Consider the following 56,484-nt stretch of genomic DNA (forward strand, 5'->3'; position numbering starts at 1 on the left):
AATTGGACATGGCGAAACAACGAATCAACTCATCAATGATTGGCTCTGAAAGTACAGTTAAGCAAAAAATCAAAGCTTTTATTGATTATTATGGCGATATCGATGAAATTATGGGTGTGAGCTATATATATGATCAACAAAAACAACATGAGTCATATCAAAAATTTAAACACATTATCGATTCAATATAATTGAATTGATATATTAGACTGAAACGTGAAATTAACGTTTCAGTTCTTTTTATATACAAAAAAAGGTAGCGCTATTGCACTACCTCATTACTTATAAGAATACGATTATTTATCGTCTTTATCTTCTTTTTTATCTTTGTCGCCTTTACCAGTATCAGTGTACTCGTTAATTGTATCTTTAGCTTTGTTTACTTGCTCGTTATCACTGTTTTTGAATTTTTCTGCTGCATCTTTCGCTTTATCCATGAATCCCATAAATATAAGCTCCTTTCAAATTTAAAACTAAATTGTATTTGTTAAAACTTAAATTTTAACTTTATTACATCAATTGCCATGTGAATAAGATTAATTCAACAATTGTTATGATGTATATTCTATTCATACCACTTGGTCAAGGAACTAAACATATCAATCAAATAAAATTAGGAAATTTTAAATAAAATACAATTTAAGATTTATTCAAAGCACTATACAAAGACTTGATAGCAGAGCTTTAGATGATATGCTAATAAATAAAAAATATGGAAATTAATCCATATTTTTTATTAAATTTATAGTTATTAGGATTTAAACCTCTTTAAAGGGCCCTTGCCCTTCCTGCATTGCTTGTTGAAATTGGATTCCCAATTTCTCTTTGCTGGGTCCCTTGTCCTTCTTGCATTGTTTGTAGGTTTTCTTTTCGAAAACCTCTATGAAGGGGCCGCCCAACTTGCATGGTCCGTAAAAATTGGGGAACCAATTTTTCAATGTTGGGTCCCTATATATAAAACATGTATCCGTCTAGGTTTTGGTCTGTTTCTTTGTATTCTGCAAGGTATTGTAGTGTTGTTTTGTCGAGTACGTCTCTGACTGCGTCTCTCATTCTTAACCATAATTGTTTTTGTGCAGGTGGTTCTGACTCTATACTTTCTACGAAGGTAATAGGTCCTTCTAATAATCTGATAATATCACCAGCTGTAATTTCTTCAGCAGGCAATCTTAATTGGTACCCACCCTTTGCGCCTCGAACGCTTCGAATTAATCCAGCATTTCTTAAGGGTCCAACAAGTTGTTCTAAATATAAATCACTTAAATTATTTTCTTCGGCTATTGTTTTTAATGATACGCAACCCTGGCCTTCTCTTTTAGCAAGAGAAATCATTAAAGTTAAGCCATATCTCCCTTTTGTTGATATTTTCATTGTATAACCTCACTTAATTCGAATTATATATTCCCATTCTATCATTTTTTGCGTTAAGATAATATTAGAAAGGTGTGACAAATGTGAATACTGAACCTTTAGCGTCAAGGATGAGACCAATTAATATTGATGAAATCATTTCACAACAACATTTGGTTGGACCAACAGGTATTATTAGAAGAATGGTAGATACTAAAAGATTGTCCTCAATGATATTTTATGGACCACCTGGAATAGGTAAAACAAGTATTGCTAAAGCTATTGCTGGTAGTACTCAATATAAATTTAGACAACTCAATGCTGTAACAAATACCAAAAAAGATATGCAAATGGTTGTCGATGAAGCAAAAATGTCTGGACAAGTCATCTTGTTATTAGATGAAATTCACCGATTAGATAAAGCGAAACAAGACTTTTTATTGCCCCATTTGGAAAATGGAAAAATTGTCTTAATAGGTGCAACCACTTCTAATCCTTATCATGCAATTAATCCGGCAATTCGTTCAAGAGCTCAAATCTTTGAATTGTATCCACTCTATGATAACGATATTAGATTAGCACTAAATCGCGCTTTAGAAGACGATCAGCGTGGTCTTAAATCATATACACCTGAAGTTGATGATGATGCTATGACCTATTTCTCAACTCAAAGTCAAGGTGATGTTAGAAGTGCACTAAATGCCTTAGAACTTGCTGTTTTAAGTGCAACTGAAGAAGATGGACAACGTCATATTACGTTGCAAGATGCGAAAGATTGCTTGCAAAAAGGCGCTTTCGTTAGCGATAAAGATGGAGATATGCACTATGATGTGATGAGTGCATTTCAAAAGTCTATACGAGGTAGTGATGTCAATGCGGCATTGCATTATCTAGCCAGATTGATAGAAGCTGGTGATTTGCCTACAATAGTCAGACGTTTACTCGTTATTAGCTATGAAGATGTAGGTTTAGCTTCACCTAATGCTGGACAACGCACATTAGCAGCTATTCAATCAGCTGAAAGATTAGGTTTTCCTGAAGCAAGAATCCCATTAAGCCAAGCAGTAATTGAATTGTGCTTATCACCTAAATCCAATTCAGGCATTTCAGCTATCGATAAAGCATTAAGTGACATTAGACAAGGCAAAGTAGGACAAATACCTGACTATTTAAAAGATGGTCATTATGCTGGTGCGAAAGAATTAGGCCGAGCTATTGGTTATAAATATCCACATAATTATGAAAATGGCCATGTAGTTCAACAATACTTACCTGATATACTTAAAAATCGTATTTATTATGAACCTAAAACGACCTCTAAAAGTGAACAACAATTTAAAACCATTTATGAGAATTTATTGAATAAGTCTCAATAAGTTAAAAGATAGTTTGCCTAAATGTAGTCATTACATTATAGACAAACTATCTTTTTATTTACTATTTAATTATTGACCTTTATCTTTAATTCGACGAATCGGAATGTCTTTAAGAATATCATTGATGACATAACTTGAACAAATTAAACCGACCACACTAGGGACATATGCATTGGAAGATGGTGGCATTTGTCCTTTCCTGTTGATAGCGTTTTTGTCACCTACTGTTTCTTTTACATCTTCTCTAATTACAATTGGACTTTCATCTGAAAATACAACTTTTACTCCTTTTCGAATACCTACACGTTTTAATCTATTACGAATTACCTTTGCCATTGGATCTGTATGTGTTTTTGAAATATCTGCAATTTGGAATCGAGTAGGATCTATTTTATTAGCTGCACCCATACTTGAAATCATATCGATACCACGTTCTAAGCATTCTTTCATTAAATGAACTTTATAAATAATGGTATCACTTGCATCGATAAAATAATCAATATCATAGTTATTAAATATATCTTCATATGTTTCTTCTGTATAAAACATATGTAATGACGTTACTTTACAGTCTGGATTAATTTGTTTAATTCTCTCTTCCATTAATGTCACTTTGCTTTGTCCGATAGTCGACGTTAATGCATGGATTTGACGGTTAACATTTGTAATATCAACATCGTCTTTATCTATTAAAATGATATGTCCTATATTCGTTCTAGCTAATGCTTCAGCTGCAAAAGATCCGACGCCACCGACACCAAGCACAGCTACAGTTTTACTTTTTAATAAATCAAGTCCCTCTTGTCCGATTGCTAACTCATTTCTAGAAAATTGATGTTTCATTTTAATCTCCTTTAACTAAACAATCCAAATCAATATGTATTTTAAGTATTATTTTAATTTAAAAATAAAAATACGCAAGACCTAAGTCTTGCGTACCGATAGAGTCCGTAGATGCCGTAGTTATAAATAGCTTGATCATTCGGCCTGCTATATACAGGTGGGTGCCCTGTTTCATGTTTTGCAAGTCCTCCTAATGAGGCGTTTGCGCTGCATGAAAACCTATTGAGCTCCCTGATCAAAGAGTGTTAGGCCCAAATAAAAAGCAAACATACGAACATCACAGATGACTATCTTATGTCATTATAATATCACAAACTTAGAAAGAAAGGAATTAAACAACATTGTATATTTTAATTCCTTTTTATTCAGACAACATTTAGACATATTCACAAGAAATTAACGCTTAGGTACACTAATGTCTAATTCTTAATGATAATTCTTCTAATTGTTTTTCTGAAACTTCACCAGGTGCATCTGTTAATAAACAAGTAGCTGATGCAGTTTTAGGGAATGCAATTGTATCTCTCAAGTTTGTACGGTTAGTTAATAACATCACTAATCTGTCTAATCCTAATGCGATACCGCCATGTGGTGGTGCACCATATTTGAATGCATCTAATAAGAAACCAAATTGTTCTTGTGCTTGTTCTTTAGTAAAACCAAGTACTTCAAACATTTTTTCTTGTAATTCTCCATTATGAATTCTGATTGAGCCCCCACCTAATTCATAACCATTTAATACGATATCATAGGCATTCGCTTGTGCATTTTCAGGCTCTGAATCTAATTTCTCAATATCTTCTTTTTTAGGTGATGTGAATGGATGATGTGCAGCTACATAGCGTTTACTTTCATCATCATATTCTAATAATGGCCAATCTGTTACCCATAAGAAGTTTAATTTAGATTCATCAATTAAACCTAATTCTTTAGCTAGTTTAATACGTAATGCGCCTAAACTTTGTGCTACGACTTCTGGTTTATCAGCAACAAACATGACTAAATCCCCAGCTGATGCTTCTGTTAATGATTTTAATTGTTCTGTATCTTTATCTTCAAAGAAGCGAGCAATTGGACCTGTTAAACCTTCATCAGTAACCTTAACCCATGCTAAACCTTTCGCACCATATATATTTACAAACTCAGTTAAAGCATCCATGTCTTTACGTGTGTATTGATCAGCTGCATCTTTAGCCACGATTGCTTTAATTTCACCATTATTCTCAACAGTATCTTTAAACACTTTAAAGTCCATATCATGACCTAATTGAGATACATTAATCAATTCCATGTCAAAACGTGTATCAGGTTTATCAGAACCATAGCGGCTCATTGCTTCAGAATAAGTCATTCTTGGGAATGGTCCAGGCACATCAATACCTTTGACATCTTTAACGACTTTACGTAACATTTCTTCACCCATAGCCATAACATCTTCTTGGTCTACAAAGCTCATTTCAATATCGACTTGGGTAAATTCTGGTTGACGATCTGCACGTAAGTCTTCATCACGGAAACATTTAACGATTTGATAATATTTATCAAACCCACTAATCATTAACAATTGTTTAAATAATTGAGGTGATTGTGGTAATGCATAAAATTCTCCATCATGAACACGTGAAGGTACTAAATAGTCTCTGGCACCTTCTGGTGTTGATTTAGTTAACACCGGTGTTTCAATGTCATAAAATCCATTATCATCTAAATATTGTCGAATTGAACGTGTTGTTTGATGTCTCATTTTAAAAGTTTGTGCTAGTTCTTGACGACGTAAATCTAAATATCTATATTTTAATCTTATATTTTCATCTACGTTGGTATTTTCTTCATTTATTGAAAATGGTGGTGTTTCTGATTTATTGATAATTTCAATATTTGAAACTTGTACTTCTACTTGACCTGTTTTAATTTTAGGATTTACTGTTTCAGCGTCACGTTTAGTTACTACACCTTGAACTTCAACAATATATTCAGATCTTACCGTTTCAGCGATATTTAATGCTTCTTGTGAAAAATCTGGATTAAAAACAATTTGCACAATGCCTTCTCTATCTCTTAAATCGATGAATATCAATCCACCAAGGTCACGTCGATTGTGTACCCAACCTTTTAATGTTACTTTTTCATTTAATAAATCTTCTGTGACTAAACCACAGTATGTCGTTCTTTTACTCATTTCAAAACTTCCTCTCTATTTGTGAAAATAATCAACAATTTGGTCTAATTGAATTGATTCAGATTCACCAGTTTCCATATTTTTAATATCAATTTGATTGTTTTCTAATTCTTGATCACCAATTACGATAGTATAATTTGCATTTAGACGATCTGCTTGTTTCATTTGACCTTTAATCTTTCTATTAAGATAATCTTTATCAGCTTTTACGCCATTTTTTCGTAATTCGTTAAGTAATTTAACTGCATAACGATCTGCTTGTTCTCCCATAGTAACGATAAATAAGTCAAAGTCATTTTTTATATCTAATTCAATGCCTTCTTCTTCTAGTGCTAACAATAATCTTTCAATGCTTAATGCAAAACCGATACCTGTTTGGCTAGGTCCATCTAACAATTCAAGTAGGCCATTATAACGACCACCACCACACAAAGTTGTAATTGCACCATCATAATTTGGATTATCCATCATCAATTCAAATGCAGTATGTGTGTAATAATCTAAACCACGAACAAGATTAGGATCTTCTACATAAGGGATTTCTAAATCATCTAAATGTTTTTTTACTTGTTCGTAGTATGCTTTAGAATCTTCGTTTAAGAAGTCCGTAATACGTGGTGCATTTTTGACAGCTTCTTTGTCTCTATCAACCTTACAGTCCAAGATTCTCATTGGATTAGTGTGTAGTCTAGACTGACAATCTTGACAGAAATCATCAATTACTGGTTCAAAGTGTTTAACCAATGCTTCATTGTATTCTTTACGAGAGTCACTATCTCCAATACTATTTATCACTAATTTTAAGTGCTTTAACCCAAATGATTGATAGATATGCATTACCATTGCTAAAACCTCAGCATCAATGCTTGGATTTTCAGAACCAATTGCTTCAACACCAAATTGATTAAATTGTCGATATCTACCTTTTTGTTTACGTTCATATCTAAACATTGGACTATTATAATATAACTTAACTGGTTGATTAGGATTTCCTTGCATTTTATGTTCAATATATGAACGAACTACACCAGCAGTACCTTCGGGTCTTAATGTTAGGCTACGGTCACCTTTATCTTTAAATGTGTACATTTCCTTTTGTACAACATCAGTTGAATCACCAACACCTCTAGCAAAAAGTTCAGTACTCTCAAAGATAGGTGTTCTTATTTCTTGATAATTATAAATTTCCATCAATTGGTCTAATTTATTTTCAATGTATCGCCACTTGATTGAATCTTCTGGTAATATATCTTGCGTTCCTCTTGGAATTTTTATCATATTTTATCTCCTTTACTAATACTCAAGGGTTTTCATTTCTTTTTCTTTTTAAAAATGTGAATAAAAAAGCCCTTGCATAGCATTAAATACTATACAAGGGACGAAAATCCGTGTTGCCACCCTAATTGATTTGGACATTACTAACGTCACAAATCCACTCAAAACGTTTAACGTACGTTAGCCGGCTTTACTTTTAAATAAAGCACCTCTTCTTGTGTTCAAAGAAATAAACTACTCAGCGTAATCTTTCAGCCTCATGGATTACATTTCTACGTATATAAATATATACTACCTCTTTCGTCTATTCTTTCAAGAATACAATCGGTTTACTATTTATAATTCAATTATAATGATAACGAGTTTTCATTTGATTTGCAAGTTCTATGATGAGAAATATTGTTTTAATCCATCAACGATAGCTTCCTCTACAACTTGTCTATGTAGTTGGTCCCGTACCATTACTTCATCTGTAGGATTACTGATATAACCTAGTTCTAATAATACTGCTGGTATGTTTGTTTGTCTCAAGACTTGATAATTTTGTTGTCTGGCTTCTTTATTTGTAAGGAGGGATTTCTTTTGGATGCTACTGCTGAGTGTTTGTGCTAATGCTTCTTGATTATCTTGTAACCAATACACAGTTACACCATTTGCATTTGGGGAATCTAGTGAGTCATTATGTATGCTTATAAAAGCGTCTCCTTTGATATTCCTATCATCCAAAGACACATATGTATCATTAGAACGCGTCATTTTAACATGAGCACCTTCTTTTTCAAGTAAACTTTTTAACTCTTTAGCAGTTTTTAATGTATATACTTTTTCTAAACTCTTTGAGGACGTGTTACTTGAAGCACCCTGATCACGTCCACCGTGACCAGGATCAAGTACAATTGTTTTACCTTTTAATGGTGCGGATTTTTTAGAATTATCAGCATGGATATTTAAATTGGTGTGCCAACCTGCAACCCACCCTTTTTCATCTCCAGCTTTATTCTTTACTTCAATCCACTTACCCGATTTATCAATTTTCTCAAAGGTATCTCCCTTTTCAATCTTATAAATAACAGGATAAGCTGCATTAGGTCCAGTTCTCAACTCAGCATTTTCAGTTATAGTGATTGTACCATTATCTTCATCATTATAATTTAAAAACATAAATAATAAAATGAGAAATAGTACAAAACAAATAACAACGATTAACGTTAGTCGATTCATAAGACCATGTTTGGTTAACCATGTATTTATTTTATTCATATCATTTTGCCATCCTGACTCTCATATATGATTGTTACAGGACCATCATTTTGAATGTCTACATTCATATGAGTACCAAATTCACCTGTTTTAACGTTCAAGCCATATGATCGAAGTGCTTCGTTAAACGATTCATATAATTCATTTGCTGCCTCAGGTGGCATTGAATCAGAAAAACCAGGACGATTACCTTTTTTTACATCGGCATACAATGTAAATTGAGAAATTGATAGTATTTCTCCTTCAATTTGTTGAATATTATAATTCAATTTGTCATTTTCGTCTTCAAATAATCTTGCATTCGCGATTTTCTTAGCTATTGTTTGTACATCTGCTTCTGTAGAGTTTTTACCAATTCCTACTAATAAACAATAGCCTTTTTGAATAGCATTATGAATGTTGTTATTTGAAACAGAAGCTTCTGAAACTCTTTGTACAACTACTCTCATTTTTCTTTGCACCTCTTAAGTTCTAGTTCCAAACTCTTGTAACAGTATATACATCACCTAACTGTTTGATCTTTTCAACTACACGGTATACATCGTTAACATTTTTTACCATGACACTAATATTAATGACAGCATTTTTATCAATATCAGATCGACCTGATACTTTAATTAGACTTCCAGCTGTAGAATTTACAGCTTGTAATACTTCGTTTAACAATCCGTTGCGATCATATGCAGTGACTTCTAAATCGACTTGATAACGTTGTGTTGAGTCTTTAGATTTCACCCATTCAACTGATATTAAACGTTCTGTTTCATTTTTTATATTAGGACAATCGGTTCTATGTACCTTTATACCATGACCTTTGGTGATATAACCTACAATATCATCACCAGGTATAGGATTACAACATTTTGATAGTTTAATCAGTACATTTTCTAATCCTTCGACGTATACACCGCTATCAGTAATAATATCTTCTTTGATTGGAACTGATTTTGTCACTTCTTGTGCTTCATTTAAAGCTTTTTGCTTATCCAAAATTCTTTGACGTTCAGTTAATTTATTTACTATTTGGATAGCAGTTACGCCACCGAAACCAACTGCAGCATATAGATCATCTTCATTAGCAAAATGATATTTTTCATTCACTACATCGATATTTTTTTCGGTAAGAATATCGTCTACTCTAAAACCTTGTTCTTTAATTTCAGCTTCAACCATAAATTTACCTTTTTCAATATTAGAAGAGCGATCTTGCTTTTTAAAGAAGCTTTTAATTTTACTTTTCGCACTAGATGATTTAACAATTTTCAACCAATCTCTACTTGGTCCATATGAATGTTTACTCGTTCTAATTTCAATGATATCACCAGTTTGTAATATATAATCAATTGGTACAATTTTACCGTTGACTTTAGCACCTATCATTTTATTACCAACTTCACTATGAATAGCATATGCAAAATCAATAGGCACAGCACCATAAGGTAACTCTATGACATCACTTGCAGGTGTAAATGCATATACTTTATCACTTTGTAAATCATACTTGAGTGATTCCATAAATTCTTGTGCATCTGAAGACGTATGATCAGTTTCAGCTAAATCTTTTAACCAATTTAATTTATTTTGGAAATCCTGTGTTTTTTCGTTTACAGTTTTCCCTTCTTTATATGCCCAATGCGCAGCTACACCATGTTCAGCAATTTCATGCATTTCATAAGTACGTATTTGAATTTCTAGTGGGTCCCCATTAGGGCCTACAACAGTAGTGTGAAGTGATTGATACATATTTTGTTTTGGCATTGCTATATAATCTTTAAAACGACCAGGCATCGGCTTCCATAGTGTATGGACCAAACCTAATATCGCATAGCAATCATTGATTGTATTTACTATGATTCGGATAGCTAGTAAATCAAATATTTGATCAAATTGCTTTTTTTGTTTCATCATTTTTCTATAAATACTATAGATGTGTTTAGGGCGACCATTTATTTCGCCAACGATACTCATTTTATCCATTTCTGTTTCTATCTGGCCAATGGCATTGTCAATATAAGCTTCACGTTCACTTCTCTTTTTCTTCATTAAATTGACAATTCGGAAATATTGCACACTATCAATGTATCTTAAAGCCGTATCTTCTAATTCCCATTTTATAGTATTGATACCAAGTCTATGTGCTAAAGGTGCATATATTTCTAATGTTTCTTTAGAAATACGTATTTGTTTCTCTCTAGGCATAGCTTTTAACGTTCTCATATTATGTAATCGGTCAGCTAATTTTACTAAAATCACACGGACATCTTTAGCAATAGCAATAAATAATTTACGATGATTTTCAGCTTGTTGTTCCTCTTTCGAACGATACTTCACTTTTTTAAGTTTTGTGACACCGTCTACGATTCTTGCTACTTCTTCGTTAAACATATTTTTAACGTCATCAAATGTATATGCGGTATCTTCTATGACATCATGTAAAAAGCCTGCAACGATTGTGGGACCGTCTAAACGCATCTCAGTTAGAATTCCAGCTACCTGAATAGGATGCATGATATATGGTAAACCATTCTTCCTAAATTGTCCTTGGTGCGCTTCATATGCAATATGATAACTCTTTAAAACATATTGGTATTCGCTTTCGCTTAAATAGGACTTTGCTTTGTAAAGCACCTCGTCAGCACTATAAGGATACTCGTTGTTCAATATATGACACCCCACTCATTGATTATACTTTCATGTTTAAATTTCTTTACATATGTTATGTATTATTACCCATTACTTAAGAAAGTTTATAGTAATTGATTAGCTTTATCACTTTTGATTATTTCAAAATATTTTTTGATGTTTCAATGTGAAATCAATATTAATTGTAATTAGTTTATCAAATTTTAACGACTCTGATAAGCTAACGATTATGAAATAAAATTAAATATTAGTTACATGATACTACAACTTTTGGAATAAATAAATGAATCACAATTAGATTGTAACTCTATCAATAATATTTTTTGTAAATAAAAACTAGTTCTCTACTTAAACTGTATTAACATCATTATTGTTAATCAGTAATGAGAACTAGTACTTCATGATTATTATTTCACTCAATTTAAAATTGTAAATTATTCATCATAAGAAATTAAACTCATAACATCATAGTCTTTTATCTTTTCAATTCCATTTAAATATTTTAATTCAATAATAAAAGCTATGCCAACAACGATACCGCCTAACTTTTCAACAAGTTTAATAGCCGCTTCGATTGTCCCACCAGTTGCTAATAAATCGTCTGTGATTAATACACGTTGACCTGGTTTAATAGCATCTTTATGCATTGTTAAAACATTAGTGCCGTATTCTAAATTATATTCGTATCTAATAACTTCACGAGGTAATTTACCTTCTTTACGTACAGGTGCGAACCCTATGCCCATTGAATATGCTACTGGACAACCAATAATAAATCCTCGTGCTTCTGGTCCAACAACAACGTCGACATCTTTTTCTCTTGCATATTCAACAATTTGGTCTGTAGCATATCCATATGCTTTACCATTGTCCATAATTGTAGTGATATCTTTAAAGCTGACCCCTGGTTTTGGCCAATCTTGTACCTCAGAAACATATTGTTTTAAATCCATCTTATTATTTCCTCCTAATTACTATATCCCAATTGAGTTTTAATCCATTGTTTTAAATGTTTGAAATCATCATATAATAAAAGTTTTTCGACTTCTATTCTTGATAACCTAGCTTGATAAAATTGGCTAGATTCAATATCTTGTTTATTTGGTTGACTCGCAATCGTTATTATACCATCATCTTCGTTAATAAATCCTAATTCTAAAAATACTTTTAGCATAAATTTTAATGAATTAGCTTTAATATTGAGAAATTCACACAACATCATACCTTCAGTCGCTAGATTCATTTTTTTTTTATTAATTAACGCTTTATAACATTGTTTGAATAAATTGATACTTGGCATGCCTTCGAAATAAATAGACGTTTTATGTTGAAATACAAGATAAATTTGAGATATTTGTGTTTGTTGTAATGTGTGTTTTAATTCATCAAGCGTATTCGGTAAATCTCTAAATACTATTTTATCATATTCCCCTGGTATAACTTCTCCATAGAAGAACTCATTGTCATTAGATTTTTGAACTTTAGAATGAATTACAAACGCTGTTGTTTGATCATTGTTTAAGAAATTAGTATTTTTACTTTTGCTTCGATAATCTAATATTTGCATTGTGTCCATGGCTATATCTTGAACAATGAACTGTGGTGTTTGATTCCCGTTCCATTCATTTATTTGTAAGTTACCAATTAAGTTGACTGGTTGACCAGTTTCTAATTGTGTAGCATATGCACCATTTTGCCAAAATAAAGCCGGTAAATTAGAATCACCTAATGTCATCTTCAAGTGATTTTGTTCTTTACCAATAGCCTTTAAAGATTGTATAGTCATATTTTGAATTTCAAATAATGGTGAATTAAAATCTGTGCCAAAGGGGCTTAATTTCTGAATATCTTTAATGTTTTTAATTGTAATATCTGATTCATCAAGTAAAACATCTACCTTTTTACTCGGTTCAAGAGATGTCGTTTCACTTAGTTTTGCCATCCATTCATTTAACCCATTTCGTAATGCTTCAACATTATCAATATCCATAGTCATCCCTGCTGCCATATGGTGTCCACCGAATTTACTAATTAAATCTTGATGGGCATTTAAAATTTCAAACATGGATACTTGTTCAATCGATCTTGCTGAACCTTTAGCATGATTTTGTTCATGATCAATATTTAAAATTAATGTTGGTAAGCTAAACGTCTCCACTATTTTCGATGCTACAATACCTAAAACACCTTCATGCCAATCTTCTTTGGCTAATAATAGAAATTGATGTCCTTGTGAGACATAATCCTTAGCTATTGCTAATGCTTCTTCTGTAATATGAGCAACTATATCTTTACGCTCCTGGTTGAAATGCTCAACCTGTTCCGCTAAAAATTCAGCTTCATCTTCACTATCAGACATTAATAATTCAGCAGCTAAAGAAGCATCTTCTAAACGTCCAACTGCATTTAATCTAGGACCTATGATAAATCCTATTGTTTCTTCAGTAATGTCATCGTTATAACCAGCTTGTTTAAGTAAAGCTTTAACGGCTACTGGACAACTGTCATTCATGACTTTCAAACCATGTTGTACAATTGAACGATTTTCATCAGTTAATGAAACTAAATCTGCTATTGTGCCTATAGCTGCGTATGCTTTAAAATAATTTGGCACATTTTCTAATAACGCTTGAGCTAATTTATATGCTACACCTGCACCACATAAGTATTTAAATGGGTAATCAAATTCTGGATGCATTGGGTGTACGATTGCATATGCTTCAGGTAAAGTTCTGCCTATTTCGTGGTGATCTGTGACAATGACATCTACACCTAATTCTTGAGCCATTTTAATTTCAGCATGCCCTTGTATACCATTATCTACAGTGATGATTAATGAAATACCTTCATCATAAGCATTTTGAAATGCCATTTCATTTGGACCATAACCTTCTGTAAATCGGTTCGGTATATACCATCCAACTTGGGCTCCTAATTTTTGTAAAGTATGTACTAATATCGTCGTAGAAGTTACGCCATCAGCATCGTAATCGCCATATACTAAAATACGCTCATTTTTATCTATAGCTTGATTGATACGTTCTATCGCTTTATCAATATCACTAAGTAAAGAAATATCATGGTTGATATCAATGCCATTTAGAGTTTGTTGAATGTCTTCTTCTTCAATAATTTGTTTACTTTCTAATATTTTCTTGATTATAGGAGATAGTTTTAAACGTTTAGCTATACTATCTGATATATATTCAGTTGGGTTATTTAAATTCCAATTATATTTAGATTTAATCATAAGTAACCTTCCTCATTTCCACATGCCATTATATCGAAAATCGAATAAAATAAAAAGGTTGAGCACTTTGTTGCAAAATCTTTTAAAGATTATACAACATCAATGCTCAACCTTAAATTGATTAAACTACGATTTTTTCATCGTTTGATTTTTTCTCTTTATAAACGACTAATTTTTGATTAGTTGATTTTTTCAATTGACGTTTCTTCATAATTCCCCATAATGGGACGGCTATGAAGATGGAAGAGAACACGCCTGAAATTAAACCGATTAATAAAGTTAATGAGAAGTTGAAAATTGTTGGTGCACCAAATAATAGAATTGCAACAACTACGACAACAACTGTTAAAACTGTATTAATAGAACGTGTCATCGTTTGTCTAATTGATCTGTTAACAATGTCATCAATTTGTTCAGCTGAAGTAATCACTTTAATCTTATGAAGGTTTTCACGAACACGGTCAAATGTAACGATGGTATCGTTAATAGAATAACCAACAATAGTCAAGATAGCAGCGATAAACGTTAAATCAACTTCTAATCGAAGTAAACTGAACACAGCGACGATAATAAATACGTCGTGTAATAATGCTAAGACAGAAGATAATCCCATTCTCCATTCGAATCGTAATGATACATAGATAATAATACCTACAGCTGCATAAACTAATGCAAGCATTGCGTTTTTAGCTAATTCTTGTCCAATTAATGGTGAAACTGTATTAATTTGCGGTGCGTTACCAAATTCAGATTTCATTTTATCACTTAATTGGTTATCTTTAGCTTGTGATAAATCTTGTTTAAATTGGACAGTCGCGTTTTTATTACCTGAACCATTAATTTGAATTTGATCTGGGTCTAAACCAACATCTTTCACTACTTTTTCAACTTTGGATTGAGTAAGTGCTTCTTTAGATTGTAGGTCTACACGCGTACCAGCAGAGAAGTCTATACCTAAATTCAATTTGAAAATATAAAGAATAACTAATCCTACAACTACAATTAAAATACTTAATGAAATCAATGGTTTAGCTAGTTTAACAAAATTCCATTTTTCAAATGATGTTTTTAAATCATGGACATCTTTACCTTCACTGATATCATGTCTATCTGCTTTTTTAACACCAAATAACCAATATTTTTTCTTAAATAGATTAGAATAAACTAGTAATGATAATAGTAATCTAGATAAGAACACTGCAGTTACAAATATCATTAAAATACCTAATAACAACATTGTTGCGAAACCTTTTACTGAACTTTCACCAAAGAAGAACAGTACTGCTGCAGCAATTACGGTTGTTAAGTTGGAGTCAAAGATTGTTAAGAAGGAACTTTTATTGGCTTTTGAGTATGCCTGTTTAAGCGTCCTACCGATTCTCAACTCGTCTTTAATCCGTTCATACATAATGATATTGGCATCTACTGCCATACCCACACCTAATACTAAGGCTGCTAAACCAGGTAATGTAAGTACACCTGAGATAAAGTTAAAGGCTACAAGTGTTAAATATATATATGTTGTTAATGCGATGATGGCTACAAGTCCTGGTAATCTGTAGAATCCTAACATAAATAGATAAATGACTGCTACACCAAGTACTGATGCAAAGATTGTTTTATCTAACGCATCTTGACCAAATTCTGCACCAACAGAGTTTGAATAAATTTCTTTAAGATCTACCGGTAAAGATCCTGCATTTAATAATTCAGCAATTTGTTTTGCTTTTTTAACGCCTTCTTGACCATGGAATCCACCAGAAATTTCTACACTATCTGAATTGATTGGTTGATCAACATTTGCCGCTGATACGAACTTAGGATCTTTTTTATCGGCTTCTTTCTTGTAGCTATCGCCTTTTTTGAAGTCTAACCAAACAACCATAACGTTATTTTGCTTTTTAGATATTTCTTCAGTAACTTTTTTAAATTTATTCTTATCTTTTACTTTAAATGTAACTGTAGGATCATTCGTATTCTGTTTAAATTCTTGCTTCGCTGATCCTTGCTTAATATCTGCACCGCTTAACTTAACTTTGTCGTCAGCATCACGAATCGTTAAATTAGCTTGTGATGATAAAATCTTTCTTGCTTCTTTCTGATCTTTTACACCAGCAAGTTGAACTCTAATTCTATTTGGATCTTCAACTTGGATTTTAGGCTCAGAAACCCCTAATACGTTAACACGATTTTCTAGTGTTTGCGCTGTAGATTGCAACGCATTTTTATCAATTTTATCACCTTTATGTAATGGGTCAACTTGATAAAGCACTTCGAATCCACCCTGTAAATCAAGGCCTAAGTTAACATTCTTAATCACATTCTTATATGTAAGACCCATACCTGCGAACAGAAGGATCACCAGTAGTAAGAATGCAATCAATCTACTACTTTTCTTCACATGAACACCTCATTATTTACTTATGATACTAGAATACTCGATTAATCCTTATATTTGCAAGTCGGAGTCAATAGAATAACTCCTATGACCTATCTATATTAACATACTACACTTTATAGTGAAATTATTGAAAACTTTTTTCAATTAATTTAATGCATATCGATAATAACTAAATACAGATACTAACTCATCTCTAGCCGCATTTAATTATTGGAAACAATTCTTTAATGCTTAAATCACATCATTTTTAAATTTTTAGTTGTTTAGACATATAAGTTAAAATCCAAGTAAATATAATTGAAGCCTGAGACAATATTGCCCAGGCTTCAATAACATACTATTATGAAGGATCAACTTGTTTAATAGCTGGTTTTTCAAAAGTCATTTCTGTGCCATGACCATTAACAGTAACAACTACTGTTGTTTCATCAACCGCTTTGACTGTACCTTTAATACCACCGATTGTAGTAATTTTTTGTCCAGCTTCTACACGACTTATCATTTCACGATGCTCTTTAGCACGTTTTTGTTGAGGTCTAATTAAGAAGAAATACATTAGAACCAACAATAAGATCGGTAATATCAATGATGTAAATTGCATGTTACATTCTCCTCTTTAAAAGTTTTTAGGGTTATCTACATTTAATCCATACTGTTCGAAGAATTCAGCTTTAAAGTCTAAAAGTCTATCTTCTCGAATGGCTTGTCTAATATCTTCCATTAATTTTAGCAGAAAATGTAAATTATGAATAGTAGTAAGACGGATACCAAAGGTTTCTTCTGCTTTGATTAAGTGTCTAATGTATGCTCTAGAATAATTTTTACATGTATAGCAATCACAATTTTCATCTAATGGTCTTAAATCATCAGCAAACTTTGCATTTTTGATTACTAAACGTCCATTGGATGTCATACATGTACCATTTCTAGCTATACGAGTAGGTAATACACAATCAAACATATCCATACCTCGGATGCTACATTCGATTAATGCATCGGGAGAGCCGACACCCATCAAATATCTAGGTTTATCTTTTGGCATAAATTGTTCAGTGTGTTCTACCATTTCGTACATCACAGGTTTAGGCTCTCCTACTGAAAGCCCCCCAATAGCATAGCCAGGAAAATCTAGCTCAACAAGCTCTTTCGCACTTTGTTCACGTAAATCTTTATATTCGCCACCTTGAATAATACCAAACAACGCTTGATCTTCAGGGCGAGCATGGGCTTTTAAACATCTTTCTGCCCAACGTGTTGTTCTCTCAATTGAATCTTTGACATATTTATACTCAGATGGCATAGGCGGACATTCATCAAATGCCATCATAATGTCAGATCCTAAATCATTTTGAATTTCCATTGATTTCTCTGGACTTAAAAATAATTTTGAACCATTTGTATGATGTCTAAATTCGACACCTTCTTCTGAGATTTTACGTAGATTACTTAAACTAAAAACTTGGAACCCACCTGAATCAGTAAGAATAGGTCCGTTCCAATTCATGAATTTATGCAGTCCCCCAGCGTGTTTGATAATATCATTTCCAGGTTGTAACCACAAATGATATGTATTTCCCAAAATAATTTTAGCCTCAATCTGACGCAATTCTTCTGGGCTCATTGTTTTAACTGTTGCTTTAGTTCCTACTGGCATAAACATTGGTGTTTCAAACGAACCATGTGGTGTATGTACAATTCCTAAACGTGCACCTGATTGTTTACAAGTTTTAATATGTTCATATGTTACTGCAGGCATATTTAAAATCCTCACATTCTTTTAGATAATTAACATTGCATCTCCAAAACTAAAGAATCTATATTCCATTTCAACAGCTTTTTGATATGCATTTAAAATATATTCTCTACTACTAAACGCTGACACTAACATTACTAGCGTTGATTTAGGAAGATGGAAATTAGTAATCAAACCATCAATAGCTTTATATTCAAAACCTGGATAGATAAAGATATCTGTCCAACCGCTTTTTTCAACAAATTCTGAATGATCTCTACGTATTGTTTCAAGTGTTCTAGTTGATGTTGTACCTACTGAAATAATTCGATGACCTTTTTTTCTTGTTTCATTTAATAAATCTGCAGTTTCTTGTGTCATTTGATAATACTCACTATGCATCTCATGATCATCAATATTATCTACACTTACTGGCCTAAATGTACCAAGACCAACATGCAATGTGATAAAGGCGATATTCACACCTTTTGCCTTAATTGACTCTAAAAGTTCATCTGTAAAATGTAACCCTGCAGTAGGTGCTGCAGCAGATCCACTTTCTTTTGCATAAACTGTTTGATAACGATCAGGATCATCTAGTCTCTCTTTAATATATGGTGGTAAAGGCATCTCACCTAATTCATCAAGACGTTCTTGCAATATTCCTTCATAATGCAAGCGCATAATTCTACCACCTTGGTCTAACTCTTCAATACATTCAGCGATAATTTTTCCATCTCCGAAATTCAATTGATTCCCTACTTTAATACGTTTGGCCGGCTTTAACAATACCTCCCAATCATTGCCTTCAATTTGAGTCAACATAAGCATCTCAACTTTAGCACCCGTTTCTTCTTTTAATCCAAAAAGTCTTGCGGGCATAACTCTAGTATCATTTAAAACAAGCGTATCACCAGGATTAAAATAGTTAATCACATCTTTAAAATGTAGATGTTCCATATTTCCATTATTTCTATTTAATACTAACAATCTACTTTGGTCTCTATTTTTTAAAGGCGTTTGTGCGATTAGAGATTCAGGTAAATCGTAGTCAAAATCTTCAATATTCAACTTACTCCCTCATTTCATTAGAATTGCCAAAATGTTCATGCGCCAATGGTGTTGCTTTTCTACCTCGAGGTGTACGTTCTAAGAAACCTTTTTGAATCAAGAAAGGTTCATAAACATCTTCGATAGTTATTCGTTCTTCACCAATAGACACTGCAATTGTATCAAGTCCGACAGGTCCACCTTTATATTGATTTAATATACAATTCATCATTTTGTGATCAATATAATCTAATCCATAATCGTCAACTTGTAATAGTTTTAATGCACGCTTTGTAGTTTCAATATAGATTTGATCATCTTCATTTACTTGTTGAAAATCTCTCACTCTTTTTAATAAACGGTTTGCTACACGTGGTGTACCTCTAGATCGTTTTGCTAACTCTATCGCACTCTCTTCATCTATATCTGTTCCTAGTACTTCAGCAGTTCTTATTATAATTTCTTTTAAATCTGCTTCATTATAATATTCAAGTCGTAAGTGGACGCCAAATCGATCCCTTAAAGGTCCAGTTAAACTTCCAGCACGTGTTGTAGCACCAACCAGTGTAAAAGGTGGTAAATCAATACGAATACTACGTGCTTCATCACCTTTACCTATAATGATGTCTAGGAAAAAGTCTTCCATCGCGGGATATAATACTTCTTCAACAACACTACTTAAACGATGTATTTCATCAATGAACAACACATCTCCTGGTTTTAATCCAGATAAAATTGCTGCTAAATCTCCAGGTCGCTCTAATGAAGGGCCAGATACTGTTCTAATGTTAACGTCCATTTCATTGGCTATTATATTAGATAAAGTTGTTTTACCTAACCCAGGGGGACCATATAAGAGAACGTGATCTAGAGGCTCTTCTCTCAATTTAGCTGCTTTAATGAATACTTCTAAATTACTTTTAATGGAAGATTGACCAATGTACTGCTTTAATTTAGTTGGTCGTAAAGATAATTCGAAGTCAGATTCTTCATTATGTGCAGATTGGTCGACCATTCTTTCATCCATAATATTTCCCCCTTTCATTTTGATGTTAGGTTTTTTATGACACTAATGTTTGTAATCCGATTTTAACAGCTTCATCAACTGAATCCATATTAGATTGTTTTAGAACCTTTTCAACTTTAGATAACTCACGTTTTGAATAACCTAACGCTTCTAAAGCTAACATAGCTTCCTTAATCATAGATTCATTAGCATTAGAATCATTCATCACATTTAATAGTGTGTCACTATTTTCTTCTGTAATTTGAACTTTGCCTTTTAAATCAAGCACTATTTGTCGTGCAGTTTTCTTACCGATACCTGGGAATTTAGTAAGGTAAGTATCGTTTTCATTCTCAATAGCTTGTTTCACTTCATTAGGTGTACTTGTTGCAAGTATAGCCAATGCTGATTTTGGACCTATTCCTGTTACTTTTATTAAACTTAAAAACATATCTTTCTCTTCTTCATTAATAAAACCATAGAGTAACTGAGCATCTTCTCTAACAATTAATGATGTAAATATTTGAACTTCTTTATCCAAATATTTTTGAAAACGATATGAATTAGGTGTCTGAATTTCGTAACCAACGCCATTAACATCTACCACTACGTGAGTAGGAAATAATTGCGTTAGTTTACCTTTAATATACGCGTACATTTTAGCACATCCTCATTTACATACTCATGCTTATTAATTCTACTTTAGACACATGTTCAATTTCTCGTAAAGCAATTACTACATCATCTATCATTAAATCTGAAGATGATGCATTTAACGATAAGGTAATTGTCGCTTTATCATTCATCGGTACACTTTGATGTATAGTAAGTACAGATAACTGTAATTGAGAAATTATATTTAATACTTGTGCCAACATACCTACAATATCATTGACATATAGAATTAATGTGAATTCACGATGATCTAATAATTTTTCATCTACAGGAAATATAGTTTCTCTATATTTATAAAAAGCGCTACGTGACAAACCGTATTGTTTTACGGCATCATAGATGGACAACTCAGAATTATTTTTTAATGCATCTTTTATTTTCAAAGTTTTAATTACAGATTCAGGTAAAACATCTTCGCGTATAAGATAAAACTTCCTATATTCTTTATTGTCCATCTTTCACACTCCTATTCTATAAATTCAAATTCTCCACCAAGAATTCTTACGATATCTCCATTGCTACAACCTCTAGCTCTTAGAGCATCATCAATGCCCATTGAGCGCATTTGCCTTGCGAACCTACGTACAGCAGGATCACTATTGAAATCAGTCATCTTGAATGTTCTTTCAATAGCATTACCACTCACAACGTATGCACCATCATCATCTCTTGTAATCGTGAATGTGTCTTGAGATGGTGTATGTTTATACACAACACGGTTTACACCAACATTTTCATCTTCTTCAACAGAGAAATCAATATCTTTAACTTTTTCAAGTTGATCAGCAATCGTATATAATAATTGATCGATATTATCTCTTGAGACAGCTGATAATGGAATTATGATATGGTCATCGCCGATTTCCTCTTTGAATAATTCTAAATTATCTTCAGCATCTGGCATATCCATTTTATTTGCCACTATAATTTGAGGGCGATCTTCTAAACGTTGTTTATATGCCACTAATTCTTTATTAATTACGTGATAGTCATCGATAGGGTCACGACCTTCTGAACCACTCATATCAATCATATGTACGATTACTTTTGTACGTTCAACATGTCGTAAAAATTGATGACCTAATCCTACACCGTCTGAGGCACCTTCGATTAATCCTGGTAGGTCAGCCATGACAAAACTTCTATTATCAGGTGTAGATACAACACCTAAGTTAGGTTTAATTGTTGTAAAGTGATAGGCCCCAATTTTAGGCTTAGCTTTCGAAACGATTGAAAGCAAAGTGGATTTACCCACACTAGGAAAACCTACTAAACCAACATCTGCTAATAATTTTAATTCAAGTGTGACGTCAATTTCTTCACCTGGTTCACCATTTTCACTGAAGTCTGGGGCAGGATTTCTAGGTGTAGCAAAACGTGAGTTGCCACGTCCTCCACGACCACCTTTTGCCACCACAGCCCGTTGGCCATCTTCTACTAAGTCTGCAAGCACTTCTTCTGTTTCAACACTTTTAACAATTGTGCCAGGTGGTACTTTTAATACTAAGTCTTCAGTATTTCTTCCATGCATGTTACTACTTTGACCATTCTCACCTTTTTTAGCTTTAAAGTGCGTTTGGTATCTAAAATCTAATAATGTACGTAGTCCTTCATCTACTTCAAATATTACTGATGCACCTTTGCCACCATCTCCACCAGCTGGTCCACCGAATGGTACATATTTTTCTCTTCTGTAAGCGGTAATACCATTACCACCATCTCCTGCTTTAAGAGATATTTTCACTTGATCGACAAACATATATCTCACCTCTTTTACTCATTTTTGTTTTCATGATCTGTTTAATTATATCATTAAGTCTATGTGTAGAAAAATTTTAGTTCTTAAATTGAATCATTAGGAATCAACATGATTTAATGTGATAACTTTTTTACTTCAGAATAAGATTTTAAACAAAAGAAAACACCAGAAGCCTTCACTTCTGGTGTTAACTAGACAAAATTATTCAGCTACTGCATATACAGAAACTTGTTTTTTGTCGCGACCTTTGCGTTCAAATTTAACAACGCCGTCGATTTTAGCGAATAATGTATCATCGCCACCACGACCTACATTTTCACCAGGGTAAATTTTAGTACCACGTTGGCGATAAAGAATTGAACCACCTGTTACGTATTGACCGTCAGCACGTTTAGCACCTAAACGTTTAGATTCAGAGTCACGTCCGTTTTTTGTAGAACTTACCCCTTTTTTAGATGCGAAGAACTGTAAGTTTAATTTTAACATCGGGATACACCTCACTTATAATTTAATCTGATATTTTCATTATATTCTTCTTCAATAGTTTGTAAAGATACAAGCATTGCTTTCAGAATTAATTGAGCTTCATCGTTATTTGTATCAACACTTCTTATATGAAAATGACCTCCGTCATCGTTATAATCGATGTCCGGCTTTTCTGACGTCAATCCCATAATTGCATTAACACTACCAAATAATACGGCTGAGGCACCAGCACAGACAATGTCATGACCATATTCACCTTGATTAGCATGACCATCCATAACGACATCTGTTACTTTGCCTTCATCATTAACTGTAATATCAACAGTAATCATTATTACGCGTTAATTTTATCGATAGTTAATTTTGTATATGGTTGACGATGGCCTTTTTTACGTTTAGAGTCTTTACGACGTTTGTATGTGAATACAGTGATTTTTTTACCACGACCGTTTTTATTAACTGTTGCAGTAACTGTTGCACCTTCTACTGTTGGCGCACCAACTTTAACTGAATCTCCACCTACAAATAATACTTTATCAAATGTGAAAGAATCACCTTCATTTACGTCTAATTTTTCAACGTAAATTTCTTGTCCTTCTTCTACTTTGATTTGTTTTCCACCTGTTTCAATAATAGCAAACATACTTTGCACCTCCTATATAATAAGTCACGCCATATATAGGTGACATATTCGTGATTTTAATAAATGTCATCATTAATTAAAATACAATTTGTACTTCGACCTATATTTGAGCGGTTGTATGTAGCCTGAAACTACTCAACTACTGCATCTTACCATTACTTATATCCTACTGTCAATCTTGATTTGTATTTTCCTCAAAAATTTTAACATGAGAGGATATAAAATTGTTAATAGTAATAAATTAACTATAAATGTTGGTAATAATCTAAGCAATAAGAATTCAATTAGGTTAAATTGTATAAATCCAATCAATCCGTAAATTAACGCCACATATATTTCTATTGAAATGGTACTTACCAAAATAATAATAAATATCATGACTTTATCTTTATAGAATATTTTAAAGCATCTATCCATGACCACTACAGCTAATATATAACCAAACATGTATAGGCCATAAATGCTTCCATAATATAAATCAGTAATTAAACCCAAAAATATGGCTAGAACTAAAGCCACACTAAAACTACGATAAATGGTTAAAATTAACAAATACATTAAAGTTAAGTGTGGTACAAAAATGACATCAATTTTACCAAAGTGCATAGGAATGACTAAACCAATAATAGTATCAATATAAAAAAGTAGAATACCAATCAAGAAATAATATATTCCTCGCATTAGTTATCCTCGCTTTCATCTTTAGGAAGTGAAGAAGCGTCTCGCTTAGCAACATATACATGATTTAAATCTGATAAATCTGCACCTGTTTTTACTCTTACTTCTTTAGCTAAACCATATTGATCATTCTCTACACTTGTCACTTCACCTATGTATAAACTACTTGGAAGTTGATCTGCTAAACCACTTGTTACAACTTTATCGCCTTTAGAAATACTATCTTTATTATTGATATCACTAATAACTAATTCTTCGTTTTTCGCATCGTAATGATCTATTAAACCAAATACATTTTTAGATTTATGTTGTATATTAACTGATAATCTACCTGCTCTTGTATTCGTTGAAATCAAATCGACTTGTGAAGAAAATTGATTTACTTTAGTAGTTCTTCCAATTAACCCTTCAGATGTCATAACAGCCATATTATTTTTGATACCAGCTTTAGAACCTTTATCAATCACTATAGTATTCATCCATTGGTCTGGATTTCTTGCTATAACAGTAGTAGAAATCGGATCATATTTAGATATATCTTTCATATCTAATTCCTTTTTAAACTTCTTGTTATCAGCCTCTAGACGTTGATTTTTAGCTTCTAATTGTTTGACTTTGTTTTTAGTTTCTTTCGATTCACCCATATTAAAAATATTACCAATTGCTCCAGTAACAAAATTTACAGGATAACTCATCACTCGTTGACCAAATGAAACAGAATCTCCTACATATTGCTCGGGAGGTGATTGAGTTTGAGAGCGAATAGACAAACCAATCAATGCAATAAAAACAATAATTGCACATAAAACAACAATGAGTTTGTTATTTTTAAAAAATTTAAGCACCCAGAACACCTCTTATAAAACTTTAAAATTTATTCTTCCTCACTATTCTATATTACTGCTGAAATGAAATAAAGCACTAACGCTTAATAAAATCATTTTATATCATAATCATTTACTATTGAAGAAAGCAACTTGCAATTTATCAATATTTATTAAGGTAATGATCTACTAATATATTATAAAGGATAATTAATAGACTACCAACTTGTCGTGAGTTGGTAGTCTTTAGTGCGTTACTCTATTCGTTCTCTTTTTGTTGTTTTTCTTGTTTCTTTCTCTCTTTTTTCTCATCTTCACTATAAAGTGTCTCTTCTTTTCTCCAACGTGCAAATAGATTTTGCGCTTTAGCTTGTTCGTTGGCACGTTTTTCTTTTGATTTTTCAACCATTGTCCACACCAACCTTTATCATTTTACTCTATATATAAAGGCTAACGTATTTGAATAAGGATTTCAAACATGTGAATCTAATTATTTTCATATGCCTGTTCATTTTTTAAATCAATATTTTGGCCCAGTTCATGTAAATCCTGTTGCATTTCAAACTCATTATTATAAACTCTGATTGAATCAGAACCGAATTTATAAATAATGAATTCATCACCTCTTTGACCAGCTAAATATTCATCATTATATCCCATTCTACCTATTCCTGATACTGACATAAATTCTTTTTTATTTATCATATTAAATACATTTTTAATTTGACTTGTAGGTACGTTCTTAATTATATCATTATCTTCTATTGAATATCTTTTTCCATGTTGTGGTTGCTTTGTATTGTTATTTGGATTGTCCATATTTTGCTCAGTCTGATTTGGAGGATTGCTAATTGGATTCCACTCTTGGTCTCTTAAAAAAGGCGCATACTTTAATGCGATATAAATAATGATTAAAATAGCGATAACTGCTATAATATTTTTTATTATGCTGAATAAGAACCTCATAATATATCCTCCTTTTCCATTTAAGTTATTATATAAAAATATTAGTGAAAAATATATAGGTCTAAGGAAGTATCATAGTTGTACCTATAGACGGATGTATTCAATAATCAACTTTAGTATAATATTAATATGAGTTTCATGGCGTTAGGAGGTTTTCCATAATGAGTTTATTATCAATTATATTAATTGTATTACTTGTTATTTTACTATTTAGAGTAGGTATATCTATCATCCGCTTTTTAATATCTGTTGGTATAATACTATTATGTATTTATCTTGCTTATCAAGGAATTATTTGGCTAATGGATAATTATGATAAATTAATCGCATATATTCAATAATATAAAAGCTATGGGAATCAATGCAAAAACAATGCGTTAATTTCTCATAGCTTTTTTAGTAAATTTATTTTTTGAAAGTAGTAGATAAAAATCTAAAGAAAATATAACTTAATCCTAGTAAAATACCCCAAATTACACCTACAATTATTGAACCTAATATAACTAAACCAATAGATGCATGTGAATGAGATACTATTGTTCCAATGACAGTAGTCACTACAATCCCTAAAGTTGACAGTCCTATAGTGTATAAAAAAAGTTTTATTGTCATTTTTTGATTTTTAGCATTTAATCGCATGATAAAAATAATGGGAATGAGTACTCCAATAATTAGAAATATAGTCAATTTAATGACCCCCTGATGTCTATTTTCACCTATTATACTATTCCAATTCTATTTATTCTAGGTGAAAACTATTCATTATCAAAGTAACCACACTCTACTAAACTTGTAAACTGATTATCGCCAATAATAATATGATCCAATACATTAATACCCAATATCATTCCACAGTCTCTTAATCTAATTGTCGTATTAATATCTTCTTCTGAAGGCGTAACATCACCTGATGGATGATTATGAACAACAATCATCGAATTACAAGATTCTTTAATAGCAACATTAAAAATTTTTCTAGGGTGAATGATAGAACTATTCAATGTTCCTACAAAGACACACTGTTGTTTGATAACAATATTTTTGGAATTCAATAAAAGCACATAAAAATGTTCTTGCTGTAAATCTTTAAGCTTCGACATCATCAGATCTGCGACATCAGCAGGACAAGTAATTTTAAATACTTCCTGTTGAGATACACTATTTATCCGTTCCCCTATTTCAAATGCAGCCTTTAATGTTATAGCTTTATGATAACCAATACCTTTGACTTTGATTAAATCGTTAATTGATAACTTTTTCAATTCTTTCAACGTGGCTATACCACTTAATAATTCATTGGCAATTTCAATACTAGAACATCCCTTTCTACCTGTATTAATAAGTATTGCTAATAATTCTGAGTTTGATAATGATGCAGCGCCATTGGACACTAATCGTTCACGTGGTTTCTCCGAATTAGCCATTTCTTTAATCCTCAAAAAGGAACACCTCCCATTATTTCCGTCAATGATGGATAAAAGGATGAAACAAAAACAAAAGATAAAAAGATAAATGGAATAAGAGGAACATATTTAATATTGTGGTTGAAAAATATTTTAATAGTAATGCTTAATATGCCACCAATCATAAAAGTGAAAAGAAAAAGGTAAAACATGAAGTTTATTGGTAAGAATAAAGATAGAATGTTAAATAGAAGGATATCACCATAACCGATATAACGATACATTAAAATAAAGAATAGGTGACTAATAATAAATGTGAGGAGAAAAGTATTTAGAAAGATTGGAGTCGTAAAAAATAAAACAGTTGTGAAGATCACTAAGAAAATTAAGCTAATACAATAATCTTCAATATCATTAATTGACATAACCAATAAAAACAGAAAAGTCGTTAAATAAAACTGAGGATTGATATTAATTAATTGGTAATAAATAAGCAATATTGGAAGTATCGCAAGTAACTCACCTATCAAATAACTATATTTTAAAGGTTGCTTACAACATCTCGACTTACCTTTTAAAATAAGGAAACTAAAAATTGGAATGAAATCATAATATTTTAATTTGCTTTTACAATAATCACATTTGGATCTTAATTTTAAGTATCGCTTATCGAAGTGATCATTTGCAGAAAGTTGATATAAAAAGCTAAATAATATCGAGGATACATATGTATAAATAAGCATGACTAATCCTTTCAAAGGGATTATATCACAACATTAAAATAAATACATATTATCATTTTTTTATAATTATAGGTGAAATTAGCTCCATAATTAACAAAAGAGCCAAGATTTCTAATTTTTTTAGAAACCTTGGCTTTATTTTTTGAATATTATTAGTTAATCAAAATTTGTTTTAGATTTAACTTCGCTAATAAAATATAAACTACCTGTGATAATTAGACCTTTTCCATCATAATTCTCTAAAAATTCTACATAATCATCTACTAGCTCAACGTTATCTCTATTGATATTTTCTGCTATTTCTTCTTTTGATAAGGCTTTTGGAAAATCAAAATCAGTGATATAAAAGTGAGACGCAATGTCTTCCAATTTGTTTAACATGTCACAAATAGGTTTCCCTTTAATTGCAGAGAATAATATATCAATTTGATCACGACCATAATATTGTTTAATCGTATCAATTAATGCGTCTACACTTTCATTATTATGCGCACCATCAATTATCATTAATGGATGTTCTTTGACTTGTTCAATTCTACCTATCCAATTGACTGACTCAATACCATCTATCATTTTATTGAAATCAAGTTCTATAATTCCAGCTTCGTTTAATTCAATTAATGCTGTTATAGCTAATGATGCATTTTCTTTTTGATGTTCACCCAACATATTTAAAATAATTGTTTCAAGTTCGTAATCTTTATATCTATAAGTAAATTCATCATCTTGAGAAACTACTATAATTTCTCTATCTAACTCAATAGGTGTTGCATTTTGTTCTACTGCATAGTCTCTAATATATTTTAAAGCATCTTCATTTTTCACTGAATAAATAACTGGTGTATTAGGTTTAATGATATCGCCTTTGTCTTTGGCTATATCTAAATAGGTGTTGCCTAAAATATCAGTATGATCTAAACCTATACTTGTTAAAATAGACATAATTGGATTAAATACATTGGTTGAATCGTTTTTAATACCTAAGCCCGCTTCAATAATAACAAAGTCAACAGGGTGTATTTCACCAAAGTATAAAAACATCATTGTAGTAATAATTTCAAACTCTGTTGCATTCCCTAACTCAGTTTCAACTTCTAACGATTCACTTACTGGTTTAACACGAGAAACTAACTCAACAATTTCATCATTTGAAATGGGATATCCATTTAAACTAATACGTTCATTAAAAGTTTCAATAAATGGAGATGTAAAAGTACCAACTTCATAGTTATTTTCAACCAATGCGGCTCTTAAATAAGCTACTGTCGATCCTTTTCCATTTGTACCGCCTACGTGTATGCCTTTAATATGTTGCTGTGGGTTATTTAGTTTTTCTAGCATCCATTCCACACGTTTAACGCCTGGTTTGATGCCAAACTTAGTTCTTTCATGTATCCAATACAAGCTATCTAGGTAATTCATGATACATACTCCTATGCTTTTAATTGTTCAATTCTTGCTTTAACACCATCATACTTTTCTTTGTAATGTTTTTGTTTTTCTTTTTCTTCATTAATAATTTTTTCAGGTGCTTTATTGACAAAGTTTTCATTGGCCAATTTCTTATCCACACGGTCTAATTCACTATGTAATTTATCTAATTCTTTTTCTAAACGTGCAATTTCTTTATCCATATCAATTAAACCTTCTAAAGGTAAGATGACTTTACCTGCTAACACTACAGATGTCATTGCTTTCTCAGGAATGTCTATATCAACATTGATTGTCAATTCACTAGGATGACAGAATCGTTCAATATAATCAGCATTATCTGTTAATGTTGATTGAATATTACTATCTTTAGCCTGAATCATAATAGGAATGGCTTTAGATAATGGTGTATTAACTTCTAATCGAGATTGTCTAATTGATTTGATAATTTCAACTAATTGTTGCATTGTTTGCTTACTATCATCAAACATAAGTTCCTTATCTACTGTTGGCCAAGATGCTTGAACAATTGTTTCGCCTTCATGAGGTAAACTTTGCCAAATTTTCTCTGTAACAAATGGCATAAATGGATGTAACATTCTCATAATACGATCTAACACATAACTTAATACAGAACGTGTCGTTTGTTTTTGGTCTTCATCCTCGCCATTCATAGGTATTTTACTCATTTCAATATACCAATCACAGAATTCATCCCAAATGAAGTTATATAGTGCTCGACCCACTTCACCAAACTCATATTTATCACTTAAATCTGTAACTGTAGCGATTGTTTCATTTAGACGCGTTAATATCCATTTATCTGCTAAAGATAAGTTTCCTGATAAATCAATATCTTCTACATTAAAATCTTCACCAATATTCATTAAACTAAATCTTGCTGCATTCCATATTTTGTTAATGAAATTCCATACTGATTCAACCTTTTCAGTTGAATAACGTAAATCTTGTCCAGGTGCAGAACCTGTGGCAAGGAAGTATCTTAAACTATCAGCACCATATTCATCAATAACATCCATAGGATCCACACCGTTACCTAAAGATTTACTCATTTTTCTACCGTCTTCCGCTCTAACTAATCCATGTAACAGAACATCATTAAATGGTCTACGGTCTGTGAACTCTAATCCTTGGAATATCATACGTGCAACCCAGAAGAAAATAATATCATAGCCTGTTACTAATACATTAGTTGGGAAGTAACGTTTAAAATCTTCTGCATCTACGTCTGGCCAACCTAGAGTTGAGAATGGCCATAAAGCACTTGAGAACCAAGTATCTAAAACATCTTCATCTTGAGTCCAATTTTCTATATCTTCTGGTGCATTTTCACCTACGTAGACTTCGCCAGTTTCATTGTGATACCAAGCAGGAATTTGATGCCCCCACCAAAGTTGTCTTGAAATTGTCCAATCTCTGATTTCTTCCATCCATCGATTAAATGTATTTTCAAATCTAGGTGGGTAAAAATCAATACGATCATCTGTTTTTTGATTATCTAAAGCACGTTGTGCTAAAGGTTTCATTTTAACAAACCATTGTGTAGATAAATAAGGTTCTACTACTGCACCAGAACGTTCAGAATGACCAACAGAATGCATATGTTCCTCAATCTTAATAACCAAACCTTGTTCTTTTAAGTCTTCAACTAATTGTTTACGACATTCAAAACGCTCAAGTCCTTCATATTTACCAGCATGATGATTCATGTGACCTTTTTCGTCCATAACGATAATGTTTTCTAATTGATGACGTTGACCAATTTCAAAGTCATTAGGGTCATGTGCCGGCGTTACTTTCATAGCACCCGAACCAAAGTCGATATCTACATATTCATCTGCTAATATAGGTAATTCTCTACCAACAATTGGTAATATCATCTTTTTGCCAATAACATCTTTGTATCTCTCGTCATTTGGGTTAACAACAATAGCTGTATCACCTAACATCGTTTCTGGGCGTGTTGTAGCGATTTCAATATATCCATCTCCATCAGCATATGGATATTTAAAATGATAAAATGCACCTTGTACATCTTCATGAATCACTTCAATATCAGATAAAGCCGTACGAGCTTGAGGATCCCAGTTGATTATACGTTCGCCTCTATAAATAATACCTTTGTTATAAAGATCAACAAATACTTTTTTAACAGCTTTACTTAAACCGTCATCCAAAGTAAAACGTTCTCTACTATAATCTAAACCTAACCCTAATTTAGCCCATTGTTTACGAATGAAGGACGCATATTCTTCTTTCCAATCCCAAGCTTGTTCTAAGAATTTTTCACGACCAATATCATGACGTGAAATACCTTGTTCATTTAGTTTAGCTTCTACTTTAGCTTGTGTAGCGATACCAGCGTGATCCATACCAGGTAAATATAAAGTGTCAAAACCTTGCATACGTTTCATGCGTGTAATGATATCTTGTAATGTTGTATCCCAAGCATGACCTAAATGTAATTTACCAGTTACATTTGGTGGTGGAATAACGATTGTATATGTTTCTTTATTAGTGTCTTCTGATGGTTTGAAATAACCATTTTTTACCCATTCATCATATCTTCCAGCTTCTACTTCGCGTGGATTATATTTCGGCTTCATTTCCATAAAGTAAATCCTCCTCAAAAATAAAAAACACCCATCCTATATACATAGGACGGATGTTCCGTGGTACCACCTATATTCAAGAAAGTAGTTAGTCTGTATATGTCTCAACCTTCTACTTTCGAGCACTCTAGAATTTGATTAACGCTCAAACACGCTTTTGCCTACTCTTTTCTTCGTTCAATCAGCAAAAGGACTAAGTGGGCTACCTTCAGTAGTAATTATTGTGTATTTTCACCAACCATACACTCTCTAAAAAATAATTAAAACCTACTCTTCCCAAATGTTATATTCATTTACTTAATTATAGTATAATGGAAATTCGCATAAGTCAATCTATTAGGAGGAATTTTATGAACCCTTGTGCCTTTGGTACCAAAGATCCAATTTATATAGAATATCATGATCAAGTTTGGGGTCAACCGATGTACGATAGTAAAGATTTATTTAAACTATTGGCTCTAGAATCTCAACATGCTGGTCTATCTTGGTTTACGATACTAAAAAAGAAATCCGCTTATGAAGAGGCATTTTATCAGTTTGAACCTAAAAAGATAGCGGCAATGACTGAACAAGATGTCGACAACTTAATGACATTTCCTAATATTGTCCATCACAGAAAGAAATTAGAAGCTATTATTGCACAAGCGAAAGGTTATTTAGAAATTGAGAAGGATTATGGTAGTTTCAGTACGTTTTTATGGTCTTATGTTGATGGTAAACCTATCGACATGGGATATGTAAAGCCTGAAGATCGCATTACGGTAGATGACCGTGCTAAAGCAATTTCCAAAGATTTAAAAAAATATGGTTTTAAATTCCTAGGACCCATAACAGTATTTTCATTCTTGGAGGCAGCTGGATTATATGATGCCCATTTAAAGGATTGCCCTCAAAAACCAAAACATGATTAAAATTTAAAAGACGTATATCATAGCTTTCTCAATAAGCATTTGATATACGTCTTTTAATTCTATTAAATATTTACGACCGTTTAGCTCTATATTTCAAAAAGTAATTAATTAATGGTGCGATTAAAAACAAAATAAAGAAGATTCTAAATATATGATAACTCGATATCATAGCCACATCTGCACCTGTTTCAATCGCAACTAATACTATTTGACTCATACCACCTGGTGCTGCACCTAAAAACAACTCGTTGATTGAATCATGTGTAAAGAAATGTAAGATACAAACCATTACGAAAGCACTTAATATAAGCATTATATTTTGAAACGCAATCGCTACGGCTATTCTACCTTTCAAGTCTGAAAGCAAACGAGCAATCTGTAACCCTATTCGAATCATATACACTACTTGTGCTGATGCTAGTAACCAATTATCTAATGCAAATGTTATATCAGTCGTAATATTCCAAATGATTAAGACTATAATTGGTGCCAATAATTGTTTTGTTGGAAAATTGATCTTAGCCATTATCCAATAAACTACAATGATTGCTAACACAAGAAATATAAATTGCCAAATGTTTAAAATATCAGTTAACGGTTTCGCTTTAACTATTGGTTCTCCGCTACTATGATCATTTTGAAAGAAATATGAAATTAAAGGTACTAAAATAACAACGAAAATAATTCTTGATGTTTGTGTTAAACTAACAACTAAAATATTCGCCTTTTTATCTTCCTCTGCCATGGCTAACATTTGGCTTAAAGCACCCGGAATGACACTTAGTACAGCTGTTTCGGTATTTACATCTGCAATCTTCTTAAATAATAATGCGATTAATAGTGCTAATACGAGCAAAAGAACTGATACAAGAATAATTGTTAACCAACTTGCTTGAATATCTTTTATGACAGTTCTAGTGAATGTTGATCCTATTTGAACACCTAAACAAATCAACCCAATTTGACTGATCCAAAACGGCCATTTAATGTTTAATTTAAATATTTTTATACATATTATAGCCGCTATAATGGGCCCGAACATAAAAGGTAATAATATATGTGATACCTTTAATAGCAAACTTATAAAAATGGATAATGCTAATATAATTAGGTTATTTCTATTTATTATTTTCATACGCACACTACCTTTTATAAATGTGTGAAATGATGTGAAATTTACTTATATAAATTAAGAGCCTGGGTATAATGAGATATCCCAGGCTAAAATATCATTAATTTAATTTTTATTTTACAATACGACTTAATGAATTATCAAATGCTTGAATGGTTTTTTCAATATCTTCTTGAGTATGCGCCGTTGATAAGAAAGTGCCTTCAAATTGAGATGGTGGTAAGAATACGCCTTCTTTTGCCATTTCTCTATACATCTCACTAAATAATTTCAAGTCACTTTTATTGGCTTGTTCAAAGTTTGTGACTGGCCCTTCATTTAAGAAATAACCAATCATTGAGCCAGCTCTATTAACAGTGATAGGAACTTGATGCTTAGCAAAGACTTCTTTTAATCCTTTTTCAAGTAAATCTCCAAGTTCATTAAAATAATCATATGATTCAGGTGTCAATTGACTAAGTGTTTCATATCCACTTGTCATTGCTAATGGATTACCTGATAAAGTACCTGCTTGATAAATATTGCCTACTGGTGCAATATGGTCCATAATCTCTTTTTTACCGCCAAACGCTCCAACAGGTAAACCACCACCTATTACTTTGCCTAAACATGTTAAATCTGGTGTGACACCAAAATAACCTTGGGCACAGTTATAACCAACTCTAAAGCCAGTCATAACTTCATCAAAAATCAATAAAGAACCGTATTCATTAGTAATGTCTCTTAATCCTTGTAAAAAACCTTCCACAGGTGGCACTACACCCATATTACCAGCAACTGGTTCAACAATAACTCCAGCGATATCATCACCATATTTTTCAAAAGCCAAACGTAATGAATCTAAATCATTATATGGCACAGTTATTGTATTTTTAGCAATGCCTTCAGGTACACCAGGTGAATCAGGTAAACCTAATGTTGCCACACCTGAGCCAGCTTTAATTAATAATGAATCGCTATGTCCGTGGTAACAGCCTTCAAATTTAACAATTTTATTGCGTCCAGTATAACCACGCGCTAATCTTAATGTATCTAATGTAGCTTCTGTGCCTGAAGATACCATTCTAACTTTTTCAATTGAAGGTACTCTATCAATTACTAATTGTGCTAGTTTATTTTCTTGTAATGTAGAGGCACCAAAACTAGTGCCATTATCCACTGCCTTATGAAGATTTTCGATAACTTGTTTATTTTTATGCCCTAAAATAAGCGGCCCCCAACTTAACACATAATCAATATATTCATTACCGTCAATATCATATATTTTTGAACCTTCTGCATGATCCATAAAAATTGCAGGTGTGTCCACTGATTTAAAAGCACGTACTGGACTATTTACACCGCCAGGCATTAAATCTTCAGCAATTTCCATTGCTTTAATTGATTTTTCATATCCCATAAATGTTGCCTCCTCTTTATTATCCTCTTTGTTATTTATCTAAATAATGACAAATATCTTTAGCAAAATAAGTAATAATCATATCTGCACCGGCACGTTTCATTGAAACCATTTGTTCCATCACAATCTTTTCTTCATCAATCCAACCATTTAATGCAGCAGCTTTTGTCATACTATATTCACCACTAACATTGTATGCAACAACAGGAACATTAGTATGATTTTTAACATCTCTAACGATATCTAAATAACTTAAAGCAGGTTTAACAATCATCATGTCACAACCTTCTTTTAAGTCACTTTCAAGTTCTCTCAATGCCTCTAAACGGTTGGCAGGATCCATTTGATATGTTTTACGATCGCCGAAAGAAGGCGCTGAATCAGCAGCGTCTCTGAATGGCCCAAAGAAACTTGAAGCATATTTAATACCATAACTCATGATTGGTACATTTTGATAACCGGCATCATCAAGTCCTTGTCTAATTTCAGTAACAAATCCATCCATCATATTACTTGGTGCAATGATATCTGCACCTGCTTCTACTTGAGAAATTGCTGTTTTGACTAGTAATGGTAATGATTTATCGTTATCTACATCATGTGTGTGGTCGTCAATCACACCACAGTGACCATGATCAGTATATTCACATAGACATGTGTCAGCAACAATCAATAAGTCACTATACATTTTTTTAGCAATGCGTGTTGCTTCTTGCACTACTCCATTATGATCATATGCACCAGAACCAACATCATCTTTATCGTTTGGTACACCAAAGAACATAATTGCTCTAATACCTAAGTCATACGCTTCTTTAATTTCATTGTGTAATAAATTTAAACTGATTTGATATACGCCAGGTAATGATTTGATTTCAGTTTTAACATCATCTTTTTCAACTACAAAAATTGGGTAAATTAAATCTTCTTTTCTTACATGTGTTTCGCGAACCATGTCTCTCATTGTTTGAGAAGAACGAAGTCTTCTATGTCTATCAAATTTCATTTTAGTCCCTACTTTCTACTACTTTGTCTATCAATGACTCTAACGTTTGTTTATTTGCAACAATAGCTGGTTGATTATATGAATGTAGTGTATTTGCTGTTTGCTTGCCTATTGCAAAATAGTAATCAAACTTAGGTTTTGGGTCTTCATTAAAATAATAACGTACTGAAGATGAACTTGAAAATGTTAATGCATCAATTTTGTTATTAAAAATTAATGATTTAACTTCATCTATATGTTTGTAATGTGGTACTGGCTCGTACAAATCAATTTTAACAACATTATTATTACGAGCTAATGTATCTCTCAATAGAGGCCGTGCTTGTTTACTAGAAGGTATTAATATTCTTTGATTATATTTTTGAAATTGATTAATCAACCCTTCTTGTGAGTAATCTTGTGGAATTAAATCTACAGGAATTTTTAATGCACGACAATATTGAGCCGTTTTTTCACCAACAACTGCAATTTTTTTGAAATTAACAACATGCATATAAGGTAAAAAGAACTTAACCGCGTTTTTAGACGAAAAAATAAGCCAGTCATAGTTATCTTTTAACAAACGCGAATCAAATTCAAGTGGTTTTATATCTATAAATGGTTTGTGAATAATCGTAACCAAATCACTTTGAATTTTACTTGTTTGCGTCATAACTACAACTGGTTTCATTTTAAATAGTCACCTCGAAGATTATTGTTCTTCATTTAATTTTCTAATAATTTCATATGCGCCTTGTTCTTTTAGAACACGGCTTACTTCTTTACCTAATTCTGTTGGAGATTCGCCAATAGCTGTATGTTCATATCGTTCTGTTCCATCAGGTGTCATAATTAGTCCAGTAAATTCGATTTGCTGTTGACTATTAATTGTTGCATATCCACCAATTGGTACTTGGCAACTTCCATCCATTTCGGCTAAAAATGTTCTTTCTGCTGTAACGCATTTTTCAACATCTTTATTATGAACCTCTTTCAATAGTTCTAATAATTCTTCATCATCACTTCTGCATTCAATACCAAGTGCACCTTGACCGATAGCTGGTAGTAAAATATCTTTATCTAAATAGGTTGTTACGATATCATCAGACCAACCCATTCGTCTTAAACCAGCTGCTGCTAGGATAATAGCATCGTAGTCTTCTGTTTCAAGTTTTTGCAATCTTGTATCAATGTTACCTCGTATCCATTTGATTTCTAGATGAGGATACTTAGATAAAATTTGAGCGCCTCTTCTTAGTGAGCTTGTTCCAATAATGCTACCTTCAGGTAATTCTCTTAAAGGTGTATGATTTTTGGAGATATAAGCATCAAAAGGGACCTCTCTATCAGGTATACAGCCTAATGTTAATCCTTCAGGAATCACACTAGGTACATCTTTTAATGAATGAATAGCCATATCAATTTGTTTTTCAAACAATTCATTTTGAATTTCTTTAACAAATAAACCTTTACCACCAACCTTAGATAATTGCTTATCTACAATACGATCACCTTTAGTAACTATTTCCTTAATTTCAATATCCAAGTCAGGACGTACCTGTTTCAATTTATCAATAAATTGCTGACTCTGAGTTAAAGCTAGTTTACTTCTTCTTGATCCTACTACTAACTTGCGCATGTTTTGCTGCCTCCTAGAAAAACACTCGTTCTCTTTTCCAACCTATCAATAAACACTACAAGCTAATTTACGAAAAATGTGTAGTGAAAAATAAGTTGAACATACATAAACAGAATAAAATAATATTAAAATATATAAGATTCTTTTGATTGATAATCTTTTTCACTCTAAATATTAAATAAATACCATACAATAGTGTAATAACTGAAGAAAAAATAACTTTTGGATCAATAAATATTTGTTGACCTACTGAAAATACACCCCATTGTGCTCCCAGGATAATACTAAATATAAGTATAATCCATCCTGCCAAAGTGGTAAAAAAGACAATGGACTCTAATGTAGCTACACTGCCTATTCTAAAATACTTCTGATCAAAATTCTTTTCTTTCAAATTACGATATTGAATGATATAAAGTAAACAATTTACGAAAGCTAAAGCAAAGAATGCATAGCTCAAAATTGCCAAACCAATATGGACAAGTAACAATTCGTTAATAACTGCCACTTGTTGTACTTGACTATGATACCGATCCGGCTGAAATGTATTCATTGCCATTAATACAAAACCAATTAAATTTAAAAAGAACACAGAAAAATTTAATGCTTTTATCACATTCAAAATGAGTGATAAAGAGATTATAATCCACGTAAGTGAGAAAAATACATCAAACAGTGATCCTAATGGAGCATGTTTTGTTTGTATAATAAAAACAGATAAAGAGATTGTTTGTAATACCCAAACAATCCCCAATGTATATATGCCAAATACTCTAATCTTATGACTTTTGCGTACAAAATCTAGAAAATAGCAAACAATGCTAATTAAATATATGATTAATATTATTTCATGAAATCGAATAAACAGGTTTTCTTGCATATCATCACCATATTAATATGCTTATTCAAAACTAAAAATTCGACGTGCTGAAATTTCTTTAGCCTTATTTTCTTTATGTTGTCTCGCCTGTTCATAAGGGTTATCAGCTTCTATGTCAAAAATGCTTTGAAAGAGCTCTAATTTTTCGTTACTTTTCTTATCACTACTTAATTCTTTAGCCTGCTTAATAGGGTCTTTTAACATTTGATTAATAATGCTTTTAGTATGCTTAGAGATAATCTTTCTTTCTCTCTCTGATAAATCTGGTAATTTTCTATCAATACTATCCATTGTTTCAGATTGAATGTTCATTGCTTTTTCACGTAAAGCTCTAATAACTGGTACAACACCTAACATATTAACCCAATCATTATGACTAGCTATTTCGCTAGGTATTTGATCAGCTATTGTCTGTGCTGCTAATTGACGTTCTCTTAAGTTCGCATCAACCAGTCCTTTTAAGTCATCAACATCGTAATTAAATATATTATTGATGGCATCAATACCAGGTTCGATATCTCTTGGAACTGCAATATCAACTAATAATAAAGCGTCTAATTTACGTTGATTAGCTATTGAATCAATTAAATCATTAGTAATGATATATGACTCTGAACTTGTAGAACTAATTACAATATCTGTTTGTTCTAATAAAGCTGGTAATGCATCTAGTGAATCGAATTTAACTTGATGTTTTTCAGCTAATACTTTTGCTTTACTTAACGTTCTGTTAACAATAGTTATATTTGTAATACCTGACCCTAACAGATTTAAGAGTGATAATTCACTCATTTCCCCTGCACCAATAATGACAGCTTGTTTATATTTTAGTTTTCCGAATACCTTTTTAGCTAATTCAACGGCAGCATATGAAACACTAACTGCATTATCTGCAATATCTGTTTCACTATGTGCTCTTTTAGCAAAAGTAATTGCCTGCTTGAATAAATGATTAAAGATAGTACCAGTTGTACCCGTTTCTTGTGCTAAGAAAAATGCGTCACGCATTTGTCCTAGTATTTGTGTTTCACCAAGTACTATGGAATCTAAGCCAGAAGTGACACGCAATAGATGTTCTACAGCTTCGTCCCCCACTTTAACTTCTGACATCTCTTTAATGTCATCTACTTCAAATCCAAATTTACGTGCTAAAAATCTTTGAACGTAATAACGTCCAGTATGAATTTGATCAACAACGGCGTATACTTCGGTACGATTACATGTAGATAAGATGACGTTTTCTAAGATGGCTTTGGTTTCATATAAATCTTCATGGGCTAATCGTAAGGCATCATCTCTAAAAGCAACTTGCTCTCTTAGTGCTACATTAGCAGTTCGATGATTTATGCTTATTGCAATAAAATGCATTTATAACGCCCTCCATATACTTACAATAACCTTAGTATAACACATTTGTATTGATTATTAAGTTCATTGCTCAAATAAATTAGAAAGATTCTAATCTGACTTCATTTTTTTGTCAAAATTGTTAAATTTGTATTTAAATATGCAGATTTAATCTAAATATCAAAAAAATAATTAAGAATAATTAAAATGATTATAAATAAGACTCTATCATATCCCATATTTGTTGTTGCTTGTTATTTTTTATAGAAGAATAGCTAACTATAGTATCTCCTTCTTCTAAATCTAATTTATTTTTGATGTTATTTAAATGCTTTTGAACTTTACCTTTAGGTATTTTATCTTCTTTAGTACAAATAATTAAAGTTGGAATATCAAAATGTTTTAAATAATTATACATGAGCACATCATCTTCAGTTGGATTATGTCTCAAATCAACGAGTTGAATGACTAGTTGTAATTTTTGACGTGTTGTTAAATACTCTTCAATCATTTTACCAAACTTTTCTCGTTGAACCTTACTTACTTTAGCATAGCCGTAACCTGGCACATCAACAAATACTAGCTGATCATCTATATTAAAGAAATTCAGCGTCTGTGTTTTACCAGGTTGTTGTGATGTACGAGCCATATTTTTTCGACCTATCATACTATTGATAAATGATGATTTACCTACGTTTGAACGGCCACTTAATGCCACCTCAGGTACATCTGTTTCTGGATATTGTGCTTCTTGTACAGCACTTATAATTAAATCTATATTATTAGGATTAATTTTCATTGGTGATCCTCACTTTTCTTATTTCTCACATTAACACTTTACCATTACTCTTATCATTATGTCATCCTAGTTTTAGGAAATACATACATTGAAGGAAAAGTACTGCATAAAAAAGAGCCACAATGATATGTGGCCCTAAATCATAAAATATTAAATTATGCAGATGTTTTACTATCGTTGATTAAGTTTCCTTCTGAATCGTATAATTCAGGTTCAACTTCATCATTAATTGTTTGTTCAGTAATAACAACCTTAGTGACATCTTCTGATGAAGGTACGTCATACATAATATCGATTAATGCTTCTTCAATAATAGAACGAAGTCCTCTAGCACCAGTCTTACGTGCAATTGCTTTTTCACTAATAGCAGATAATGCTTCTTCACTAAATACTAATTCGACGTTATCTAGCTCTAACATTTTAGTATATTGTTTAACTAGCGCATTTTTAGGTTGCGTTAGAATATTTTTAAGTGCATCAACATCTAAAGTTTCTAAATTAGCTACAATTGGTACACGACCAATGAATTCCGGAATTAAACCGTAAGATTGTAAATCTTCTGGTCTAATTTGTTCTAATAAGGCTTCTTCATCATATTTATCAGCTTCATTACTAGCGAAACCAATCACTTTTTCACCTAAACGACGTTTAATAACTTCATCAATTCCGTCAAAAGCACCACCAAGGATGAATAAAATATTTGTTGTATCAATTTGTATCAATTCTTGGTTAGGATGTTTACGTCCACCTTGAGGTGGTACGCTCGCAGTAGTACCTTCTAAAATTTTAAGTAATGCTTGTTGCACACCTTCACCTGAAACATCACGTGTAATAGATGTATTTTCAGATTTTCTTGCAATCTTATCAATTTCATCTACGTAAATAATACCTTTTTCAGCTTTATCAATATCAAAATCTGCCGCTTGAATTAAACGTAATAAGATATTTTCTACATCATCACCAACATAGCCAGCTTCTGTTAAACTTGTAGCATCTGCAATTGCAAATGGTACGTTTAAAGTTTTAGCTAATGTTTGTGCTAATAATGTTTTACCACTACCTGTTGGTCCGATTAATGCAATATTACTTTTTTGTAATTCTACATCATCTTCATTAGGACCTAGTTGTTGAATACGTTTATAATGATTATAAACAGCTACAGATAAAGCTTTTTTAGCTTTTTCTTGACCGATTACATATTCATTCAAATGATCCATAATTTCTTTAGGAGTTGGTAATTCTGTTAATTCCTCTGAAGAATTTTGTGCTAACTCTTCTTCAACGATTTCTGAGCATAATTCAATACACTCATTACAGATATATACGCCACTTCCTGCAACTAATTTCTTAACTTGGTCTTGATCTTTACCACAGAAAGAGCATTTTAAATTTTCTTCATCTTCATTGAATTTGAACATTCTTTTTTACACCCCTATTCCATAAAGACTATACTAGATAGCATTCTATAATGCAACATAATCACATTTCAATTGATTTGCTTGAAAATAGGAAGGAGTGGGACTGAATTCAAACTATAACAGATTGAACTCATGGCCCCACCCCACAAGATAATATATCTTATTTATCCTACCTATCAATATTACTAAAACAATACAATGTTAAATTGTTTATCGCTTTAATAGAACAGTAATAATTAGTCTTCTTTGCTACCTTCTACTAATTTAGCATTGTCTTTTAATAAATCGATAACTTTTTGGATGCGAACATCATTTTTAACGATATCAGTATTACCTAATGTATTTTTGATATCTTCAACTGAAATGTTGAATTGTTCACTCATTTTTTCTAGTTCTTTATCAATATCTTCGTCAGAAACTTCGATATTTTCAGCATCAGCAATTGCAGTTAATGTTAAGTTTGTTTTAACACGTTGTTCTGCATCGTCTTTCATTTGCTCTCTTAATTGAGACTCATCTTGTCCAGAAATTTGGAAATATGTTTGTAAATCTAATCCTTGTTGTTGAATTCTTTGACCAAATTCTTGAACCATACGATCTAATTCAGTATCGATCATTGCTTGAGGAATGTCGATTGTAGCATTGTCTGTTGCTTTTTTAATTGCTTCTTCTTTTTCAGTATTTTCAGCTTCAGTCGCTTTTTGTTCAGCAAGACGTTTGCGTAAGTTTTCTTTGTATTCATCAACTGAATTAGCTTCTGCATCTAACTCATTAGCAATTTCATCATTTAATTCTGGAACATCTTTATATTTGATTTCATTTACTTTTGTTTTGAATGTAGCTTCTTTACCAGCTAATTCTTCAGCATGATACTCTTCTGGGAATGTAACAACAACGTCTTTTTCTTCTCCAGTTTTCATGCCTTCTAATTGCTCTTCGAAACCTGGGATGAATGAACCTGAACCAACTTCTAAGTCGTAACCTTCAGCTTGTCCACCTTCGAATTCTTCACCATCAACTGAACCACTGAAGTCAATATTAACTGTGTCGCCATTTTCAACAGCGCCGTCTTCTTTGACTACCATTTCAGCCATGTGGCCTAAACTATGGTTAATTGATTCTTCTAATTCTTCATCTGTTAGTTCAGAATCTTGTTTTTCAATTTCTAAACCTTTGTAATCACCTAATTGTACTTCTGGTTCAACAGTTACAGTAGCTTCAAAAATGAAGTCTTTACCTTTTTCAATTTGAGTTACATTAACTTCAGGTTGAGCAACTGGATTAATACCAGTTTCATCAATAGCTTCACCGTAAGCTTCTGGTAATAAAATGTCTACTGCATCTTGATATAATGCTTCAACGCCAAAACGTTGTTCAAAAATTGGACGAGGCACTTTACCTTTACGGAATCCAGGTACATTAATTTGTTTTACTACTTTTTTAAATGCTTGATCTAATGCTTTATCTACTTTTTCTGATGGAACAGTAACAGTTAATAATCCTTCGTTACCTTCCTTTTTTTCCCAAGTTGCTGTCATGTATAAATACCTCCATGAATAACTATTTTATTTTTTCAACTTCCCTATTATAGCATAGGTCAATTGTGTACACAAACATTGAAATTGCAACGTTTGCGAAATGATTTATTACTTAATTCAATTAAAATTTACGTTAAACGATTTAAGAATTATTTGCAAGAAATTGAGTTTATCATTGTTTATCTAATTGATATATATATGATAAAACATCTTGATTAACAACATTATCATCTATACCTAACATAGATTTAAAATAAACATCATATGCAACAATCCAATCTTCTATTGGAAATAAAGATTCTATATTAAGAGGATATAACAATATAGAATGATTATTCATAATATGGTTCGCTTCGTCAACAATATGTATGGCACCATCTTCAAGATCCTCGATCACTTTTGGTAAGATAATTGATTTTAAAGTCGTGTGTTCAAGACCACTTAACTCTTTAGGGATGATATTAACTGTTGTTCCATATTTGGTAACGGTTACGATACTTTCAGATTGTGCGAACCTTAGGTATTCTATCATTAAACTTACAATATTATTTTCGAAAGTAGAATGACTTAACAAATAATGGATTGTTTCTTTAAAATCATAATGACCATTATCGATGAGTTGAAGTAGAACGTGCGTTTGTTCTCTTGCATTTAATTGATGAAATTGAGCTAATGATTGAGTTAATTGTTCATGATTTGAATCTAGCTTAGATTGTGCATATTCTTTAAGTGGAAATAATTCCATTCTAGTCTTATGGTCCCGTACTTCATCAATAATTTGATTAATCACTTCAACTGATTCATAGTACTGTTCTAAACCATTCAAACTCTTAATATAATAAATCATTAACTCATCATACTTATTTAAACCCTGTTTAAGTAAAATGATAGCTTCTTCTCTTAATTCCAAAAATGCCCTCATTTGATAAAGCGTATCGCACTTTTTAATTGCAAGTGCTTCATCTAATTCAAATTGGCTTTCATATTGTTCAAATAATTCATACATTCTATCCAAGTCTTGTGTTAATTCCGCTTTTCTAATATCTTCTTTTAACTTTTTCTCAGATAATGGGAATGGGATGATATCTGACATTCAATTTGCACCTCAATTATTATAAATCTTGAAGAATTAATGCACTCCATGTCTCAAAGTCATCGTATGATTCTATTTTCCCTTTTTCAATCCATTTGATTCTTAACGTATCTGTTTCTTTAGATTCTACATCATTTGAACTGACTGTTATTTTAAATACTACACCCATATGAACCTTACCTACTTCATTATTGTCATCATTGATAAAGCCTAAGTATTCCATATTTTGAGAATTTTCTGCAGATAAACCTACTTCTTCTTCTAATTCTCTTTGCGCATTCACTCTTAGCACTTCATTAATTGAATCTGCCCCTACAACGTCGTTCATATGACCACCGACGCCAATTGAGGATTGGCCATGTAGTCTTTCTTCTCCGCCGCCTGAAAGACGCTCATACACAAGTATTTCACCACTTTGATTTTCTAATAAACAATATGAAATAAGTTGCTTAAATTCTGGATCCTCTTCCATATCACCTCTACGCTTCACGTCATACTGACTTAATGCATTGAAAATATTACTACCTTTTTCATCATTTTTTGATAAAAATCCATTAAATGCATTCTTTTCATTATCGAAAAGTGTTGCTCTTGGCACAACTATAATTTGCTCATCAAATTTAGACATACTAAACTCCTTTATGTTTTCTTTTATAATATTATTCTATCAAACTTATTTTCAATTCGCGATCGTTATCAATATTCTCTATTAATATCAATGCTTAGACAATTCCATTTTAAAATTTAAAGAAATATAAATAAAAGCTGGGACATCCTAAAATGTCTCAGCTTTTATGAGTTTAGTTTATTTTAAAGCGTCTTTAGCTTTTGATACTAATTCACCGAATGCTTTATCGTCTGAAATAGCAATTTCAGATAACATTTTACGGTTGATATCGATGTCAGCTTTTTTCAATCCGTTCATTAAACGTGAATAACTAATATCGTGTTTACGTGCTGCAGCATTAATACGTGTAATCCATAATTTACGGAAATCACGTTTACGTTGACGACGGTCACGGAATGCGTATTGACCTGATTTCATTACTTGTTGTTTTGCTACTTTATATAATGTATGTTTTGAACCGAAGTAACCTTTAGCTAATTTAATCGTTTTTTTACGACGTGCTCTTGTTACTGTTCCACCTTTTACTCGTGGCATATTAAATTCCTCCTTAGATTCTATCTACGTAATTATTCTATATTCGTTAGTTGTATTATTTTTTATAAGATAATAATTGTTTTACACGTTTCATATCACTTTTAGAAACTAATCTACTTTTACGTAATTGACGTTTTTGTTTAGTGTTTTTGTTTGCGAATAAGTGAGATGTGAAAGCTCTTGAACGTTTTAATTGACCTGAACCAGTTCTTTTAACACGTTTCGCTGCTCCACGGTGAGTTTTCATTTTAGGCATGATTCATTTCCTCCTAGAAATTATTATTAATTATTTTTCATTAATTGGTGATAACATAAGGAACATTTGACGGCCTTCCATTTTAGGCTTCTGTTCGATTGTTGCAATGTCTTTGCATTCTTCAGCAAATTTTTCTAATTGGCGTTGACCAATTTCTTTGTGAGTAATAGCACGACCTCTGAAACGAATTGAAACTTTACATTTATCGCCTTTAGAAAGGAATTTACGTCCATTTTTCAATTTTGTTTGGAAATCATGTTCCTCAATTGTTGGACTTAAACGAATTTCTTTAACGTTAATTGTTTTTTGTTTCTTCTTCATTTCTTTTTCTTTTTTCTGTTGTTCGAATTTGAATTTACCGTAATCCATAATTCTTGCAACAGGTGGTTTAGCATTTGGTGCTACGATTACTAAATCTAAATCAACACGTTCAGCCATTTCTAATGCTTCTTGTTTTGATTTAACACCAATTTGTTCACCATCTTGACCTACTAAACGAAGTTCTTTTGCACGAATTTTCTCATTAATTTGAGTCTGATCTTTTGCTATGGTTGACACCTCCCAGAATTTTACGAAATTGTCCCAAGCAAAAAGAAGAGCGAGTATCACTACCCGCTCTTCTTCACACATTAATTGTGTAACATGATTAACCTGCCAACTGCTTATTGCGTCGCTACAGGTGAGAAGCGGGAGCTTCTACTTGGTTCGTTTCGTATTCAACGTTATTAATCATATCAACAATAAATGTATTCGTCAACTACTTTTTTTATTAATCATGATGTCTTACTTCTTCCATAGATACATCTTGTCGTAAATCTACTTGTTCTAATGGAATTTTTTTAGTCTTATATCGTACTTTATGATATATAAAGAATGCTAAGAACACCGGAATTCCCATATAAGTAATAATAAATCGATTTAAGTCAAAGTCCCCTGTTTTAATAAAATCGACGTCTTGACCTAGTATAACAATTATACATAAGAATCCGGCAAATATTGGGCCGAATGGGAATAATTTAGCCGTATATTTTAATTTAGATTTGTCATAATTTTGCTTATCGAATGCACGTCTAAATCTATAATGACTCACTGCTATACCGACCCAAGCAATAAATCCTGTCATACCACTTGCTGCAACGATATATTCATATGCATCACCACTAAAATGTTGTACTGCAAAAATCACTACAACAATAATTCCAGTTACGATTAGAGAAATGTGCGGTACACCATTTTTATTCGTTTTAGAAAATGAATTAAATGCTAGTTTATCTTTACTCATTGAATATAACATTCTAGTAGACGCATACATCCCTGAATTACCTGCAGATAACACTGATGTTAATATAACTGCATTCATAAATGATGCTGCAAATGCAAGTCCAGCATTTTGGAACACTAATGTAAATGGTGAAGTAGAGATGCTATTTTCTCCACCCATAAGTGCACTACTATCATATGGTATTAGCATACCAATGATGAAAATTGCTAGTATATAGAATAATAATATTCTCCAGAACACTTGTTTGATTGCTTTTGGAACGGCTCTTTCAGGATTTTCAGATTCCCCTGCTGTAATACCAATTAATTCAGTTCCTTGGAATGAAAAGCCAGCAACTAAGAACACACCTAATATTGAAAGTAAGCTACCACCTAAGTTACCACCAAGGATAGGGCCGCCTCCTTTAGTAAAGGTTTCAAAACCAACGAATTTACCACCCATTATACCTACAATAGTTAATAATCCTATTACAATAAATATGATGACAGTAACAACTTTTATAAGTGCAAACCAATATTCACTCTCACCATATACTCGAACTGACAATGAGTTAAGTGCAAAGATAATAACTAAAAATATACAACTCCATACCCAAGCGGGAACACTTTGCATTGGGGACCAATATTGAATGACCTGAGCGGCAATGGTTACATCTGCAGCTACTGTAATGACCCAGTTAAACCAATAGTTCCACCCTAATGCAAACCCTAGAGATGGGTCTACAAATCGTGTGGCGTATGTACTAAATGATCCCGAAACTGGTAAATATGTGGCCATCTCGCCTAGTGAGGTCATTAAGAAGAATACCATTGCTCCAATAATTGCATAAGCAATCAAAGCACCTAAGGCACCAGCGCTGTGAATGGCTCCACCGGAAGTCATAAATAGACCTGTTCCAATACAACCACCAATCGCTATCATAGATATGTGGCGGTCTTTTAAACCTCTTTGTATCCCTTCATTTTGACTTTTGTTTTTACTCATAGAAGATTCCTTTCTTTGTATTTAGAGGCAGTTATGATTTTGTTTTATCATTTATTAAAGAAACAACACATTAAGTTCTGTTTCATCATCTATTTCAATAGCTGTACCATATCTCACTTAATTATGTTACTTTTATTTATAAATCTAAAACAAAAAAGTGGCTACATACCTTTAAGATATGCAACCACTTTGCTTTTATCTATATAAGGTAGCACATCACATTCTGTGACAGTACAGTTTCTTTCGACAACTGTCCCAACAAGTCATAATTATGGTTATCACTTGTTTCGGCAACATTACCTTTAACTTGTTCAACATATGTCCCATAAGACTTCTGACAAGCGACTCTTTAATATTGCAACCTCTAACTCAACTTTTTATTTAACTAACTTGTAATATACATGAACTGCGTTTAAATTTCAAGCTTATCTATGCTTTTTTAAACGGATTTCGTCTACTAAATTCCAAATAAATTCATCTTTTTCTAATGTCTCTTGATCTTGAGAACCGTATTTACGTACATTTACTTCATTGTTTTCTACTTCTTTATCTCCTACCACTATTTGATAAGGGATTTTTTGCATTTGGGCTTCACGGATTTTATAACCCATTTTTTCATTACGATCATCGATTTCAACACGAACACCTTGAGATTTTAATTCATCTTGAATTGATTTTGCATAGTCGTAATGTAAATCTAAATTAACTGGGATAATTTCAACTTGTTTTGGTGCTAACCAAGTTGGGAATGCACCTTTAGTTTCTTCAGTTAAGAATGCAACAAATCGTTCCATTGTAGATACAACACCACGATGAATAACTACAGGTCTATGTTGCTCTCCATCTTGACCAATGTATGTGAGTTCAAAACGCTCAGGTAATAAGAAATCTAATTGTGCTGTAGATAATGTTTCTTCTTTACCCATAGCTGTTTTAACTTGCACATCTAATTTAGGGCCATAAAATGCCGCTTCTCCGATAGCTTCTTCGTATGATAACCCTAATTCGTCAGCCGCTTCTTTAATCATGTTTTCAGCTTTATTCCACATTTCATCATCATCAAAATACTTTTCTTTATCTTCTGGGTCTCTATAACTTAATCTGAAACGATAGTCTTCGAAACCGAAATCTTTATATACATCTTGAATCATATTAACTACGCGTTTGAATTCTTCCTTAATTTGATCAGGTCTAACAAAGATATGTGAATCGTTCAAAGTCATACCTCTTACTCGTTGTAATCCTGATACAGCACCACTAGCTTCATATCTATGCATAGTACCTAATTCGGCAATACGAATTGGCAATTCTCTATAAGAATGCGGTTTATTATTATATATCATCATATGGTGAGGACAGTTCATCGGACGTAATACCATTTCTTCTGTCTCATCTAATTTCATAGGTGGGAACATGTCCTCTTGATAGTGATCCCAATGTCCGGATGTTTTATATAAATCAACATTTGCTAATACTGGTGTATATACGTGGTCATATCCCATGCTTACTTCTTTATCTACAATATAACGTTCAATTTCACGACGAATTGTAGCACCATTAGGTAACCATAGTGGTAAACCAGCTCCAACTAGTTGACTATTTGCAAACAACTCTAAATCTTTACCGATTTTACGGTGATCACGTTCTTTGCGCTCTTCCAACATTTCTAAATGCGCTTTTAAATCTTTTTTATCAAAGAATGCAGTACCGTAAATACGTTGTAACATTTTATTATTACTGTCTCCGCGCCAGTATGCACCAGCTGTTGATAATAATTTAAATTCTTTAATTTTAGACGTAGATGGTACATGAACACCTCTACATAAATCAGTGAATTCTCCTTGACTATATAGCGTTACATTTTCATCTTCAGGTATTGCATCAATTAATTCTAATTTGTATGGATCATCTTTGAAGAATGCTTTAGCTTCATCCCTAGTGACTACTTTTCTTTCGATTTTATGATTCTCATCGACAATTTTTTTCATTGTTTTTTCAATTTTTTCAAAGTCATCTGATGAAATTTTTTCATCTGTATCGAAATCATAGTAGAAGCCGCCTTCAATGACAGGACCTACACCAAATTTAACATCCCCGTATAAACGTTTTAATGCTTGAGCCATCAAATGAGCAGTTGAATGACGCAATACTTCCAATGCTTCATCACTGCCTGGTGTAACAATTTCAATCTCACCATCTTCTTCTAACGGTCGTGTTAAATCTACCATTTGTCCATTAAATTTACCTGCTACAGCTTTTTTTCGTAGACCTGGACTGATTGATTGAGCTATATCTTCAGTAGTAGTGCCTTTATCAAATGCCTTTGAATTACCATCTGGAAATTGAATATTAATTTGATCCATACTATAACCTCCTAAATTATAAAAAATCATATCGTTGACTTATTGAAATAAATCAATGTAAAACTATAGAGAAAATAAAAAAATCCCATCCCTAAATCAGGGACGAGATTGTCGTGGTACCACCCTAGTTAAGCGTTAAAACAATACTCGATTAAAAACGAGCAATTTTAACGTCTTCTCTACATAAGATAACGGTCTTGAGCCGAGTATTCATTACAAATACCATGCATTAAAGTAGTAATAATTTAATTTATTAGCCATATTCTCATCAAACAACGGCTTTCTGTGTAACAGTGATTAAATTATCATGTCTTCAACAGTTTCAACGATTTAGATTTGATTCTATTATACAACATTTTATGAAAATATCAATTGTTTCTAAAGTTTTCACCTTTTAAGAAATAAGGTGTGGATAACGTCTTAATACGTTCAATAATTCGAGCTGCTTTCGTTTTTTCTGAACCCTCACGTGTCATTGATAAATGGTGTTCTAATTCATCATAACTTAAATTAGAAGTAAAGAAAGTGGGTAATTCATGAACCATTCTATAATGCAATAATGGGCCAATAACTTCATCTCTAACCCATGGCGTTACTTCTTCTGCACCAATATCATCTAGCATTAAAATGTTAGCTTCTCGAATTCTTTGTAATTTTCTTTCGTAACTCCCGTCCTTGAAACCACCTTTTAATGTGCGAATGTATTCGGGAAGATAAACTATAGTAGATGGCACTTTTTTAGCTTTGAGTTGATTTGCTATGGCACCTAAAATAAATGACTTTCCAGTGCCAAAAGGTCCATACAGATATAGCCCTTTGACATTCTCACCATTTATTAACTTTTTGCATATATCATTAACTTGCATTGCAATATCCAATCGATTACGTCCAGTTGTATAAATATCTTTAATCTTTGCATTTAAAGTATCTCTCTGCATATGATGTGATGTAATCAATTGAGAATTAAGTCTTTCTTCATCATATTTCACTTTACATGGGCATGGCAAATAGCGGATTTTAATACGTTCATTTTCGATATATAATTCTGGTATATGGCCTTTAACAAAATTAGGACATTCATTATAATGATGCCCATCATAGTGCTTTTGTTGATCTTTATATTCTTGTAGAACGTTTAAATCTTCATCAATCATGGCATTAGTTAATTCTGATTGATGTTCATTTAAAAATTGCTTAACATCAGGATCATTAACAACCTGCTGACGTATTTTAGCAATTCTCTTTTCGAAATCTTTATTTGAACCTACAATATTCTTAAAGCTTTCCATCTAATCCTCCTCCCAATCTTTATTTAATTGTTCTAAGAATGCTTGTCTATCCTTTTCAAATTGTTCATCCTTTTCATCTTTTGAAAGTTCTGTAGCATTCGGATTATCTCTTTCTTCTAACCATTTAGGTGTTTTCTCTCTAGAAACCAATTTACTTTTACGATTATAACCTTGATAAGGTTGCGATTTATTCTCATAAGATGGTTTAGGTTGATTAACTTTCAAGGCATATTCATAAGCTTGTTTAGCCGTAGTAATCCCTTTCTTCTTCCAATTCGAAGCAATTTCAAAAATATATGATTTTGGTAATTTCATATCTTCTTTGAGCATAACAAATTGTAATAAGATGTTAATAACCCCAAAGTTCATTTTTTCTCTATGAATTAATTCTTCAATCATATTCTTTTGAGACAATGTTGGTTCTGATTCAGACCATGAGGCTAACATATCAATTGGACTCGTCTGTTCTAACAATTGAAGCCATTGTTCCGTATCATTTTCAGGATTAGGGTTTTCATTAGATTGGTTCGAATTTTCACTTTGTTTAATGCTTTTATTCAATTCTAATTTAGGTAATTGGTTTTCATGTTCTATTAAATAATATGAACGCGCTTGTTTACGCATCTCTTCAAAAGATAATTGTTGAGCACTAGTAATTGAATTCAATATAATATGTTTCATCGCGTCAGCCGTTAAACCATATAAAGTTGCAAGTTGAATAATAAGACTTTTAGCGTCTTTTGTCACGATTTCATTTGAAATGAAGTGGTTATGTAACATCTGTTTCAACATATCAAAATCAAAAGATTCATTAGACAAATCAAGTCCTTGATACTCACTCGCTTTAGGTATATCTTGTGTGTCGATATCTAATATTCTATTGGGTACTTTAAAGACATCTGTAAACTTTCTCGTTGTTTGTTGATACTGCGTTAAATCTCTAAAAGTTTGTTCAAAATGTTTCTTTAGTACTTGGTATCTTTTTTTATCAACTTCACTATATAAAAATACAGATAACATAGGGTCATTGAAAAATTGGGATGGTGACGGCGGCTGAATCAATTGATATATAAAATGTGTTTGTTGCTCATCATGTTTAACAAATGATTTCATTAAACCAATTGCTTCTAACAAATCCATTTGATTTCTAAAGTCGATTAAATTTTCTTTAAGTTCATTCATAATGACATAATGGGTTAATGGTTGTTCAATATCATTGGAAAATTGATGCATAAAATGATATAAACCAATTGCTTGAGGCCCAATTAAAGGTGTAAACAGACGGTTTAATATTTCAAGATGTTGTGAGTTTAAATAAAAATCTTGTATCACTTCAAAACTATCTTGTGGTCTTAACCCTAATTCAAAGGAATTTAACCCCATTTATAAATCACTCCGTTTATTATCATTAAGAATACCTTGCATTGAGGCCAACAGTTGATCAATATCTTTAAACTCTTTATATACAGAAGCAAAGCGAACATAAGAAACTTGATCAACATGCATTAATAAGTTCATTACATGTTCTCCGATTTCTCTAGATGAAATCTCAGTATGACCCTCATCTCTTAATTGCCACTCCACTTTATTTGTTATATCTTCTAGTTGTTGGTATCTCACTGGACGTTTTTCACATGACCTAACTAATCCATTCAAGATTTTTTCTCTTAAAAATTGTTCTCTCGTTCCATCTTTCTTCACTACTATTAATGGACTCACTTCAATATGTTCAAATGTTGTAAATCTTGTACCACAATTTTCACATTCTCTTCTTCGACGAATCGCGTTTGCATCTTCTGCATGACGTGAATCTACTACTCTCGAATGCGTTGAATTACATTTTGGGCATTTCATGATTGTCACCCTTTTCTATTTAGATTATGCTCAATTATACTATAAATTCGCACGTTACAAAAGAAAGCACCTTTTAAATTATATGACTAAAAGTGTAAACTATTTTATATCATTAAATATAACAACCTAAATAAAAAATGTGACATTTTCAAAAATGATGTTAAATTTAAATTTTTCTCTATTTAATTTATGATAAATTTGATACCCCCACTTTATAAGAACAAAAAAACTGCCAATGTAACCTTTAGCATTAAAGGTTACATTGGCAGTCGCTAAAAAATGATTTTTATACAGCTTCTACTGCTTTATGAGATTCTATCAATTTACCAATTTGTTCTGCTACTTCAACAACTCTGTTTGAATATCCCCATTCATTATCATACCAAGCGATAACTTTAACTTTTTTATCACCCATAACCATTGTAGATTGTGCATCAATTACTGCAGAATTTGGATTTGTATTAAAATCTACTGAAACAAGTGGTTCGCTTTCTACATCCAATACACCATCTAAATTTGCATTTTTGAATGCATCATTAATTTGTTCTACTGTTACATTTTGTTCTAAATCTACAACTAAATCTACAAGTGAAACATTCTTAGTTGGTACTCTTAGTGCCATTCCATGTAATTTACCTTCTACTTCAGGTAGTACCTCTTTTAATGCTTTCGCAGCGCCTGTAGATGTCGGAATTATACTTTCATTACATGAACGTGCTCTACGTAAATCTTTATGTGGGTTATCAATATTCTTTTGGTCATTAGTAATTGCGTGTACTGTAGTCATCAGACCATTCACAATACCAAATTCATCATTTAATACTTTAGCAACCGGCCCAATACAGTTAGTTGTGCATGATGCATTACTGAAAATATCGTATTCATTAACATCTAGCTTTTCATCATTGACACCTTTCACAATCATTTGAACATGACCACCTTTAGATGGGCCTGTTAATAATACTTTTTTTGCACCAGCATTAATATGTGCAATAGCTTTATCACCATGATTGAATTTACCAGTTGCTTCGATGACAACATCTATATCAAGTTCTTTCCAAGGTAAGTTTTCTGGATTTCTATCTGAAACTAATTTGATATCTTGATTTTTATAACGAATGCCATTTTCAGTAGCTTCTACTTTTTCGTCGAACTTACCATGCGTTGTATCATAATTGATAAGATGTGCAATTGTTTCTGGAGGGTAACTTGCATTAATTGCTTTTACGCTTAAGTTTTCATTTTTTAAAGCAATTCTTAATACCATTCTACCTATTCTACCCATACCGTTAATTGCTATATTCGTTGTCATTTAAAGCACCCCTTGACCATTTATTTATATGTTATACTTTATGGCATTAGTATAACATAATAAATTATTTTTGAAAGCGTTTACCAAAACTTTACAAACGCAAATTATAATCAATCATAATAAGATTTAGTTATTAAATGATATCGAATTCAATATCATCTAATAACGCTATAAATATAAAAGGTTCTATAGTTACTCAGTAATCATATAAAAAAACCTGAGTCATTTTTAAATG

General features: G+C 32.1%; 55 protein-coding genes, 1 other RNA gene, 1 pseudogene, 1 riboswitch and 3 other annotated features (1 of these 61 running past the window's edge). Of the genes and pseudogenes, 4 read left to right on the forward strand and 53 right to left on the reverse strand.

The features are described 5' to 3' along the window. A protein-coding gene (locus AC2D8K_RS01615; RefSeq protein ID WP_002451816.1) for an LLM class flavin-dependent oxidoreductase crosses the window boundary here: on the forward strand, nt 1-191 show its 3' end. 808 nt of this gene lie to the left of the window's left edge; 191 of the gene's 999 nt are visible here — the last part of the coding sequence; its start codon lies beyond the left edge, outside the window; it ends in the stop codon at nt 189-191. Between the two features lie 105 nt (nt 192-296). On the opposite strand, the gene AC2D8K_RS01620 is transcribed toward AC2D8K_RS01615, so the two are convergent. Continuing rightward, the gene (locus AC2D8K_RS01620; protein WP_002451815.1) at nt 297-446 is read right to left on the reverse strand and encodes an SAS049 family protein; all 150 of its coding nucleotides are present in this window, start codon (nt 444-446) and stop codon (nt 297-299) included. A 502-nt stretch (nt 447-948) separates the two neighbouring features. Then, nucleotides 949-1,371, reverse strand: a complete 423-nt coding sequence (gene cymR, locus AC2D8K_RS01625) for a cysteine metabolism transcriptional regulator CymR (RefSeq protein ID WP_002451814.1) — start codon at nt 1,369-1,371, stop codon at nt 949-951. 83 nt (nt 1,372-1,454) lie between these two features. Here cymR and AC2D8K_RS01630 point away from each other — a divergent pair, with 83 nt between their 5' ends. After that, on the forward strand, nt 1,455-2,726 hold the full coding sequence (locus AC2D8K_RS01630; protein ID WP_002451813.1) for a replication-associated recombination protein A: 1,272 nt from the start codon (nt 1,455-1,457) through the stop codon (nt 2,724-2,726). A 69-nt stretch (nt 2,727-2,795) separates the two neighbouring features. On the opposite strand, the gene AC2D8K_RS01635 is transcribed toward AC2D8K_RS01630, so the two are convergent. The 24 genes from AC2D8K_RS01635 to AC2D8K_RS01750 all read right to left on the reverse strand — a co-directional run bounded on the left by AC2D8K_RS01635 (nt 2,796) and on the right by AC2D8K_RS01750 (nt 26,396). Then, nucleotides 2,796-3,569, reverse strand: coding sequence for a tRNA threonylcarbamoyladenosine dehydratase (locus AC2D8K_RS01635; protein ID WP_002451812.1), 774 nt, complete (start codon nt 3,567-3,569; stop codon nt 2,796-2,798). Nucleotides 3,570-3,667: 98 nt separating this feature from the next. Further along, nucleotides 3,668-3,858, reverse strand: a non-coding RNA gene (gene ssrS / locus AC2D8K_RS01640) — 6S RNA. 123 nt (nt 3,859-3,981) lie between these two features. After that, a complete protein-coding gene (gene aspS / locus AC2D8K_RS01645) occupies nt 3,982-5,748 on the reverse strand; it encodes an aspartate--tRNA ligase (protein WP_002451811.1) in 1,767 nt (588 codons plus the stop codon). Between the two features lie 15 nt (nt 5,749-5,763). Beyond that, the gene (hisS, locus tag AC2D8K_RS01650) at nt 5,764-7,026 is read right to left on the reverse strand and encodes a histidine--tRNA ligase (protein WP_002451810.1); all 1,263 of its coding nucleotides are present in this window, start codon (nt 7,024-7,026) and stop codon (nt 5,764-5,766) included. Between the two features lie 381 nt (nt 7,027-7,407). Beyond that, nucleotides 7,408-8,283 carry an N-acetylmuramoyl-L-alanine amidase family protein gene (locus AC2D8K_RS01655; RefSeq protein WP_002451809.1) on the reverse strand — a complete coding sequence of 292 codons (876 nt, stop codon included), beginning with the start codon at nt 8,281-8,283 and terminating at the stop codon, nt 7,408-7,410. Continuing rightward, on the reverse strand, nt 8,280-8,732 hold the full coding sequence (dtd, locus tag AC2D8K_RS01660; protein ID WP_002451808.1) for a D-aminoacyl-tRNA deacylase: 453 nt from the start codon (nt 8,730-8,732) through the stop codon (nt 8,280-8,282). Before dtd ends, AC2D8K_RS01655 begins: the two co-directional genes overlap by 4 nt. A gap of 22 nt (nt 8,733-8,754) precedes the next feature. Further along, on the reverse strand, nt 8,755-10,944 hold the full coding sequence (locus tag AC2D8K_RS01665; RefSeq protein ID WP_002451807.1) for a RelA/SpoT family protein: 2,190 nt from the start codon (nt 10,942-10,944) through the stop codon (nt 8,755-8,757). 416 nt (nt 10,945-11,360) lie between these two features. Then, nucleotides 11,361-11,879: an adenine phosphoribosyltransferase gene (locus AC2D8K_RS01670; protein ID WP_002451806.1), complete on the reverse strand. Its 519-nt coding sequence runs from the start codon at nt 11,877-11,879 to the stop codon at nt 11,361-11,363. Nucleotides 11,880-11,893: 14 nt separating this feature from the next. After that, entirely contained in the window at nt 11,894-14,176 is a 2,283-nt protein-coding gene (recJ, locus tag AC2D8K_RS01675) for a single-stranded-DNA-specific exonuclease RecJ (RefSeq protein ID WP_002451805.1), read from the reverse strand. A gap of 121 nt (nt 14,177-14,297) precedes the next feature. After that, entirely contained in the window at nt 14,298-16,577 is a 2,280-nt protein-coding gene (gene secDF, locus AC2D8K_RS01680; protein WP_484697884.1) for a protein translocase subunit SecDF, read from the reverse strand. A 340-nt stretch (nt 16,578-16,917) separates the two neighbouring features. Next, nucleotides 16,918-17,178, reverse strand: a complete 261-nt coding sequence (gene yajC, locus AC2D8K_RS01685) for a preprotein translocase subunit YajC (RefSeq protein WP_002451803.1) — start codon at nt 17,176-17,178, stop codon at nt 16,918-16,920. 15 nt (nt 17,179-17,193) lie between these two features. Continuing rightward, nucleotides 17,194-18,333, reverse strand: coding sequence for a tRNA guanosine(34) transglycosylase Tgt (gene tgt, locus AC2D8K_RS01690; protein WP_002451802.1), 1,140 nt, complete (start codon nt 18,331-18,333; stop codon nt 17,194-17,196). Between the two features lie 21 nt (nt 18,334-18,354). Next, nucleotides 18,355-19,380: a tRNA preQ1(34) S-adenosylmethionine ribosyltransferase-isomerase QueA gene (gene queA, locus AC2D8K_RS01695; RefSeq protein ID WP_002451801.1), complete on the reverse strand. Its 1,026-nt coding sequence runs from the start codon at nt 19,378-19,380 to the stop codon at nt 18,355-18,357. A gap of 1 nt (nt 19,381) precedes the next feature. Further along, nucleotides 19,382-20,386: a Holliday junction branch migration DNA helicase RuvB gene (gene ruvB, locus AC2D8K_RS01700; protein ID WP_002451800.1), complete on the reverse strand. Its 1,005-nt coding sequence runs from the start codon at nt 20,384-20,386 to the stop codon at nt 19,382-19,384. A 34-nt stretch (nt 20,387-20,420) separates the two neighbouring features. Then, nucleotides 20,421-21,023 carry a Holliday junction branch migration protein RuvA gene (gene ruvA, locus AC2D8K_RS01705; RefSeq protein ID WP_002451799.1) on the reverse strand — a complete coding sequence of 201 codons (603 nt, stop codon included), beginning with the start codon at nt 21,021-21,023 and terminating at the stop codon, nt 20,421-20,423. A gap of 16 nt (nt 21,024-21,039) precedes the next feature. Further along, entirely contained in the window at nt 21,040-21,495 is a 456-nt protein-coding gene (locus tag AC2D8K_RS01710; protein ID WP_002451798.1) for an ACT domain-containing protein, read from the reverse strand. Nucleotides 21,496-21,506: 11 nt separating this feature from the next. After that, the gene (obgE, locus tag AC2D8K_RS01715; protein ID WP_002451797.1) at nt 21,507-22,799 is read right to left on the reverse strand and encodes a GTPase ObgE; all 1,293 of its coding nucleotides are present in this window, start codon (nt 22,797-22,799) and stop codon (nt 21,507-21,509) included. Nucleotides 22,800-23,000: 201 nt separating this feature from the next. Next, nucleotides 23,001-23,285 (reverse strand): 50S ribosomal protein L27, encoded by a 285-nt coding sequence (gene rpmA / locus AC2D8K_RS01720; protein WP_002451796.1) that lies wholly within the window; start codon nt 23,283-23,285, stop codon nt 23,001-23,003. 11 nt (nt 23,286-23,296) lie between these two features. Beyond that, complete coding sequence (locus AC2D8K_RS01725; RefSeq protein WP_002451795.1) at nt 23,297-23,617, reverse strand: ribosomal-processing cysteine protease Prp; 321 nt, start codon at nt 23,615-23,617, stop codon at nt 23,297-23,299. A gap of 2 nt (nt 23,618-23,619) precedes the next feature. After that, nucleotides 23,620-23,928, reverse strand: a complete 309-nt coding sequence (gene rplU / locus AC2D8K_RS01730) for a 50S ribosomal protein L21 (protein ID WP_002451794.1) — start codon at nt 23,926-23,928, stop codon at nt 23,620-23,622. 12 nt (nt 23,929-23,940) lie between these two features. After that, nucleotides 23,941-24,054 (reverse strand) — a sequence feature (ribosomal protein L21 leader region). Between the two features lie 33 nt (nt 24,055-24,087). Further along, nucleotides 24,088-24,609 (reverse strand): rod shape-determining protein MreD, encoded by a 522-nt coding sequence (mreD, locus tag AC2D8K_RS01735; RefSeq protein ID WP_002451793.1) that lies wholly within the window; start codon nt 24,607-24,609, stop codon nt 24,088-24,090. Next, complete coding sequence (mreC, locus tag AC2D8K_RS01740) at nt 24,609-25,451, reverse strand: rod shape-determining protein MreC (RefSeq protein WP_002451792.1); 843 nt, start codon at nt 25,449-25,451, stop codon at nt 24,609-24,611. Before mreC ends, mreD begins: the two co-directional genes overlap by 1 nt. Nucleotides 25,452-25,689: 238 nt before the next feature. Then, a complete protein-coding gene (locus tag AC2D8K_RS01745) occupies nt 25,690-25,839 on the reverse strand; it encodes a hypothetical protein (protein WP_002451791.1) in 150 nt (49 codons plus the stop codon). Between the two features lie 77 nt (nt 25,840-25,916). Further along, nucleotides 25,917-26,396, reverse strand: a complete 480-nt coding sequence (locus AC2D8K_RS01750) for a DUF4930 family protein (protein WP_002451790.1) — start codon at nt 26,394-26,396, stop codon at nt 25,917-25,919. A gap of 161 nt (nt 26,397-26,557) precedes the next feature. Between AC2D8K_RS01750 and AC2D8K_RS01755 the strand changes: the two genes are divergently transcribed. Next, entirely contained in the window at nt 26,558-26,737 is a 180-nt protein-coding gene (locus tag AC2D8K_RS01755) for a hypothetical protein (protein ID WP_002451789.1), read from the forward strand. Between the two features lie 64 nt (nt 26,738-26,801). On the opposite strand, the gene AC2D8K_RS01760 is transcribed toward AC2D8K_RS01755, so the two are convergent. The 5 genes from AC2D8K_RS01760 to AC2D8K_RS01780 form a co-directional block, all read right to left on the reverse strand. Next, nucleotides 26,802-27,083 (reverse strand): hypothetical protein, encoded by a 282-nt coding sequence (locus AC2D8K_RS01760; protein ID WP_037552445.1) that lies wholly within the window; start codon nt 27,081-27,083, stop codon nt 26,802-26,804. A 68-nt stretch (nt 27,084-27,151) separates the two neighbouring features. Further along, complete coding sequence (gene radC, locus AC2D8K_RS01765; RefSeq protein WP_484697887.1) at nt 27,152-27,835, reverse strand: RadC family protein; 684 nt, start codon at nt 27,833-27,835, stop codon at nt 27,152-27,154. Beyond that, nucleotides 27,832-28,542: a prepilin peptidase gene (locus tag AC2D8K_RS01770; RefSeq protein ID WP_484697908.1), complete on the reverse strand. Its 711-nt coding sequence runs from the start codon at nt 28,540-28,542 to the stop codon at nt 27,832-27,834. Before AC2D8K_RS01770 ends, radC begins: the two co-directional genes overlap by 4 nt. A 156-nt stretch (nt 28,543-28,698) precedes the next feature. After that, nucleotides 28,699-29,964: a bifunctional folylpolyglutamate synthase/dihydrofolate synthase gene (locus AC2D8K_RS01775; RefSeq protein ID WP_002451785.1), complete on the reverse strand. Its 1,266-nt coding sequence runs from the start codon at nt 29,962-29,964 to the stop codon at nt 28,699-28,701. A gap of 11 nt (nt 29,965-29,975) precedes the next feature. Then, on the reverse strand, nt 29,976-32,606 hold the full coding sequence (locus tag AC2D8K_RS01780) for a valine--tRNA ligase (protein ID WP_484697888.1): 2,631 nt from the start codon (nt 32,604-32,606) through the stop codon (nt 29,976-29,978). A 42-nt stretch (nt 32,607-32,648) separates the two neighbouring features. Then, nucleotides 32,649-32,899: a binding site (T-box leader), on the reverse strand. Nucleotides 32,900-32,956: 57 nt separating this feature from the next. Between AC2D8K_RS01780 and AC2D8K_RS01785 the strand changes: the two genes are divergently transcribed. Then, the gene (locus AC2D8K_RS01785) at nt 32,957-33,517 is read left to right on the forward strand and encodes a DNA-3-methyladenine glycosylase I (protein WP_484697890.1); all 561 of its coding nucleotides are present in this window, start codon (nt 32,957-32,959) and stop codon (nt 33,515-33,517) included. A 70-nt stretch (nt 33,518-33,587) separates the two neighbouring features. On the opposite strand, the gene AC2D8K_RS01790 is transcribed toward AC2D8K_RS01785, so the two are convergent. The 22 genes and pseudogenes from AC2D8K_RS01790 to gap form a co-directional block, all read right to left on the reverse strand. Then, nucleotides 33,588-34,652: an AbrB family transcriptional regulator gene (locus AC2D8K_RS01790; protein ID WP_037552443.1), complete on the reverse strand. Its 1,065-nt coding sequence runs from the start codon at nt 34,650-34,652 to the stop codon at nt 33,588-33,590. 109 nt (nt 34,653-34,761) lie between these two features. After that, entirely contained in the window at nt 34,762-36,048 is a 1,287-nt protein-coding gene (gene hemL, locus AC2D8K_RS01795; protein ID WP_002451781.1) for a glutamate-1-semialdehyde 2,1-aminomutase, read from the reverse strand. 31 nt (nt 36,049-36,079) lie between these two features. Beyond that, nucleotides 36,080-37,054, reverse strand: a complete 975-nt coding sequence (hemB, locus tag AC2D8K_RS01800; RefSeq protein ID WP_002451780.1) for a porphobilinogen synthase — start codon at nt 37,052-37,054, stop codon at nt 36,080-36,082. A gap of 1 nt (nt 37,055) precedes the next feature. After that, complete coding sequence (locus tag AC2D8K_RS01805; RefSeq protein WP_002451779.1) at nt 37,056-37,724, reverse strand: uroporphyrinogen-III synthase; 669 nt, start codon at nt 37,722-37,724, stop codon at nt 37,056-37,058. A gap of 21 nt (nt 37,725-37,745) precedes the next feature. Then, nucleotides 37,746-38,672, reverse strand: a complete 927-nt coding sequence (gene hemC / locus AC2D8K_RS01810) for a hydroxymethylbilane synthase (protein ID WP_002451778.1) — start codon at nt 38,670-38,672, stop codon at nt 37,746-37,748. Between the two features lie 67 nt (nt 38,673-38,739). Continuing rightward, the gene (locus AC2D8K_RS01815) at nt 38,740-39,552 is read right to left on the reverse strand and encodes a cytochrome C assembly family protein (protein WP_002451777.1); all 813 of its coding nucleotides are present in this window, start codon (nt 39,550-39,552) and stop codon (nt 38,740-38,742) included. Between the two features lie 21 nt (nt 39,553-39,573). Beyond that, complete coding sequence (gene hemA / locus AC2D8K_RS01820) at nt 39,574-40,920, reverse strand: glutamyl-tRNA reductase (RefSeq protein ID WP_002451776.1); 1,347 nt, start codon at nt 40,918-40,920, stop codon at nt 39,574-39,576. A gap of 190 nt (nt 40,921-41,110) precedes the next feature. Beyond that, nucleotides 41,111-41,698 (reverse strand): ribosome biogenesis GTP-binding protein YihA/YsxC, encoded by a 588-nt coding sequence (gene yihA, locus AC2D8K_RS01825; protein WP_002451775.1) that lies wholly within the window; start codon nt 41,696-41,698, stop codon nt 41,111-41,113. A gap of 155 nt (nt 41,699-41,853) precedes the next feature. Next, nucleotides 41,854-43,116, reverse strand: coding sequence for an ATP-dependent Clp protease ATP-binding subunit ClpX (gene clpX / locus AC2D8K_RS01830; protein WP_002451774.1), 1,263 nt, complete (start codon nt 43,114-43,116; stop codon nt 41,854-41,856). A gap of 236 nt (nt 43,117-43,352) precedes the next feature. Further along, the gene (gene tig / locus AC2D8K_RS01835) at nt 43,353-44,654 is read right to left on the reverse strand and encodes a trigger factor (protein WP_002451773.1); all 1,302 of its coding nucleotides are present in this window, start codon (nt 44,652-44,654) and stop codon (nt 43,353-43,355) included. 172 nt (nt 44,655-44,826) lie between these two features. Continuing rightward, nucleotides 44,827-45,747 carry a hypothetical protein gene (locus AC2D8K_RS01840; RefSeq protein ID WP_484697896.1) on the reverse strand — a complete coding sequence of 307 codons (921 nt, stop codon included), beginning with the start codon at nt 45,745-45,747 and terminating at the stop codon, nt 44,827-44,829. Nucleotides 45,748-45,766: 19 nt separating this feature from the next. Further along, nucleotides 45,767-46,375, reverse strand: coding sequence for an NUDIX domain-containing protein (locus AC2D8K_RS01845; RefSeq protein WP_484697897.1), 609 nt, complete (start codon nt 46,373-46,375; stop codon nt 45,767-45,769). Between the two features lie 177 nt (nt 46,376-46,552). Continuing rightward, nucleotides 46,553-46,909 carry a 50S ribosomal protein L20 gene (rplT, locus tag AC2D8K_RS01850; RefSeq protein WP_002451770.1) on the reverse strand — a complete coding sequence of 119 codons (357 nt, stop codon included), beginning with the start codon at nt 46,907-46,909 and terminating at the stop codon, nt 46,553-46,555. A gap of 55 nt (nt 46,910-46,964) precedes the next feature. Then, nucleotides 46,965-47,165 (reverse strand): 50S ribosomal protein L35, encoded by a 201-nt coding sequence (rpmI, locus tag AC2D8K_RS01855; RefSeq protein ID WP_002451769.1) that lies wholly within the window; start codon nt 47,163-47,165, stop codon nt 46,965-46,967. Between the two features lie 30 nt (nt 47,166-47,195). Continuing rightward, nucleotides 47,196-47,723 (reverse strand): translation initiation factor IF-3, encoded by a 528-nt coding sequence (infC, locus tag AC2D8K_RS01860; RefSeq protein WP_002451768.1) that lies wholly within the window; start codon nt 47,721-47,723, stop codon nt 47,196-47,198. Nucleotides 47,724-47,749: 26 nt separating this feature from the next. Beyond that, nucleotides 47,750-47,873, reverse strand: a sequence feature (ribosomal protein L20 leader region). A gap of 61 nt (nt 47,874-47,934) precedes the next feature. Next, the gene (locus AC2D8K_RS01865; protein WP_002451767.1) at nt 47,935-49,431 is read right to left on the reverse strand and encodes an amino acid permease; all 1,497 of its coding nucleotides are present in this window, start codon (nt 49,429-49,431) and stop codon (nt 47,935-47,937) included. 201 nt (nt 49,432-49,632) lie between these two features. Beyond that, nucleotides 49,633-49,806, reverse strand: a riboswitch (Lysine riboswitch). 50 nt (nt 49,807-49,856) lie between these two features. Continuing rightward, nucleotides 49,857-51,794 carry a threonine--tRNA ligase gene (gene thrS, locus AC2D8K_RS01870; protein WP_002451766.1) on the reverse strand — a complete coding sequence of 646 codons (1,938 nt, stop codon included), beginning with the start codon at nt 51,792-51,794 and terminating at the stop codon, nt 49,857-49,859. 179 nt (nt 51,795-51,973) lie between these two features. After that, nucleotides 51,974-52,070, reverse strand: a pseudogene (locus AC2D8K_RS01875) (hypothetical protein). A 92-nt stretch (nt 52,071-52,162) separates the two neighbouring features. Beyond that, entirely contained in the window at nt 52,163-53,083 is a 921-nt protein-coding gene (dnaI, locus tag AC2D8K_RS01880) for a primosomal protein DnaI (protein ID WP_002451765.1), read from the reverse strand. Continuing rightward, nucleotides 53,084-54,466, reverse strand: a complete 1,383-nt coding sequence (dnaB, locus tag AC2D8K_RS01885) for a replicative helicase loading/DNA remodeling protein DnaB (protein ID WP_002451764.1) — start codon at nt 54,464-54,466, stop codon at nt 53,084-53,086. Then, entirely contained in the window at nt 54,467-54,937 is a 471-nt protein-coding gene (gene nrdR, locus AC2D8K_RS01890) for a transcriptional regulator NrdR (RefSeq protein ID WP_002451763.1), read from the reverse strand. It abuts the gene before it with no gap. 286 nt (nt 54,938-55,223) lie between these two features. Further along, on the reverse strand, nt 55,224-56,249 hold the full coding sequence (gene gap / locus AC2D8K_RS01895) for a type I glyceraldehyde-3-phosphate dehydrogenase (RefSeq protein ID WP_002451762.1): 1,026 nt from the start codon (nt 56,247-56,249) through the stop codon (nt 55,224-55,226). Between the last annotated feature and the right edge of the window lie 235 nt (nt 56,250-56,484).

The sequence above is a fragment of the Staphylococcus sp. 510 genome, from assembly GCF_057219715.1.

What these genes read in the sequence shown, in the direction of transcription:
- AC2D8K_RS01620 (WP_002451815.1), bottom strand. Translation starts at nt 446, where the DNA reads ATGGGATTCATGGATAAAGCGAAAGATGCAGCAGAAAAATTCAAAAAC.
- cymR (WP_002451814.1), bottom strand. Translation starts at nt 1,371, where the DNA reads ATGAAAATATCAACAAAAGGGAGATATGGCTTAACTTTAATGATTTCT.
- AC2D8K_RS01635 (WP_002451812.1), bottom strand. Translation starts at nt 3,569, where the DNA reads ATGAAACATCAATTTTCTAGAAATGAGTTAGCAATCGGACAAGAGGGA.
- aspS (WP_002451811.1), bottom strand. Translation starts at nt 5,748, where the DNA reads ATGAGTAAAAGAACGACATACTGTGGTTTAGTCACAGAAGATTTATTA.
- hisS (WP_002451810.1), bottom strand. Translation starts at nt 7,026, where the DNA reads ATGATAAAAATTCCAAGAGGAACGCAAGATATATTACCAGAAGATTCA.
- AC2D8K_RS01655 (WP_002451809.1), bottom strand. Translation starts at nt 8,283, where the DNA reads ATGAATAAAATAAATACATGGTTAACCAAACATGGTCTTATGAATCGA.
- dtd (WP_002451808.1), bottom strand. Translation starts at nt 8,732, where the DNA reads ATGAGAGTAGTTGTACAAAGAGTTTCAGAAGCTTCTGTTTCAAATAAC.
- AC2D8K_RS01670 (WP_002451806.1), bottom strand. Translation starts at nt 11,879, where the DNA reads ATGGATTTAAAACAATATGTTTCTGAGGTACAAGATTGGCCAAAACCA.
- recJ (WP_002451805.1), bottom strand. Translation starts at nt 14,176, where the DNA reads ATGATTAAATCTAAATATAATTGGAATTTAAATAACCCAACTGAATAT.
- yajC (WP_002451803.1), bottom strand. Translation starts at nt 17,178, where the DNA reads ATGCAATTTACATCATTGATATTACCGATCTTATTGTTGGTTCTAATG.
- tgt (WP_002451802.1), bottom strand. Translation starts at nt 18,333, where the DNA reads ATGCCTGCAGTAACATATGAACATATTAAAACTTGTAAACAATCAGGT.
- ruvB (WP_002451800.1), bottom strand. Translation starts at nt 20,386, where the DNA reads ATGGATGAAAGAATGGTCGACCAATCTGCACATAATGAAGAATCTGAC.
- ruvA (WP_002451799.1), bottom strand. Translation starts at nt 21,023, where the DNA reads ATGTACGCGTATATTAAAGGTAAACTAACGCAATTATTTCCTACTCAC.
- AC2D8K_RS01710 (WP_002451798.1), bottom strand. Translation starts at nt 21,495, where the DNA reads ATGGACAATAAAGAATATAGGAAGTTTTATCTTATACGCGAAGATGTT.
- obgE (WP_002451797.1), bottom strand. Translation starts at nt 22,799, where the DNA reads ATGTTTGTCGATCAAGTGAAAATATCTCTTAAAGCAGGAGATGGTGGT.
- rpmA (WP_002451796.1), bottom strand. Translation starts at nt 23,285, where the DNA reads ATGTTAAAATTAAACTTACAGTTCTTCGCATCTAAAAAAGGGGTAAGT.
- AC2D8K_RS01725 (WP_002451795.1), bottom strand. Translation starts at nt 23,617, where the DNA reads ATGATTACTGTTGATATTACAGTTAATGATGAAGGCAAAGTAACAGAT.
- rplU (WP_002451794.1), bottom strand. Translation starts at nt 23,928, where the DNA reads ATGTTTGCTATTATTGAAACAGGTGGAAAACAAATCAAAGTAGAAGAA.
- mreD (WP_002451793.1), bottom strand. Translation starts at nt 24,609, where the DNA reads ATGCGAGGAATATATTATTTCTTGATTGGTATTCTACTTTTTTATATT.
- AC2D8K_RS01745 (WP_002451791.1), bottom strand. Translation starts at nt 25,839, where the DNA reads ATGGTTGAAAAATCAAAAGAAAAACGTGCCAACGAACAAGCTAAAGCG.
- AC2D8K_RS01750 (WP_002451790.1), bottom strand. Translation starts at nt 26,396, where the DNA reads ATGAGGTTCTTATTCAGCATAATAAAAAATATTATAGCAGTTATCGCT.
- AC2D8K_RS01755 (WP_002451789.1), top strand. Translation starts at nt 26,558, where the DNA reads ATGAGTTTATTATCAATTATATTAATTGTATTACTTGTTATTTTACTA.
- AC2D8K_RS01770 (WP_484697908.1), bottom strand. Translation starts at nt 28,542, where the DNA reads ATGCTTATTTATACATATGTATCCTCGATATTATTTAGCTTTTTATAT.
- AC2D8K_RS01775 (WP_002451785.1), bottom strand. Translation starts at nt 29,964, where the DNA reads ATGAATTACCTAGATAGCTTGTATTGGATACATGAAAGAACTAAGTTT.
- AC2D8K_RS01780 (WP_484697888.1), bottom strand. Translation starts at nt 32,606, where the DNA reads ATGGAAATGAAGCCGAAATATAATCCACGCGAAGTAGAAGCTGGAAGA.
- AC2D8K_RS01785 (WP_484697890.1), top strand. Translation starts at nt 32,957, where the DNA reads ATGAACCCTTGTGCCTTTGGTACCAAAGATCCAATTTATATAGAATAT.
- AC2D8K_RS01790 (WP_037552443.1), bottom strand. Translation starts at nt 34,652, where the DNA reads ATGAAAATAATAAATAGAAATAACCTAATTATATTAGCATTATCCATT.
- hemL (WP_002451781.1), bottom strand. Translation starts at nt 36,048, where the DNA reads ATGGGATATGAAAAATCAATTAAAGCAATGGAAATTGCTGAAGATTTA.
- hemB (WP_002451780.1), bottom strand. Translation starts at nt 37,054, where the DNA reads ATGAAATTTGATAGACATAGAAGACTTCGTTCTTCTCAAACAATGAGA.
- AC2D8K_RS01805 (WP_002451779.1), bottom strand. Translation starts at nt 37,724, where the DNA reads ATGAAACCAGTTGTAGTTATGACGCAAACAAGTAAAATTCAAAGTGAT.
- hemC (WP_002451778.1), bottom strand. Translation starts at nt 38,672, where the DNA reads ATGCGCAAGTTAGTAGTAGGATCAAGAAGAAGTAAACTAGCTTTAACT.
- AC2D8K_RS01815 (WP_002451777.1), bottom strand. Translation starts at nt 39,552, where the DNA reads ATGCAAGAAAACCTGTTTATTCGATTTCATGAAATAATATTAATCATA.
- hemA (WP_002451776.1), bottom strand. Translation starts at nt 40,920, where the DNA reads ATGCATTTTATTGCAATAAGCATAAATCATCGAACTGCTAATGTAGCA.
- yihA (WP_002451775.1), bottom strand. Translation starts at nt 41,698, where the DNA reads ATGAAAATTAATCCTAATAATATAGATTTAATTATAAGTGCTGTACAA.
- clpX (WP_002451774.1), bottom strand. Translation starts at nt 43,116, where the DNA reads ATGTTCAAATTCAATGAAGATGAAGAAAATTTAAAATGCTCTTTCTGT.
- tig (WP_002451773.1), bottom strand. Translation starts at nt 44,654, where the DNA reads ATGACAGCAACTTGGGAAAAAAAGGAAGGTAACGAAGGATTATTAACT.
- AC2D8K_RS01840 (WP_484697896.1), bottom strand. Translation starts at nt 45,747, where the DNA reads ATGTCAGATATCATCCCATTCCCATTATCTGAGAAAAAGTTAAAAGAA.
- AC2D8K_RS01845 (WP_484697897.1), bottom strand. Translation starts at nt 46,375, where the DNA reads ATGTCTAAATTTGATGAGCAAATTATAGTTGTGCCAAGAGCAACACTT.
- rplT (WP_002451770.1), bottom strand. Translation starts at nt 46,909, where the DNA reads ATGCCACGAGTAAAAGGTGGAACAGTAACAAGAGCACGTCGTAAAAAA.
- rpmI (WP_002451769.1), bottom strand. Translation starts at nt 47,165, where the DNA reads ATGCCTAAAATGAAAACTCACCGTGGAGCAGCGAAACGTGTTAAAAGA.
- AC2D8K_RS01865 (WP_002451767.1), bottom strand. Translation starts at nt 49,431, where the DNA reads ATGAGTAAAAACAAAAGTCAAAATGAAGGGATACAAAGAGGTTTAAAA.
- thrS (WP_002451766.1), bottom strand. Translation starts at nt 51,794, where the DNA reads ATGGATCAAATTAATATTCAATTTCCAGATGGTAATTCAAAGGCATTT.
- dnaI (WP_002451765.1), bottom strand. Translation starts at nt 53,083, where the DNA reads ATGGAAAGCTTTAAGAATATTGTAGGTTCAAATAAAGATTTCGAAAAG.
- dnaB (WP_002451764.1), bottom strand. Translation starts at nt 54,466, where the DNA reads ATGGGGTTAAATTCCTTTGAATTAGGGTTAAGACCACAAGATAGTTTT.
- nrdR (WP_002451763.1), bottom strand. Translation starts at nt 54,937, where the DNA reads ATGAAATGCCCAAAATGTAATTCAACGCATTCGAGAGTAGTAGATTCA.
- gap (WP_002451762.1), bottom strand. Translation starts at nt 56,249, where the DNA reads ATGACAACGAATATAGCAATTAACGGTATGGGTAGAATAGGTAGAATG.